Origin of the sequence: [Micrococcus luteus] ATCC 49442 (assembly GCF_010367585.1) — a bacterium.
GTDB classification, from domain to species: Bacteria; Actinomycetota; Actinomycetes; order Actinomycetales; family Micrococcaceae; genus Arthrobacter; species Arthrobacter luteus_A.
On record NZ_JAAAXP010000001.1, the window covers coordinates 4514392 to 4572062 of the forward strand.

General features: G+C 64.6%; 54 protein-coding genes, 1 tRNA gene and 1 pseudogene (2 of these 56 only partly in view). 33 read left to right on the forward strand and 23 right to left on the reverse strand.

The window, feature by feature from the left end; translation table 11 throughout:
* Nucleotides 1-1045, reverse strand: the 5' portion of a protein-coding gene (locus GUV69_RS20555) for an ROK family protein (protein WP_164205791.1). Its footprint begins 158 nt before the window's first position; only the first 1045 of its 1203 coding nucleotides appear in the window; the start codon lies at nt 1043-1045; the stop codon falls past the left edge of the window.
* Nucleotides 1046-1183: 138 nt separating this feature from the next.
* Here GUV69_RS20555 and GUV69_RS20560 point away from each other — a divergent pair, with 138 nt between their 5' ends.
* The 5 genes and pseudogenes from GUV69_RS20560 to GUV69_RS20580 all read left to right on the forward strand — a co-directional run bounded on the left by GUV69_RS20560 (nt 1184) and on the right by GUV69_RS20580 (nt 6137).
* Entirely contained in the window at nt 1184-2905 is a 1722-nt protein-coding gene (locus tag GUV69_RS20560) for a glycoside hydrolase family 13 protein (RefSeq protein ID WP_164205793.1), read from the forward strand.
* Nucleotides 2906-2951: 46 nt separating this feature from the next.
* Complete coding sequence (locus tag GUV69_RS20565; RefSeq protein ID WP_164205795.1) at nt 2952-3893, forward strand: aldo/keto reductase; 942 nt, start codon at nt 2952-2954, stop codon at nt 3891-3893.
* Nucleotides 3894-4059: 166 nt separating this feature from the next.
* Nucleotides 4060-4923, forward strand: a complete 864-nt coding sequence (locus GUV69_RS20570; protein ID WP_164205797.1) for an HpcH/HpaI aldolase/citrate lyase family protein — start codon at nt 4060-4062, stop codon at nt 4921-4923.
* A 28-nt stretch (nt 4924-4951) separates the two neighbouring features.
* Nucleotides 4952-5892 (forward strand): annotated as a pseudogene (locus GUV69_RS20575) (DUF2797 domain-containing protein).
* Between the two features lie 20 nt (nt 5893-5912).
* Entirely contained in the window at nt 5913-6137 is a 225-nt protein-coding gene (locus GUV69_RS20580) for a DUF3188 domain-containing protein (protein WP_164205799.1), read from the forward strand.
* Here GUV69_RS20580 and GUV69_RS20585 read toward each other — a convergent pair.
* Entirely contained in the window at nt 6127-7803 is a 1677-nt protein-coding gene (locus GUV69_RS20585; protein ID WP_164205801.1) for a SulP family inorganic anion transporter, read from the reverse strand. The genes GUV69_RS20580 and GUV69_RS20585 overlap by 11 nt on opposite strands.
* Nucleotides 7800-8180, reverse strand: a complete 381-nt coding sequence (locus GUV69_RS20590) for an ArsR/SmtB family transcription factor (protein ID WP_164205803.1) — start codon at nt 8178-8180, stop codon at nt 7800-7802. The genes GUV69_RS20585 and GUV69_RS20590 overlap by 4 nt, the downstream gene beginning before the upstream one ends.
* Nucleotides 8181-8289: 109 nt before the next feature.
* Here GUV69_RS20590 and GUV69_RS20595 point away from each other — a divergent pair, with 109 nt between their 5' ends.
* Genes GUV69_RS20595 through GUV69_RS20605 form a run of 3 tightly spaced genes read left to right on the forward strand, consistent with a single transcriptional unit; the run spans nt 8290 to nt 10275 of the window.
* A complete protein-coding gene (locus tag GUV69_RS20595) occupies nt 8290-8757 on the forward strand; it encodes an FAS1-like dehydratase domain-containing protein (RefSeq protein WP_164205805.1) in 468 nt (155 codons plus the stop codon).
* Nucleotides 8758-8759: 2 nt separating this feature from the next.
* Nucleotides 8760-9197 (forward strand): MaoC family dehydratase, encoded by a 438-nt coding sequence (locus tag GUV69_RS20600; protein WP_164205808.1) that lies wholly within the window; start codon nt 8760-8762, stop codon nt 9195-9197.
* A gap of 10 nt (nt 9198-9207) precedes the next feature.
* Nucleotides 9208-10275 (forward strand): UDP-N-acetylmuramate dehydrogenase, encoded by a 1068-nt coding sequence (locus GUV69_RS20605; protein ID WP_164205810.1) that lies wholly within the window; start codon nt 9208-9210, stop codon nt 10273-10275.
* A 2-nt stretch (nt 10276-10277) separates the two neighbouring features.
* On the opposite strand, the gene GUV69_RS20610 is transcribed toward GUV69_RS20605, so the two are convergent.
* Entirely contained in the window at nt 10278-10715 is a 438-nt protein-coding gene (locus tag GUV69_RS20610; RefSeq protein ID WP_164205812.1) for a hypothetical protein, read from the reverse strand.
* Between the two features lie 88 nt (nt 10716-10803).
* On the opposite strand from GUV69_RS20610, the gene GUV69_RS20615 reads away from it, so the two are divergent.
* Entirely contained in the window at nt 10804-11901 is a 1098-nt protein-coding gene (locus GUV69_RS20615; RefSeq protein ID WP_164205814.1) for a winged helix DNA-binding domain-containing protein, read from the forward strand.
* Nucleotides 11902-11995: 94 nt separating this feature from the next.
* Here GUV69_RS20615 and asd read toward each other — a convergent pair whose 3' ends face one another.
* The 11 genes from asd to GUV69_RS20670 all read right to left on the reverse strand — a co-directional run bounded on the left by asd (nt 11996) and on the right by GUV69_RS20670 (nt 22995).
* The gene (asd, locus tag GUV69_RS20620) at nt 11996-13138 is read right to left on the reverse strand and encodes an aspartate-semialdehyde dehydrogenase (protein WP_164205817.1); all 1143 of its coding nucleotides are present in this window, start codon (nt 13136-13138) and stop codon (nt 11996-11998) included.
* A 115-nt stretch (nt 13139-13253) separates the two neighbouring features.
* Entirely contained in the window at nt 13254-13724 is a 471-nt protein-coding gene (locus GUV69_RS20625; RefSeq protein ID WP_244292809.1) for a hypothetical protein, read from the reverse strand.
* Nucleotides 13725-13787: 63 nt separating this feature from the next.
* Entirely contained in the window at nt 13788-14006 is a 219-nt protein-coding gene (locus tag GUV69_RS20630; RefSeq protein WP_164205819.1) for an NF038396 family protein, read from the reverse strand.
* Nucleotide 14007: 1 nt separating this feature from the next.
* The gene (locus tag GUV69_RS20635) at nt 14008-14592 is read right to left on the reverse strand and encodes a dihydrofolate reductase (RefSeq protein ID WP_164205821.1); all 585 of its coding nucleotides are present in this window, start codon (nt 14590-14592) and stop codon (nt 14008-14010) included.
* A complete protein-coding gene (locus GUV69_RS20640; protein ID WP_164205823.1) occupies nt 14589-15392 on the reverse strand; it encodes a thymidylate synthase in 804 nt (267 codons plus the stop codon). The genes GUV69_RS20635 and GUV69_RS20640 overlap by 4 nt, the downstream gene beginning before the upstream one ends.
* A 156-nt stretch (nt 15393-15548) precedes the next feature.
* Complete coding sequence (locus tag GUV69_RS20645) at nt 15549-15938, reverse strand: GntR family transcriptional regulator (protein WP_164205825.1); 390 nt, start codon at nt 15936-15938, stop codon at nt 15549-15551.
* Nucleotides 15935-17635 (reverse strand): hypothetical protein, encoded by a 1701-nt coding sequence (locus GUV69_RS20650; RefSeq protein ID WP_244292810.1) that lies wholly within the window; start codon nt 17633-17635, stop codon nt 15935-15937. The genes GUV69_RS20645 and GUV69_RS20650 overlap by 4 nt, the downstream gene beginning before the upstream one ends.
* A gap of 85 nt (nt 17636-17720) precedes the next feature.
* On the reverse strand, nt 17721-18689 hold the full coding sequence (locus tag GUV69_RS20655; RefSeq protein WP_164205827.1) for an NUDIX hydrolase: 969 nt from the start codon (nt 18687-18689) through the stop codon (nt 17721-17723).
* 8 nt (nt 18690-18697) lie between these two features.
* Nucleotides 18698-20947, reverse strand: a complete 2250-nt coding sequence (locus GUV69_RS20660; protein ID WP_164205829.1) for an RNA degradosome polyphosphate kinase — start codon at nt 20945-20947, stop codon at nt 18698-18700.
* 149 nt (nt 20948-21096) lie between these two features.
* Nucleotides 21097-22068 (reverse strand): mycothiol synthase, encoded by a 972-nt coding sequence (mshD, locus tag GUV69_RS20665; protein ID WP_164205831.1) that lies wholly within the window; start codon nt 22066-22068, stop codon nt 21097-21099.
* A gap of 228 nt (nt 22069-22296) precedes the next feature.
* Nucleotides 22297-22995: a winged helix-turn-helix transcriptional regulator gene (locus tag GUV69_RS20670; RefSeq protein WP_164205833.1), complete on the reverse strand. Its 699-nt coding sequence runs from the start codon at nt 22993-22995 to the stop codon at nt 22297-22299.
* A gap of 380 nt (nt 22996-23375) precedes the next feature.
* On the opposite strand from GUV69_RS20670, the gene GUV69_RS20675 reads away from it, so the two are divergent.
* The 6 genes from GUV69_RS20675 to GUV69_RS20700 all read left to right on the forward strand — a co-directional run bounded on the left by GUV69_RS20675 (nt 23376) and on the right by GUV69_RS20700 (nt 28869).
* Nucleotides 23376-24110 carry a permease gene (locus GUV69_RS20675; RefSeq protein ID WP_164206843.1) on the forward strand — a complete coding sequence of 245 codons (735 nt, stop codon included), beginning with the start codon at nt 23376-23378 and terminating at the stop codon, nt 24108-24110.
* 170 nt (nt 24111-24280) lie between these two features.
* On the forward strand, nt 24281-24895 hold the full coding sequence (locus GUV69_RS20680; RefSeq protein WP_164205835.1) for a nitrobindin family protein: 615 nt from the start codon (nt 24281-24283) through the stop codon (nt 24893-24895).
* Between the two features lie 94 nt (nt 24896-24989).
* Complete coding sequence (locus tag GUV69_RS20685) at nt 24990-25712, forward strand: flavodoxin family protein (RefSeq protein WP_164205837.1); 723 nt, start codon at nt 24990-24992, stop codon at nt 25710-25712.
* Nucleotides 25713-25825: 113 nt separating this feature from the next.
* Nucleotides 25826-26911, forward strand: a complete 1086-nt coding sequence (gene ygfZ / locus GUV69_RS20690) for a CAF17-like 4Fe-4S cluster assembly/insertion protein YgfZ (RefSeq protein ID WP_164205840.1) — start codon at nt 25826-25828, stop codon at nt 26909-26911.
* Entirely contained in the window at nt 26908-27348 is a 441-nt protein-coding gene (locus tag GUV69_RS20695; RefSeq protein WP_164205843.1) for an ankyrin repeat domain-containing protein, read from the forward strand. Before ygfZ ends, GUV69_RS20695 begins: the two co-directional genes overlap by 4 nt.
* A gap of 3 nt (nt 27349-27351) precedes the next feature.
* Nucleotides 27352-28869, forward strand: a complete 1518-nt coding sequence (locus GUV69_RS20700) for a DHA2 family efflux MFS transporter permease subunit (RefSeq protein ID WP_164205845.1) — start codon at nt 27352-27354, stop codon at nt 28867-28869.
* A gap of 7 nt (nt 28870-28876) precedes the next feature.
* Here the strand turns inward: GUV69_RS20700 and GUV69_RS20705 are convergent, their stop codons facing one another.
* From GUV69_RS20705 to GUV69_RS20725, 5 genes are all read right to left on the reverse strand, one after another.
* Nucleotides 28877-29593: a GNAT family N-acetyltransferase gene (locus tag GUV69_RS20705; RefSeq protein ID WP_164205847.1), complete on the reverse strand. Its 717-nt coding sequence runs from the start codon at nt 29591-29593 to the stop codon at nt 28877-28879.
* A gap of 27 nt (nt 29594-29620) precedes the next feature.
* A complete protein-coding gene (locus GUV69_RS20710) occupies nt 29621-30646 on the reverse strand; it encodes a 6-phosphofructokinase (protein ID WP_164205849.1) in 1026 nt (341 codons plus the stop codon).
* 162 nt (nt 30647-30808) lie between these two features.
* Nucleotides 30809-31066, reverse strand: a complete 258-nt coding sequence (locus GUV69_RS20715; protein WP_164205851.1) for a PspC domain-containing protein — start codon at nt 31064-31066, stop codon at nt 30809-30811.
* A gap of 3 nt (nt 31067-31069) precedes the next feature.
* Nucleotides 31070-31363, reverse strand: a complete 294-nt coding sequence (locus tag GUV69_RS20720; protein ID WP_223883726.1) for a hypothetical protein — start codon at nt 31361-31363, stop codon at nt 31070-31072.
* A 1-nt stretch (nt 31364) separates the two neighbouring features.
* Nucleotides 31365-32855, reverse strand: coding sequence for a PspC domain-containing protein (locus GUV69_RS20725; protein WP_164205853.1), 1491 nt, complete (start codon nt 32853-32855; stop codon nt 31365-31367).
* Between the two features lie 124 nt (nt 32856-32979).
* Between GUV69_RS20725 and GUV69_RS20730 the strand changes: the two genes are divergently transcribed.
* Nucleotides 32980-34401 (forward strand): ATP-binding protein, encoded by a 1422-nt coding sequence (locus GUV69_RS20730; protein WP_164205855.1) that lies wholly within the window; start codon nt 32980-32982, stop codon nt 34399-34401.
* Nucleotides 34398-35081 (forward strand): LuxR C-terminal-related transcriptional regulator, encoded by a 684-nt coding sequence (locus GUV69_RS20735; protein WP_164205857.1) that lies wholly within the window; start codon nt 34398-34400, stop codon nt 35079-35081. Before GUV69_RS20730 ends, GUV69_RS20735 begins: the two co-directional genes overlap by 4 nt.
* Nucleotides 35082-35199: 118 nt before the next feature.
* On the opposite strand, the gene GUV69_RS20740 is transcribed toward GUV69_RS20735, so the two are convergent.
* A complete protein-coding gene (locus GUV69_RS20740; RefSeq protein WP_164205859.1) occupies nt 35200-36417 on the reverse strand; it encodes a pyridoxal phosphate-dependent aminotransferase in 1218 nt (405 codons plus the stop codon).
* 271 nt (nt 36418-36688) lie between these two features.
* Here GUV69_RS20740 and GUV69_RS20745 point away from each other — a divergent pair.
* From GUV69_RS20745 to rplL, 9 genes are all read left to right on the forward strand, one after another.
* Nucleotides 36689-36761, forward strand: a tRNA-Trp gene (locus GUV69_RS20745).
* Nucleotides 36762-36845: 84 nt separating this feature from the next.
* On the forward strand, nt 36846-37130 hold the full coding sequence (gene secE, locus GUV69_RS20750) for a preprotein translocase subunit SecE (RefSeq protein WP_164205861.1): 285 nt from the start codon (nt 36846-36848) through the stop codon (nt 37128-37130).
* Between the two features lie 116 nt (nt 37131-37246).
* The gene (nusG, locus tag GUV69_RS20755) at nt 37247-38107 is read left to right on the forward strand and encodes a transcription termination/antitermination protein NusG (protein WP_164205863.1); all 861 of its coding nucleotides are present in this window, start codon (nt 37247-37249) and stop codon (nt 38105-38107) included.
* 130 nt (nt 38108-38237) lie between these two features.
* Nucleotides 38238-38669: a 50S ribosomal protein L11 gene (gene rplK / locus GUV69_RS20760; RefSeq protein ID WP_024365990.1), complete on the forward strand. Its 432-nt coding sequence runs from the start codon at nt 38238-38240 to the stop codon at nt 38667-38669.
* Nucleotides 38670-38855: 186 nt separating this feature from the next.
* Nucleotides 38856-39563 (forward strand): 50S ribosomal protein L1, encoded by a 708-nt coding sequence (gene rplA / locus GUV69_RS20765; protein ID WP_066293317.1) that lies wholly within the window; start codon nt 38856-38858, stop codon nt 39561-39563.
* Between the two features lie 122 nt (nt 39564-39685).
* Nucleotides 39686-40798: a GNAT family N-acetyltransferase gene (locus GUV69_RS20770; RefSeq protein WP_164205865.1), complete on the forward strand. Its 1113-nt coding sequence runs from the start codon at nt 39686-39688 to the stop codon at nt 40796-40798.
* Nucleotides 40777-41925 (forward strand): GNAT family N-acetyltransferase, encoded by a 1149-nt coding sequence (locus tag GUV69_RS20775; protein WP_164205867.1) that lies wholly within the window; start codon nt 40777-40779, stop codon nt 41923-41925. The genes GUV69_RS20770 and GUV69_RS20775 overlap by 22 nt, the downstream gene beginning before the upstream one ends.
* A gap of 297 nt (nt 41926-42222) precedes the next feature.
* Complete coding sequence (gene rplJ, locus GUV69_RS20780) at nt 42223-42822, forward strand: 50S ribosomal protein L10 (protein ID WP_164205869.1); 600 nt, start codon at nt 42223-42225, stop codon at nt 42820-42822.
* Between the two features lie 80 nt (nt 42823-42902).
* Nucleotides 42903-43280, forward strand: a complete 378-nt coding sequence (gene rplL / locus GUV69_RS20785) for a 50S ribosomal protein L7/L12 (RefSeq protein ID WP_164205871.1) — start codon at nt 42903-42905, stop codon at nt 43278-43280.
* 126 nt (nt 43281-43406) lie between these two features.
* Here the strand turns inward: rplL and GUV69_RS20790 are convergent, their stop codons facing one another.
* Together GUV69_RS20790 and GUV69_RS20795 are read right to left on the reverse strand one after the other, a co-directional pair.
* Nucleotides 43407-43910 (reverse strand): aminoacyl-tRNA deacylase, encoded by a 504-nt coding sequence (locus GUV69_RS20790; RefSeq protein ID WP_164205873.1) that lies wholly within the window; start codon nt 43908-43910, stop codon nt 43407-43409.
* Nucleotides 43911-43967: 57 nt separating this feature from the next.
* Nucleotides 43968-45167 (reverse strand): acetyl-CoA C-acetyltransferase, encoded by a 1200-nt coding sequence (locus tag GUV69_RS20795; protein ID WP_164205874.1) that lies wholly within the window; start codon nt 45165-45167, stop codon nt 43968-43970.
* A 232-nt stretch (nt 45168-45399) separates the two neighbouring features.
* Between GUV69_RS20795 and GUV69_RS20800 the strand changes: the two genes are divergently transcribed.
* The 7 genes from GUV69_RS20800 to tuf form a co-directional block, all read left to right on the forward strand.
* Nucleotides 45400-45855 (forward strand): hypothetical protein, encoded by a 456-nt coding sequence (locus GUV69_RS20800; protein ID WP_164205876.1) that lies wholly within the window; start codon nt 45400-45402, stop codon nt 45853-45855.
* Between the two features lie 297 nt (nt 45856-46152).
* Nucleotides 46153-49662 carry a DNA-directed RNA polymerase subunit beta gene (rpoB, locus tag GUV69_RS20805; RefSeq protein ID WP_164205879.1) on the forward strand — a complete coding sequence of 1170 codons (3510 nt, stop codon included), beginning with the start codon at nt 46153-46155 and terminating at the stop codon, nt 49660-49662.
* 109 nt (nt 49663-49771) lie between these two features.
* A complete protein-coding gene (locus GUV69_RS20810; RefSeq protein ID WP_164205881.1) occupies nt 49772-53671 on the forward strand; it encodes a DNA-directed RNA polymerase subunit beta' in 3900 nt (1299 codons plus the stop codon).
* A 422-nt stretch (nt 53672-54093) separates the two neighbouring features.
* Nucleotides 54094-54468: a 30S ribosomal protein S12 gene (gene rpsL / locus GUV69_RS20815; RefSeq protein ID WP_011692814.1), complete on the forward strand. Its 375-nt coding sequence runs from the start codon at nt 54094-54096 to the stop codon at nt 54466-54468.
* 1 nt (nt 54469) lies between these two features.
* Nucleotides 54470-54940, forward strand: coding sequence for a 30S ribosomal protein S7 (rpsG, locus tag GUV69_RS20820; protein ID WP_026531948.1), 471 nt, complete (start codon nt 54470-54472; stop codon nt 54938-54940).
* Between the two features lie 69 nt (nt 54941-55009).
* The gene (gene fusA, locus GUV69_RS20825; RefSeq protein ID WP_164205883.1) at nt 55010-57124 is read left to right on the forward strand and encodes an elongation factor G; all 2115 of its coding nucleotides are present in this window, start codon (nt 55010-55012) and stop codon (nt 57122-57124) included.
* A 267-nt stretch (nt 57125-57391) separates the two neighbouring features.
* Nucleotides 57392-57671 carry the beginning of an elongation factor Tu gene (tuf, locus tag GUV69_RS20830; RefSeq protein ID WP_164205885.1) on the forward strand. 911 nt of this gene lie beyond the right edge of the window, so 280 of the gene's 1191 nt are visible here — the first part of the coding sequence; the start codon lies at nt 57392-57394; its stop codon lies beyond the right edge, outside the window.

Here is a 57671-nt window from a genome sequence, read left to right on the forward strand (position 1 = left end):
CCAGGAGCACGCCCGCGGAATTGGCCACGGCGCCGCCGAGCACTACAAGTTCAGGGTTGGTCATGGTGGCGATGGCCCCGATGACCCTCGCCATCCTGTCGGCCAGGCGGGTCAGTATCTTCAGCGCCACAGCATCCCCGGCGGCTGCGGCCGCGAAGACCTGTTCGGCCTCGGCGCCTTCGGCGGCGAACTCCCGGAGCGACGTTTTGGCGTTGCCGGCCAGGGCGTCGGCAGCCCACGTCCTGGCCATCGCTGCGATGCCGTAGGTGTCTCCGACGCCCTCCAGCAGTTCAAGGAAGGCGAGTTCCCCGGCGCCGCCGCCGCGGCCGTGCAGCAGCCGCCCGCCGTCGATCACCCCTGAACCCAGGCGTTCGCTGGCCAGGATCACCACAACGTCGTCCACGCCGGCGGCTGCCCCGCGCCAGCGGTCTCCGAGGGCGGCCAGGTTGGCGTCGTTTTCCAGCAGGACGGTCCAGCCCCGGCGCTGGTGCAACGCGGACTTCAGCCCGACGTCGAACAGTCCCCAGAAATGCTGGGTGGTCAGGACCTCGCCGTTGCGGTCCACGGGGGCCGCGATTCCGGCGCAGGCGGCCAGGACGTCGTCGGGGGAGGCGCCCACGCTATGGAGCGCCATCATCGCGGCCTTGTCAATGCCGGCGATGCGCTCCTCGGCTGAAATTTCGGCATCCGCGAAGGGCTGGCTGGCCCGTCCCAGCGCGTTGCCGCGCAGGTCAGACACCACCACGGTGGCCTTGAGGATGCCCACATCCATGCCCAGGACGTATCCAGCCCGTTCGTTGAGTTCAAACCGGCGTGCCGGCCTGCCTTTCTGGTAGCCGCCGAATGCGCGCTGGTTTTCCAGTTCGCGGATCCAGCCCCGGTCCATCAGCTCCTCGCAGACAGAGATGGCGGTGGCCCGGGTCAGCCCCGTGGCGTCCATAACTTCCGTGACAGTCACTGCCTGTGAGACGCGGAGGAAATCCAGCACTGCTCCGGCGCTGACGCGCCGCAGCAGCTGGGGTGTTGCTGAAGTAATTTCCGCCATGGTGTTGACCTCCCTGTCTCCTGCACGACATGATACTTGAGGAACTAAATTTAGATCAAAAATGAACGCGCGCGGAGCCGTCAGACAGATTTTTGAATCCACCAGCAAATAACCCGCCACAATGAAAAGGATCAACCCTTGCCCACCACTGCCACGCTGGCAACCCTGTCCGATTCAGCCCTCACCGCAGACCCCAACTGGTGGCGGCAGGCTGCTGTCTACCAGATCTACCCGCGCAGCTTCGCCGACTCAAACGGTGATGGCCTCGGTGACATCAAGGGCATCACCGCCAAGGTCCCGTACCTGAAAACGCTGGGGATCGACGCCGTGTGGCTGAGCCCGTTCTACCCGTCGGCTCTCGCTGATGGCGGCTATGACGTGGACGACTACCGCAACGTGGATCCCAAGCTCGGCACCCTGGCGGACTTTGACGAGATGGCCAAGGCACTGCACAGCGCCGGCATCAAACTGATCGCCGATATCGTCCCCAACCACTCGTCCAACCGGCACGAATGGTTCCAGGAGGCGCTTGCCTCGCCGAAGGGTTCCGCCGCCCGTGACCGCTATATCTTCCGGGACGGGCTGGGCGAAAACGGCGACCAGCCGCCGTCGGACTGGGACTCCGTCTTCGGCGGGCCGGCTTGGGAGCGCATCACCGAACCTGACGGGACCCCCGGCCAGTGGTACCTGCACATCTTCGCGAAGGAGCAGCCTGACCTGAACTGGGCCAACCGCGAAATCCGCGACGACTTCCTGAAGACCCTGCGTTTCTGGTCCGACCGCGGCGTGGACGGCTTCCGTGTAGACGTGGCCCACGCCCTGACCAAGGACCTCACCGAACCGCTGCTCTCGAAGATGGAACTGTCCGAGGCGAACAGCGGCACCGACGGTTTCGACGACGGCTCGCACCCTTTCTGGGACCGCGACGAGGTCCACGACATCTACGTTGAGTGGCGCGAGGTCTTCAACGAGTACAACCCGCCGCGCACCGCCGTCGCCGAGGCCTGGGTGCACGCCACCCGCCGCGCCCGCTACGCCAGCCCTGAAGGCCTGGGCCAGGCCTTCAACTTCGACCTCCTCCAGGCAGACTTCGACGCCGAGGAATTCCGCGAGATCATCACCCGCAACCTGGCCGAGGCCAAGGAGACGGGGGCATCGTCCACCTGGGTCTTCTCCAACCACGACGTGGTCCGCCATGCCACACGCTACGGCCTGCCCAAGGCAGCGAAAGGACCTGCCGGCAAGAAGCCCGCCAAGGGCCAGGACGGCAAGGCGTGGCTGCTGGCAGGCGGTCCCCAGGACGAGCTGGACGTGGAACTGGGCGAGCGGCGTGCCCGGGCCGCCACACTGCTGATGCTGGCCGTACCGGGTTCCGCGTATCTCTACCAGGGCGAGGAGCTTGGCCTGCAGGAAGTGGCGGACATCCCGGATGAAGACCGCCAGGACCCGACGTTCTTCCGCAGCAAGGGTGTTGAAGTGGGCCGGGACGGCTGCCGGGTGCCGCTGCCGTGGAAGGTCGAGGGGACGTCCTTCGGGTTCGGCGCCGACGGTGCCCACCTTCCGCAGCCGGACTGGTTCAGCAAGTACGCGGTGGAGGCTCAGGACGGCACCGAAAACTCCACCCTGGAGCTGTACCGCAAGGCCCTGAAATTCCGCCGGGAGCTCCAGGCGGAGGAGGAACTGGACTGGATCGAGACCGGCAACCCGGAGGTCCTGCACTTCAGCCGTCCCGGCGGCTGGCAGTCAGTGACCAACTTCGGGGACACCGCCGTCGGGCTTCCCGCCGGCGAGGTCCTCATCAGCAGCGTCCCGCTGGAAGAGGGCAAGCTGCCCGCCAACAGCACAGTGTGGCTGCGCTGATGACTTCGCCGGGAGTGGCACCCGTGGCGGGCGGGGAGACCGCCTGATGCAGGAACTCATCTATGGCTGCATGGGCCTGGGCGGCAGCTGGTCCGACGAGCCACACGGCACCGACCATGTGGACGAGGCCGCTGCCGCCGTTGAGGCTGCGCTGGCCGCGGGCATCACGCTGTTCGACCACGCGGACATCTACCGCAGCGGAAAGTCCGAGGCCGTGTTCGGCGAAGTGCTGGCAGCAACGCCGGGGCTGCGGGACCGCATCCGGCTGCAGACCAAGTGCGGGATCCGGCTCAACGAACGCGGGCTGGCCACGCATTATGACCTCAGCAGGGACGCCATCCTCGAACGGGTCAGGGGCAGCCTGAAGCGGCTGCAGACTGACCATGTGGACGTGCTCCTGCTGCACCGGCCCGACCCCCTGACCCATCTGGGCGAGGTGGCGGGCGCCGTCGGGCAGTTGCTGGCAGAAGGGGCAGTGCGGCAGGTGGGCGTGTCCAACATGTCCGGCGCGCAGATCCAAGCGCTGCAGGACCGGCTGGACGTGCCCGTCGTGGCCAACCAGCTGGAGATGAGTCTGCTGAAGCGGGCGTGGCTGGAGAGCCAGGTTCTGGTGAACCATCCCGACTCGCTGGACTACGCCTTCCCGCACGGCACGGTGGAGTATTGCACCAGCAACGGAGTGACGCTCCAGGCCTACGGTTCGCTGGCGCGGGGGCTGTACACGGGCGCGGCGCCGGAAGACCCGACGTCGGCCGAGACCGCCACGGCTGCCCTCGTCCGGGACCTGGCCGGCAAGTACGGCAGCACGGGGGAGTCTGTCCTCCTCGGCTGGCTCATGAAGCATCCGGCCGGGATCGCGCCGGTGATCGGCACCGTAAACCCGGCGCGGATTGCGGCGTGCGCGGACGCAGGCCGGGTGTCAGAGGCCATGACCCGGGCCGACTGGTACGGACTGTGGATCGCAGCCCGGGGAACCAACCTCCCCTAACCCAACTAGGTAGCAGTAAGTGTCGTTTTGAGCCGTCATAACGACACTTACTGCTACCTACATGGGCATCCAGGTGGCGCGGGCGGTGCCGGTAATGTTCGTATTGGTCGCCCCGTCAGGCAATCCTGCTTAGCGCTCGCAGTGCCCGGCCGGATACGGTAGATACATGACCTCTACCATCGCCACCGAGACTGTTCGGCCTGAGCGCAACATCCCAGCTGAAATCGCCCGTTCCTGGCTTCTGGTCAACGCGATGAAAACCGAACTGTTTGACCAGTCGGCTGTTTCCCGCGCTGACTCGATCATTTTGGACATCGAAGACGCCGTGGACCCGTCGCAGAAGGACCAGGCGCGCGGAAACGTTATTGACTGGCTGAGCGGCGGCGGCAAGGCCTGGGTCCGGATCAACGATGCCACCAGCCCGTTCTGGGCAGCGGACCTCGCCGGGCTGCGAGGCACTCCCGGCCTGCTCGGAGTCATGCTCGCCAAGACGGAGTCAGCAGACCAGGTGACCGAGAGCTTCCACCGCATGGATGGCAATACGCCGGTCATTCCGCTGGTGGAATCCGCGCTGGGCATCGAGGAGGCAAACCACATCGCCAAGGCGCAGGGCGCTTTCCGCCTGGCCTTCGGTTCCGGCGACTTCCGCCGCGACACCGGCATGGCGGCCACCCCCGAGGCCATGGCCTACCCGCGCGCAAAACTGGTTGTGGCCAGCCGCGTGGGCAACCTGCCAGGCCCCATCGACGGTCCCACTGTGGGCACCAACCACCCCATCCTGCGCGAGCAGACCGGCATCACGGTCATGATGGGCATGACCGGCAAGCTGTGCCTGGCCATCGACCAGACCAACGTCATCAACGAGGTCATCAGCCCCACGCCGTCGGACGTTGCCTGGGCCACGGACTTTATGGCCGACTTCGAAGCCAACGGCCGCGTCATCCGCGACGGTTCTGACCTGCCCCGCCTGGGCCGCGCCGAAAAGATCATGAAGCTCGCAGTAGCCTTTGGAGTGCAGCCCGCGCTGTAGCACCCGAAGCTTCACACCAGGAGACCCCGTGACCGATACCCGTTATCTGGTCCACGGGGTCTTTTGGGACGGCGCCCCGGCCACGGAGGCAGGGCACGACGGCGGCAGCCCCGTTCTGCGCCTGCAGTCACCGGCCGGTGACTTCCGTGAGGTAAGCCTCCGGCCAGGGGCCCGGCTTGGGTTCGACGTCACCTCCCCAGGCAGGTCCTGCCTGGGGCACCACAAGGTCCACTCGGCCACCAGCCGGACCCATGTCTTGTGCTCCGCCGGCGCGCCGGCAGCCAAGGGCAAACAGTGTGAACGATGCTTCGTGGCGGACCATTCCAGGCTCATCCACGACTTCCACCGCGGCGGCTACGTGCCGGACGGGCTGCGGACCTACCTGATGCAGGAGCACTGGCTGTATGTGGCGACGTTCGCCGGCGGAGCCAGCAAAGTGGGCACCGCATCGGACCTCAGGAAGTGGAACCGGCTTGCCGAACAGGGGCCGTGGTGGCCAGTTACGTGGCACGGGCACAGGACGGGCGCGTAGTGCGTATCCTTGAGGATATGGTCACCCGGGAGGCCGGACTCGTCCAGCAGGTCCGCTCCGCCGCAAAGGCCGAGGCACTGACCGGGCCGCGTCCCGCAGCCGAACTTGAGGACATCAACGCCCGGCACGCGGCCCGTGTCCGCAGCCTGCTTGACCGGACCGCCGTCGACGGTTTTGAGGTAGCTGATGAACGCTGGGTGCCGCCCGCGCAGGCTGCCGCACTCTGCAGGCCGGCGCTGCGCCACGCCTATCCGCATGCACTCGACGGCGGCCACCACGGTTTCACCATTGCGGGGCTCAGCGGAGCCAACGCCCTCGCCCTCCTGGATGGCACGGACTCGGAGTTCGTGGTGAACCTCGGCCGGCTCGCAGCACACGCCCTCGTGCTGGGGGAGTTTTCCTCGACCGTACCCGCTTTTCAGGAATCCCTGTTCTGAACGCTCGGTAGACTGGCACGGTGCTAAAAGAATTCTGGGAGTCCGCGCCCACCTCGTACAAAGTCCTGGCTTTCGGTGCCATGGGGCTCATCGCCGTCGGGATCATCCTGAACCTGGTGGGCAACAACACCAACAACCGCGACCTCGCCATGGCGTCCCTGGCGGTTATTGGCGCCGGGCTCGTGCTGCACATCGCCGGGATCGTGGTGCGCGGCCAGACCATCCGGAAGAACCTCAAGCGTTAGCTGCGGCCGCGTTCCGGCGAACGTGGCTGCGGGCGTGTTCCACGGCTGCCGGCAGGTCCTCGAACAAATGCTTGTGGTGGCGCAGCGAGCGGATCACGCCGACGTTGGTCACCAGGGCAAGATGATCCGGCCGGACGCCCTTCAAAAGCACCGTGATGCCGCGCAGCTCCAGCGCGGAGATCACCTCCACCAGGGCGTGCGCGCCGGTGGCGTCAAGCATCCGCACCTGGGAGAGCCTGATGATGGCCACCTGAACGTCCCTGACCTGGCTGATCTCCTGGAGAATGCGTTCGGCGGCACCAAAGAACATGGCACCATCGAGCCGGAAGACTGCAATGTGGTCATCGCCGTCAGCGGCCGGTCCGGCAATCTCCTCACGCTGCACACTGCTCAGCGACGCGAATTTCCGCAGCGTGAAGAGGGCGGCAGCGGCCAGCCCGATCTGGATGGCCACAATCAGGTCGAACGCCACAGTGATGATGGCTGTGAGGATAAAGACCGCCGCATCCGAACGGGTTGAACGGAGGATCGCGGTCACGGTGCGCCGGGAAACCATCCGCGCCGCGGTGACCATCAGCACACCGCCGAGGGCCGCGAGCGGAATTCGTCCCACCAGTCCGGCTGCCAGGTAGACAATGGCAAGCAACACCACGGCATGCACCACGGCGGACAGCCGGGTCTTCGCGCCCGACCGCACATTCACGGCCGTCCTGGCGATGGCGCCGGTGGCGGGCATCCCGCCGAACAGGCCGGCGGCGATGGAGGCCAGGCCCTGGCCCGTGAGCTCCCGGTCCGGGCTGTAGGGGCCGCTCGGAGTTCCGTCCGGTCCGGCCATTCCTCCTGCCACGCGTGCAGAGAGCAGCGATTCGATGGCCGCGAGGGCTGCGATGGCGACGGCGGGCATCGCCAAGGCGCTCACGGAAGCCAGATCCATGGCAGGTACGGAGGGCGATGGCAGGGAGTGCGGCAGTTCGCCGATCCGGGGCACGTCCAGCCGCAGAAGTTCGGCAGCCGCCGTCGCCAGGAGCACCGCGAGCAGGCTGGCCGGCAGTGCCCGGAAATACTTTTGGACCAGGATCATTACGACGGCGACACCCGCCACGAGCGCGAGGGTCAGCACGACGGTGGGTGCCACTGCCACCGATGCCGCCTCAATGGCTGCGAGCAGTGTGTTGTGGCCCGGTGTGCCGGCCGTACCGGTGGCCAGCGGAACCTGCTGGAGGAAGATGATGGCGGCGATCCCCAGCGTGAAGCCTTCCACCACCGGCCACGGAATAAAGGCCACGGCCTTCCCCAGGCCGCTGATGCCGAGCGCGCAGACCATCAGTCCTGCCATCAGTGACACCAGGGCTACGCTGCCGGTCCCGTGCACCGCCACCACCGGCGCGAGGACCACCACCATGGCCCCTGTTGGTCCCGAGACCTGGACGTGGGAGCCGCCCATGACGGCGGCAACCAGTCCGGCCACGATCGCCGTGATGAGCCCCGCCTCCGCGCCCACCCCGGAGCTGACCCCGAACGCCAGCGCCAGCGGCAAAGCCACGATGCCCACCGTGATCCCGGCGAAAACGTCAGTCCGCCAGGAGAGCCGGAGCCCTGCGTAGTCCGCCCGGGACGGCAGGAAACGGGAAAGTGCCAGCGAACCCGAACGCAGCCCGGTGCTCACGAGGCGGACTCCGCGGGCAGATGCCCGGCCGGCAGCTGCTGCGCCAGTCGGAGCTGTTCGTTGGAGTCGGCGAGGCTGTCCAGCAGGAAGGTGCGGGCAATAGCCAACAGCTGCGAAATCCCCGGGTGGGCCAGGCTGTAGGTCACCGCGTTGGCGCTCCGCACCGATGTCACCACTTTGTGCCTGCGCAGCGTGGCCAGGTGCTGGGAGAGGTGGGAGGCCTCCAGCCCTGTCTCGGCAAGCAGGTAGCTGACCGCTGCCGTGTTGTGCGGGGCGGCGGACAGGAGTTCGAGGATTCGGATCCGCGCGGGGTGGGCCAGTGCTTTGAAGAGGTTGGCCTTGATCTCGTACAGCGGAGCCTGGGCGGCAGTCAACATCGGGAACGCTCCTGATCCTGCAAGCAAGTCACTTGATGGAATGATGAAATTCATCATATCAAGGGATGGCAAGACCCCGACGGCTGCCCGGAACGATAGGCTTGAGGCCATGACTATCAATCCGGATCTGCAGGGCCGCAGCTACCCTGCCGCAGAGGTGTACGACGTCGGCCGCGAGAAAATCCGCGAGTTCGCCCGCGCCGTCAAGGCAACGCACCCCGCCCACTTCGACGTCGAGGCCGCCAAGGCCCTGGGCCACACCGATCTGGTGGCGCCGCCCACGTTTGCCATCATCATCGCCCAGCGCGCCGACGCCCAGCTGATCGAGGATCCTGATGCCGGCATCGATTTCACCCGCGTAGTCCATGCCGACCAACGCTTCATCCACCACCGCCCCATCGTCGCCGGCGACCGGCTGGTGGCGGAACTGCACGTTGACGGCGTCCGTGCCATGGGCGGAGGCGCCATGATCACCACGCGCCAGGAAATTTTTGCCCTGACCGACGGCGGCAGCGGTGAACGCGAGCCCGTCGCCACCGCCACATCATCCATTCTCGTCCGCGGAGAGGGACAGTAACCATGAGCCCCACCTTCCACGAACTCAGCGCCGGCCAGGACATTGGCAGCCGGACCATCGAGGTCACCCGCACCGACCTGGTCAAGTACGCCGGTGCGTCCGGCGACTTCAACCCCATCCACTGGAACGAGGCCTTCGCCACCGGCGTGGAACTGCCCGGCGTGATCGCCCACGGCATGTTCACCATGGGTGCGGCAGTGCAGCTGGTCACCGACTGGGCAGGCGACCCCGCCGCCGTCGTCGACTTCCAGACGCGCTTCACCAAGCCGGTCCTGGTCACAGACACCACCGGAACCACGGAACCCGGGGCCACCATCGAGGTCAGCGGCGCCATTGGAAAGCTCGACGCCGAGGCCGGAACCGCGCGCGTTGACCTGACCGTGGTTTCGGCCGGGCAAAAAGTGCTGATGAAGGCCCAGGCCGTCGTCAGGCTGTCCTAAGGATGGAGCTGTGACCCAGACAATGCTCGCGGCCCTGACCACGGCCGCTGTGGGCGGTCCCGCCGGCAAGTACGTTGAAGCCCGGACCGAGGCGGAGATCATCGACGCCGTCCGCACGGCTGACGCGGGGGGGGAGCCCGTCCTCGTGATCGGTGGCGGCTCCAACCTGCTGATTTCCGACGACGGGTTCCCCGGCACCGTGGTGAAGATCGCCTCGGAAGGGTTCACTGTTAACGCTGAGGACTCCTGCGGCGGTGTGGCGGTGGTGGTGCAGGCCGGCCACAACTGGGATGCCTTCGTGGAGCACGCCGTGCTTCACGCCTGGTCCGGCATCGAGGCACTTTCCGGGATCCCCGGGGCAACCGGCGCTACTCCGGTCCAGAACGTCGGGGCGTACGGTTCAGAGGTCTCCCAGACCATCGCCGCGGTCCGGACGTGGGACCGGACACGGAATGCTGTCCAGACCTTCACCAACTCCGAGCTGAAGTTCGGCTACCGGGATTCCATCCTGAAGCAGACCACCGTGGACGGATCGCCCCGGTACGTTGTGCTGACCGTCGAATTCCAGCTGCCGCTGGGCCGGATGAGTGCGCCCATCCGCTACGCCGAGCTGGCCCGCTCCCTGGACGTCGAACCCGGCAAACGGGCTTACTCAAACGATGTCCGGCGCGAAGTGCTCCGCCTGCGCGCGTCCAAAGGCATGGTGTTGGACGCCGCCGACCGGGACACATATTCCACCGGATCGTTCTTCACCAACCCGGTTGTCTCCGCGGACGTCGCCGCCGGGCTGCCGGACAACGCACCGCAGTACCCCGCCGGTGTGGACGGCATGGTCAAACTCTCTGCTGCCTGGCTGATCGACCGGGCCGGGTTCGGCAAGGGCTACGGCCTGGAACCGGACAGCGCGTCCGGCGGGCGCGCGGCGCTGTCCACAAAGCACACGCTGGCCATTACCAACCGGGGCTCAGCCAGCGCCAAGGACATGCTGGCCATCGCCCGCGAGGTGCGGGACGGCGTCGTCGAACGCTTTGGCATTGAACTGCATCCGGAACCGCTGCTGATCGGGCTGACGCTCTAGCCTTACCCGGGCTGCACAGCCGGTGCGAGGAGGCCTTCTTCGCTGCCGATCAGCCTGATGTTCGCCGCCGTCCCCATCAGGGCGGCGGCCCATCCGGTCAGGGTCAGGTAGGGGCCCGTAAACAGCCAGACGAGGAGTCCCGGCACCGCCAGGCCCGTGGTGGCGGCGGCGATGCAGACCGCCAGGCCGGTCACGGCGGTGACATGGGCGAGGATCCAGAGCAGCCGGCCACTGAGCGGATAGAGTTTCCAGTCGCGGACAATGCGGAGGGTGACACGGCTGACCCTGACACCGGGAAACAGGACTGCGTACCCTCCGCCCAGGCAGAGGAACAGGGAAGGCAGCAACACCTCAAGGCCCTCATCACCGCCCGGGTATCCCAGCGCCGGGGCGAGCCCGAGGGCCACCCCGGCCAGGACCGCAGCGGTCCCTCCTACCATCCATCCTTGTGTTTCACGCGCGAACGACGGCCACAAACTCCCCAAAGTCATGCTTCTACCCTATCCGGCAGGGTTCTACGATGAGGACATGGCAGCCACCCGCGTCACCCCCAACGTTATGGGCCGGCTCCGGCTGGCATCGCAGGGGCTGCTTGGTCCCGGGCTGGCCTCAGTCCCGGCGGCTGTCCGCTGGCTGACGGCTACCCAGGCGCAGGACCTGCAGGCTTCGCTGTTGGCTGTTGGACTGCGTGTCCCTGGTGCGGGGCTGTCGGACATCCGGGCCGCCCTGGACAATGGCAGTGTGGTCCGTTCCTGGCCAATGCGGGGAACGCTCCACCTGGTGGCTCCGGAGGACCTGCGCTGGATGCTGAGCCTGACGGCGGAACGGCTTTACCGCGTGGTGGCGGGCCGGCACCGTGAACTGGACATCACGTGGGCGGACATCGAAAAGTGCAGGGATGTTGCCTTGGAACGCGTGGTCGGGGGCGGGTCAGTCAGCAGGAACGAACTGTTCGCCGTGTTTGAGGCCGCTGGCCAGCCCACGGCCGGGCAGCGCGGGATCCACATTCTGGGGACGCTGTGCCGGCATGCGTGGCTGGTCCAGGGGCCGCTCTCGGGGAACCAGCAGCTGTTGGTGGCCTTCGACGAGTGGATCCCTGAGTCCCGGACGCTGGAGCGGCAGGACGCGATCGCGGAGTTCGTGCTTCGCTACTTCCGGAGCCACGGCCCCGCCACGCTCCGCGACTTCGCGTGGTGGACCCAGATCCCGCTGACCGAAGTGCGGTCCGCTATGGAACAGGTCCGTGGCCTACTGGTCGAGCTGGAATTCGGCGATGCGGGCTATTGGATGTCGCCGGAGACCGCATCACTGCTCGACGACGGTGTGCCGGGCCAGCGGTCGGTGCTGCTGTTGCCCGGCTTTGACGAGTTCCTGCTGGGCTATCAGGACCGGAACCTGGTGCTGGCGCCGGAGCACGCCAACAAGATCGTGCCCGGCGGCAACGGCGTGTTCAAGAAGACCCTCGTGGCCGGGGGAGAGGTGATCGGCACGTGGTCCCGCGCAGGCGCAGGCCGGAGCGCCGCCGTCGTGCCTGAACTCTTCGACGGCACCAAGCCGCTGGGTACGGCAGCACAGGCAGCCTTCACCAGGGCAGCCGAACGGTACATCACCTTCCTGGACCGCTGAGCGGGCCCAAGACGCAGAAGCGGCCCCGGCCCGCAGAAGCGGTGCCGGGTAGCACCGCTCCTGCGGGTCGGGACCGCTCGTGTCAGGGGAAAGGCTACAGGTTGCCTGTGGCGATGTTGAGCATGCGGCGCAGCGGCTCGGCAGCGCCCCAGAGGAGCTGGTCGCCCACGGTGAACGCGCTGATGTACTCCGGGCCCATCTCCATCTTGCGGATACGGCCAACCGGGATGTCCAGCGTGCCGGAAGCGGCCACGGGAGTCAGGCCGGCCATGGAGTCTTCCTTGGTGTTGGGGATGACCTTGGCCCACTCGTTGTCATCGGCAAGGAGGGTTTCGATCTCGGCCACGGACAGGTCCTCACGGAGCTTCAGTGTGAGGGCCTGGGAGTGGGAACGCATGGCACCGATGCGGATGCACAGGCCGTCCATGATGATCCGGTTCTCGTCCGAGGTGCCCAGGATCTTGTTGGTCTCAACCCCGGCCTTCCACTCTTCCTTGGACTGTCCGTTGCCAAGGTCCGCGTCGATCCAGGGGATCAGGGAGCCGGCCAGCGGCACGCCGAACTGGGTGGCGTCGATGTCCGTGCGCTGGTGAGCCAGGACCTTCCGGTCGATTTCGAGGATGGCCGACGCCGGGTCGTCCAGTTCGGAGCTCACCTCGGCGTTGAGCGTGCCGAACTGGCTGAGCAGCTCGCGCATGTGCCGGGCACCGCCGCCGGAGGCTGCCTGGTAGGTCATGGACGTGCCCCACTCAACGAGGCCGTTCTTGAACAGCCCGCCCAGGCCCATCAGCATGCAGGACACGGTGCAGTTGCCGCCGATGAAGTCCTTGGTGCCGTTGACCAGGCCTTTGTCGATGACGTCGCGGTTGATGGGGTCCAGCACGATGATGGAGTCGTCGTTCATGCGCAGGGTGGAGGCGGCGTCGATCCACAGGCCGTCCCAGCCGCGGCCGCGCAGCTCGGTGTGGACCCGCTTGGTGTAGTCCCCGCCCTGGGCGGTGACAATGATGGGCAGCTTCGCCAGGGCGTCGACGTCGAACGCGTCCTCGAGCTTGCCGGCGCTGCCCGCTGCTGTTCCAGCGAGTGACGGGGCGGCACCTCCTGCGTTGGACGTGGAGAAAAATACCGGGTTGATGTTGGCGAAGTCGCCTTCGTCCTGCATGCGCTGCATCAGGACGGAGCCGACCATGCCGCGCCATCCGACCAGGCCGACGGAGGGGGTAGCTGCTGTAGTCATTCGTACAGTTTAGACTTCGGAACCGGCACCGCGCAGTCGGTTACGTCACGGCCCGATGCACGGCGGCGGCAGGCCGCACGGAGGGGCGGGAAGCGGCGGTCACCGTCCGGTGCGGTCAGACGTCGGAGGGCTTCGTCGGGGAAGGACCGGCAGGAGGCATGGACACGTGCCCGCTGCCGGGCCTGAGGGCACCGCGCTCCTGGCGGATCCTGGCGGCCCGGTGCTCGTCCCTGGCCATGCCAAGCGTGTACCAGCAGCCCAACCCGGCTAGTGCTGTCAGGAACAGCGCACCCCAAAAAGGTTGCTCACCCTTGCCCAGCGGCATCAGCAGTATGATCCAGGATGCGACAAACAACAGTCCCAGGACGAGGGACACAATTCCCATGCCCCACCAGGTCCTGACCTGGGCCTGCCCGCGGCCGGGCGAGAACCCGATCTCATCGCCGGCATAGCTGTGGAGCTCGCCGGTGTCAGTCCTGCGGAGCACCCGCTTCCCGCCACGGGAGAGGGCTTCCTTGTGCTCGGCATACACGGCGTCATTGCGCCGTTCGCGCTCGCTCCCCGGCCCCCACATATTTCCAGCCACTATGCATCATCCCCAAAAGATCCTGCAGTTAGAGTTCATCAGGCTGACGCTACAGATGAGCCGTCAGCCGCGCTTGTCGTCCTGCAGCATGGCCTGCTTTCGGGCGCGCAGGGCGAAGAAGGCACCGAACGCGAAGACCTGCGTCACCACCACCAGCACGATGGCGCCGGCGATCTTGTTGCCGCCCAGGACCATGGTCAGGCCAACAATTGCGGAGAGCAGCGCGAGCAGCGGCAGGAGCATATAGCCCAGCACAAACAGTGTTTCCGGTTTTTTCAGCATCTCAGCCCTGCGTCCTAACCCATTTGGTAAACCTGTAGCGCGTGCCGTTGGCTGCCGTCAGCCATCCGTCCGGCGGAACGGCCGAAGCCGCTTCCCACGTTTCGTCGAGCTCCGGAGCGAACGTATCGCCGTCGGCCTCCACATCAATCGTGGTGACCACCGCGACGTTGGCAAGGTCTGTGGACTGGCGGAAAACTTCGCCGCCGCCCAGGATCCAGACTGTTTCGCCGCCGTCGACGAACTGGGACTCCAGGAGCGCATCATCCAGGGAGGGAACCACGACGGCGCCCTTCGCCTCGGGTGAGTCGCCCCAGTTTTTCTGCCGGGTGACCACGATATTGGTGCGGCCAGGCAGCGGACGGTACTTTTCCGGGAAAGACAGCCACGTTTTGCGGCCCATGATTACCGGGTGCCCCAGCGTGAGCCGGGTGAAGTGCTTCATGTCTTCGGGCAGGTTCCACGGCATGTCGCCGTCTTTGCCGATCACGCCGCCGGACGTTTGGGCCCACACCAGGCCGACGCCGGTGACGGTATCGGCGAGCTCTTCGGTGAAGGCCTGGGGATCTGCTGTGTTCTCGGTGCTCATACGGCGATCGGTGCCTTAATCGTGGGGTGGTGCTGGTAGCCAACCACGTCGAAGTCGTCCAAGGTGTAGTCGAAAATCGATGCGGGCTTCCGGGTGATCTTCAGCTGCGGGTAGTCATAGGGCTCCCGGTCCAGCTGCTTGAGGACCTGGTCCATGTGGTTCTCGTAGATGTGGACGTCGCCGCCGGTCCAGACAAACTCGCCCGGTTCCAGCCCCGCCTGCTGGGCAACCATGCACGTGAGGAGGGCGTAGGAGGCAATGTTGAAGGGCACGCCCAGGAACATGTCTGCGGACCGCTGGTACAGCTGGCACGAGAGTTTGCCGTCTGCCACGTAGAACTGGAAGAACGCGTGGCACGGGGGCAGCGCCATGTCCTTGAGCTCGGAGACGTTCCAGGCGGACACGATGTGCCGGCGCGAATCCGGGTTGGACTTCAGGTTCTCCACCAGTTCGGCGATCTGGTCAATGTGGCCGCCGTCCGGAGTGGGCCAGCTGCGCCACTGGACACCGTACACAGGACCCAGTTCGCCGTCCGCGTCTGCCCATTCGTTCCAGATAGTCACGCCCTGGTCCTGCATCCATTTCACGTTCGATTCGCCGCGCAGGAACCAAAGCAGTTCCACCGCAACAGACTTGAAATGTACGCGCTTGGTGGTGATCAGCGGAAAGCTCTTGCCCAGGTCGAAGCGGATTTGGCGGCCGAAAACGCTGGTGGTTCCGGTGCCCGTCCGGTCGGATTTGTGGGTGCCATGGGCCAGGACGTCGCGGAGGAGGTCTTCGTAGGGCGTCGGGATACTCACGGCTAGAGTCTACCTTTTGGGACCGGGTGCGGCCGCAACAGCCGACACAGCCCTGACGCAAACCGTGTTGGATAGGCCATGAGCGCCAGCAGCACCAGTGATGGCACGAACCCCGTGCGCTGCGGGCGTCGGTCATGAGAATGTTCCTGCATCATGTCAGCCCTTCTGGAGCTTTCCGCGGACCAGGTCGAGCAGCAGCTGATCGCTAAGCCGCGCGTCGCGGCCCGCGTTGATCAGAAGGTCGACGGCGGCAGTCACCGATTCGGGCACGGTCCCGTTTGATCGGGCCGAGGCTCCCGGCGCCGGTTTTGCCACCACGGTTCCGTTCCGCCGCCGGGATTCGATGAGGCCGGCCGCCTCAAGTTCCTTGTAGGCCCGGCTAACCGTTCCAGCCGCGATGCCCAAATCGGCGGCGAGGCTGCGAACGGTGGGCAGCCGGCTTCCGACACCAAGATCACCGGTGGCAATCAGGGAGCTGATCTGCGAACGGATCTGCTCGTACGGCGGGGTGGCCGATCTTAGGTCTACGGACACTCCCGCGTTCATCGGGCGGCCTGCGGAACGATTCTGCCCGATGCGGGGATCCGCGCAAATCCCCGAACGGGGATTACAGCGATCACCACGCCGACCGCCGCTAGCATCGCTCCGGCGATCATTACCGGCTGCCACGCGGCCGGCCACAACGCAGCGGGCAGACCCAGGGCAGGCGGCCACGCACTGCTGGCCGTCATCAGGACCACGCCGCCCTGGACCGTGCAGTAGGCAGCCAGGGTCCGGACCACCCGGTGAACCGTAATTGCCCTGAGCGCGGCGTCCAGGCCGGGAACATCGGCGGAAATGCCGGGGCGCTTCCGGGCCACCGCAACGGGCAGGCAGGCGGCCGCTGCCACCACAGCTGTGGCCGTGGCGGCGATTGCCCACGCCGCTGATCCGCCATTGGGGCTGTCCGCTCGCAGTGACCCGACAAACCCGGCCTCCAGCAGTTTCCACTCGCCCACGGCCGTTACTGCAGTGATTGCCACGTACAGCACGGCGGCGGTAATACCAGTGGTGAGCAAAGCGGGGCTGACCGCCTCCCGCGGCCAAGTCCCGGGTACCTCCCGTGAACCGTAGTTGCGCTGAAGCAGCAGCTCGCCCGCGCCTGCCACGAGCAGGACGGTCACTGCCAACAACGGCACGAAGAACATTTGCTGCCCTGGAAACCCGGAGCCCGGCACAAAGAATCCGGGGATAAAGATGGCCAGCCCTGCAACTGCCACAGGTGCGATACCCATGGCTGCCCCGACTGAGACCGACAGCCTGGTGGCCGGGTGGGTGGAGGCCGGCGAGTCAGCCAATCGGATTCCGTGACCGTCTGTGTGGGCGCTTGGCAGCTTTGGCGGTGCCCATGCCCACATCGTCAGCAGCACCACGAGTGCCACGAGTCCCGCGGGATTGGTCCAGCCGGTCGAATTCGCGGCAGGGTCCGGCCGGACAGCGAAATTGCCCGCCACAGCGCCAAGCCCTGCGGCGATCGTTGCGACGGTCCGCAGTAACCTGTTCATGGCGATAGTCCGCAGAACGTCGTTCTCCTGCGGGTTCAGGGCCTCGAGCTGCCTGCGGCGGCTGATGAGCATCAGCACAGAGGCTGTCCCTGCAGCGAGGGCGAGCCAGGCAGCACCCAGGCAGGCGGCCAGCACGTTTCCCGCGATACGCCCGTCTCCTCCGACGGGACGGAAATTGCCGGCGCTGTCCTGGATGGTGCTAAACGGGATGGGTTCGTAGCCGGGAAGGGTAGCCACGTAGGCAATCTGCAGGCCAGCGCCTGCAAAAATGGCCAGCACAGTCCACGCCAGGCGGCGTGGCAGGAAGTCCCTGACCCTGCGGACGTCCAAGCTGGCAAACCTGCGGGGGAGCCGGGATCCCGGATAGCTCAGCTGCCCGATGGCGTGGATGGCCAGGCACCCAAGGACCGGCCAGGCCAGCGCCACCAGGATGCCGGTTGGACTGGCCAGGGCCGGTGAGGTGCCGGTCAGCGGAAGGATGCCGGCATTAGCGGCGGACTGCAGCGAGCTCGCAAGCCATCCCAGGACGCCGACCCACAGCGCATGCTGGGAAACGCTGACCGCCGACGCTCCGCCACCGGGAACCCGGACCACCCACCGCAACAGCAGGTACAGTCCGGCAGCCAGCAGGAACGGCCCGAGCAGCAGCATCGGCGGCACATCCGGGGTGCTGAATCCAAAGCTGTCGGCGCCTGGCACATCGTCCCCCAAAGTTTTTATGCATCAATGTACTAAGTATTTGATACAAAGAATCCCGCGTCAATGGTTGGGACGGCCCGGAGCCTTAGTCGTCAAAGGGCTTGAACTGCTCCACCGCGACGATGCGTTGTTTATGGTTGGCAGCCACGTGGCACACCACCAGTTCCCCCGGGGACAGATACGGGTCCGAGTCCGGAAGGAGGGCACGAAGGCGGCCGGGCATGCGCTTGGCCAGCTGGGCCAGCACGGTGGGCAGCGCCGGACGGTGCGTACAGACCGCCACGGGGCGCTGCTTTTCCAGCAGCGTCTCAATGACGGCGGCCGTCTTTTTCGGGGTGCGCGCGTGCCGGTGTTCGGTCAGCGCGTCCACCAGCTTGACCTTCGCTCCGGAAATCTTTAGGTATGGCGCCACCGTGGACACACAGCGCCGCCAGGGGCTGGTCACCACATGCGGCGGCTGCCACGCCTGTAACAGCCGGGCTACGGCCTCCGCCTGCCTGATTCCGGTGGCCGCCAGAGGCCGCTCGCCCTCCGCTTTGGACCACGATGAGCGGGGCTTTGCCTTTGCGTGCCGGACCACGATGAACGGCCACGTGTCCAGTTGGTCGTCTTTATAGGCGGCCTGCAGGTACTCCAGAGGGGCGACGTCGGACGGGTTGGACAGCAGGCCGGCCGCGGTTTCCGGAGCACACCACACCACACGGTCCACCTCCTTGCCGTCAGGAACCAGACGGTCCCCGTTGACGCGGACCGCCCAGTAGTGGACCACCTTCAGGCCCGAGGGCACGTGGTAGTGGATGGCCGGCAGGGGGATGCCCAGGGGCGCGGCGAGCCCGATCTCCTCGCGCACCTCCCGCGCCGCGCATTCCGGCAGGGTCTCCCCGGGGTCGATTTTGCCCTTCGGCCAGGACCAGTCGTCGTACCTGGGCCGGTGGATCACCAGGACTTCAAGACCGTCCGAGCTGATCCGCCACGGGATGGCGCCGGCCGCCACCACCGCGACCGCTTCGCCGGGATGGTCCGTCTGGTCTGCTACAAGGATGTCGCTGGACAACGCCGGACCTACCGCCGGCTCAGGCTGCGCTGGCGCGTGCGCGATGCCAGAAGCCAGGACTGGATGTCGTCAAGGGGCGTGCCGTCGTCGGCGATGTGGTGGCGGCTCCATTGGCCCTGGTTATCCAGGTGCCAACTGGCTGTCTCCGGATCCATGTACCGGCGCAGCAGGTCAAGAACGTAGGTGATGTCCTCAGCGTTGGCCAGCTGGACCAGCGCCTCGACCCTGCGGTCAAGGTTGCGGTGCATCATGTCTGCCGAACCGATGTAGACAACCTGGTCCCCGCCGTTGGCGAAGGCGAATACCCGCGAGTGTTCCAGGAAGCGGCCCAGCACTGAACGTACCGTGATGTTTTCGCTGAGGCCCGGCACACCAGGGCGCAGTGAGCAGATGCCGCGGACAATGACGTCCACCATGACACCGGCCTGCGAAGCGCGGTAGAGGGAATCGATGATGGCCTCGTCCACCATGGAGTTGACCTTGATCTGCACCCGTGCGGCCAGGCCGGCCCGGGCATTGCGGATCTCGGTCTCGATCCGGTCAATAAGCCCCGAGCGTACAGAACGCGGTGCCACCAGCAGCCGCTTGAACGTGGATTTGGGGGCGTAGCCGGAGAGCTGGTTGAACAGCTTGGACAGATCCTGTCCGACCTGTTCGTTGGCTGTCAGGAGGCCTAGGTCCTCGTAATACCTGGCAGTGCGGGGATGGTAGTTGCCTGTGCCGATGTGGCAGTAGCGACGAAGCCCGTCCACTTCCTGGCGGACCACCAGGGACAGCTTGCAGTGCGTCTTGAGTCCCACGATGCCGTAGACCACGTGGACGCCCGCCTGCTCGAGTTTCCGGGCCCAGGAAATGTTGGCCTGCTCATCGAACCTGGCCTTGATTTCCACCAGCGCCAGCACCTGCTTGCCGGCCTCGGCGGCATCGATCAAAGCGTCAACGATCGGGGAGTCGCCTGACGTCCGGTACAGGGTCTGCTTGATTGCCTGGACCTTGGGGTCCGCGGCGGCCTGTTCCAGGAATGCCTGCACGGAGGTGGAGAAGGAGTCGTACGGGTGGTGGAGCAGAATGTCGCGGCGGCGCATCGCGGAGAAAACGTTCGCGGCCTTGGACGTCTCGGACTCGTTGAGGAACCGCGACGTGTGCGGCATGTGCTTGGGGTAATGGAGGTCGGCGCGGTCGATGCCGGCGATGACCGACAGCCCGCGGAGGTCAAGCGGGGCGGGCAGCGAGTACACCTCGGACTCTTCCACCCCAAGTTCGCGGATCAGCAGCGCCCGGATGTTCGGGTTGATGTCGTTGGTGACTTCGAGACGGACGGGCGGACCGAAGCGGCGGCGCAGCAGTTCCTTTTCCAGAGCCTGCAGGAGGTTCTCGGCGTCGTCCTCTTCAACCTCAAGGTCCTCGTTGCGGGTCACGCGGAAGATGTGGTGTTCCAGGACTTCCATGCCTGCGAAGAGCTTGTCCAGGTGGACGGCAATGACTTCTTCCAGGGCGATGAAGCGTGCCACGCGGCCGGCCACGGCCCCGGCGCGCGGGCCGTCAATGGAAATCAGGCGGGGCAGCTGGTCCGGAACCTTGAGGCGAGCGAAAAGTTCCTTGTCGCTGACCGGGTTGCGCACCACTACGGCAAGGTTCAGCGAAAGCCCGGAGATGTACGGGAACGGGTGTGCCGGGTCCACAGCCAGCGGCGTCAGGATGGGGAAGACCTTTTCGGCGAACAGTTCGCTGAGCATCTGTTTCGCGGCGTCGTCCAGTTCGTCCCAGTGCATCAGGTGAATGTGCTCATAGGCGAGCGCCGGCCGGATCTGGTCTGCATAGACCTGGGCATGGCGCTGCTGCAGCCGGTGGGCCTCGTCCCCGATCCTTTCGAGCACCTCAACCGGGCTGAGTCCGGCGGGGGAGGGCACGGCAAGGCCGGTGGCGATGCGTCGCTTCAAGCCGGCAACGCGGACCATAAAGAACTCGTCCAGGTTGGACGCGAAAATGGACAGGAAGGCCACTCGCTCCAGCAGGTGGAGGTTGGGGTCTTCAGCCAACTCCAGGACGCGGGAGTTGAAAGCGAGCCAGCTGAGCTCGCGGTCCAGGAAGCGGTCCGGCCGGATGTCGCCTTCGGGTACCAGGTTGGGGGCAAACTCCGGAATGTCGATCCGATCCTGGGTGGCGCGCGAGGCGGGGACTTCGGATGAACCAAAGCGGGCCCGAACGGGCACTGCGGGGCCCTCGGACGTGACTGTTCCCGCGGGTTCCGGTTTCATGGTGTCTCCTCATTACCTGGCGCTTGATGCTGGCCCAAGGCCGGCGCGGTTCTCTACCAACCTTACAATCAAACCCGCTCCGGGGGCCCTGGGTTTCGGGCCGGGCACGGCCGTTTATCAGCCGAGTGGGCTAACTCACCAGGTGGGGCCTAAACGGTGGCAACGGGCCCGTACATTACATCCATGTCCCAGCGCGTGAAGCCCAGTCCCCGGTAAAGCGCCACTGCCGCGGCGTTGTCAGCATCCGTATAGAGCATGACGGCATGAAGCCCGAGTCCCTGCAGGTACCTGATGCCGGCCACAGTCAGGGCCTTACCCAGTCCCATGCCCTGGGCGGCCGGCGTAACGCCTACCGCGTAGACCTCACCGATCGCCGGGTGCGCGCCGTGGCGAGGATGGACTTTGGTCCAATGGAAACCCAGCAGCCGGTCCTCTGCGTCCACAGCGAGCAGGAAGCCGGCGGGATCAAACCAGTCCTCCGCCATCCGGGCGTCCAGGTCCGCGCGGTTCAGCGAGCCCTGCTCCGGGTGGTGGGCGAACGCGGCGCGGTTCGCTGCCAGCCAGCCGTCCTCATCCTTGCCCGGCACAAAGGCGCGGAGCGTGACACCGTCCGGAAGGCCGACGTCGGGCAGTTCGGCCGTGGCGGTGGTCAGACGCATCTTCCAGAGCTCGCGCACCGGGCCGTAACCGTAGCGCGCGGCAAGGTCGGCTGCCGCCTCATGGTTGCCGTGCGACCAGGCCTTCAGGCCGTCGAGGCCGCGCCCGGACTGGAGCGCACCCACAAGGCGGTCCGCCACACCCTGGTTGCGGTAGCTGGGGTGGACGGCGATCTCCAGCACGCCGCTGCCATCGGCCTCTTCCACCACCACTGCGACTCCGGCCAGGTCCTGCCCGGAGGAGGGGTCTGAGTCCTCGTCCGGGGCGTAGAGGGCAAGGGTCAGCAAGGAGTGCTCAGCGGAGTCACCGGCGCGGAGGGTTACCACTGTCTGCTCGGACAAGGAGGGGTTGCCGTCGGATTCCTCGGCGGCTGCCAGGAGGCCCAGGCAGTCCTTCAGCAGTTGCTTGTCCACTCCGCCGTGGACAACAAGGACGGGCCATTTTTCCGGGTGCGCAGGACTCATGAGGCAAGGCTATACGCCCGCACGGGAACGTGCCCCGATTTGATGGCTACCTGCCGCTTACGTATAGTCGGTAACTCACCCGGCACATGACGCGCCGGGCGAGGGGGATCCACCAGTGGGGTGGCCTCGATACGTTCGACCCGTATGTCCTCCACCTCCAGCGCTCCACACAGGCGCAAAAGCAACAGCCCCGGACCAATGGTCCGGGGCTGTTGCTTTGCGCGGCTGTCAGGCCTCCGTCAGTTCGTCTTCCTGCTGACGCACCAGGGTGAGTCGATAACCAACGTTGCGAACGGTGCTGATCAGGTTTTCATGGTCCGCGCCCAGCTTGGCGCGGAGACGGCGCACATGGACATCCACGGTGCGCGTGCCGCCGTAGTAGTCGTAGCCCCACACCTCCGTGAGCAGCTGCTGCCGGGTGAATACGCGGCCGGGGTGCTGTGCCAGGTACTTGAGGAGTTCGAATTCCTTGAACGTCAGGTTCAAAGGTGCGCCGTTGACGCGGGCCGTGTAGCTGGCCTCATCAATGACCACGCCGGCCGCCCTGATTTCCGTCGGGGCGTCCTCCTGCTCGGGGACGGCGCGCGCCACAGACAGCCGGATGCGCGCCTCCACTTCGGCGGGACCTGCCGAATCGAGAACAATGTCGTCCACGGCCCAGGCAGAGGAGACGGCAGCCATGCCGCCCTCGGTAAGGATCAGCATCAGCGGCGCGCTCAAGCCGGTCGCCTTGAGTAACTGGGTGAGCGAGCGGGCGCCTACCAGGTCCTTCCGGGCGTCCAGCAGCACGATGTCGCACGGATCCGTCTCCAGTAGGGCGGTGGGCTCGGCGGCGAGGATATGCACCCTGTGATTCAGTAATTCCAGGGCAGGCAGAATGTCCACCGATGACCCGGTGCTGTTCGTCAATAGCAGGATGTGCGACATTGTTCCTCCAAGGGGCGTCCGCGCATCTTCGGGCGACTGAACCGGGTTCTCACCGGCGGGAACCAGCTCCCTGCGCTGGCCGGAGCCGGACGGGAATCCATCCGGCCGGCAACCTTTGCGGGAAGCGTAGCTGAACTCTGAGTATACCGAACGGTGTTCCCGCGAACAGGGATTCCTGCTGCCAAGACCTTCGTTTTGCGACATATCCGGGTCATATAAGGCAGGATTGGGGAATGGGGCAGAACGCCCTGCCGCGGACGGCAGAGCCGCCGGGTCCAGAGCCAGAACGGGAATGCAGCGAATTGAGTGCAGAGCAGAAGCGGCGAACCGAAACGGGCGGGCCCAGAGTCAGCCCGGCGGTGCGTACCCCGTCGCGATCACTGGGCTCGTGGGTTATTGGCCTCATCGGCGTCGCAGGACTCGTTGCCATCATCGCCGGAGTGTATGTCTCCCGGGAAGCGCTGGTCGGCGTCGCAAGTATCATCGCGGTGGCGGTCGGCATTGGCTGGCCCCACTTCCTCCGAATCCCTGCGAAGAAGACCCTTGCAGGTGTTATTGCGCTGCCCGGAGTGGGCTCGGCAGTCGCGGCCGGCTATCTCCCGGCCCCGGGATTCCTCAACTGGACTCCGGCCTTTATAGCGTTGGGGATGATGGCCGTATTTGTGGTGCAGCTCATCCGGGGGACCGGCCAGGCCAAACGCCTCGAATCCACGCTGGGCTGCTGCGCCGGCGTGCTCCTCTCGTGCCTTGGCGCCGGCTGGATTGCAGGTGCCCGGTTCAACGGCGTCCGCGAAATGATGCTTGTGGCGGCCATCAGCGCCGGCGTGGCATTGCTCGCCGGGCTGATCCGCTGGCCGGACAGGGTGGTGGCTCCGCTGGGCATCGCCCTGGCAGGACTGGCGGGGCCGCTCGCCGGCCTGGTCTTCTCCGACCTCGCCGTGGTGCCGGCCGCGATCTTCGGTGTGGTGGTGGGCGCTGTCCTGGTCAGCTTCCGCCGGCTTGTCACACTTCGCGGGGGTCCGCTGAATCTTGCTGCCGCCCTTAGCATGGGTCTGGCACCTGTTTCCGCGGTGGGCTCCCTTGCTTACTTCATAGACAAACTACTCATCTACTAACGGTTAGGATGGCATCATGTCCGTACTTGCATTTGAAATCTTCTTCCTTGTCCTTCTCGGCGTCGCCAGCCTGGCCATGGCCTGGTTTGCCGGTTTTGTGGTTTACCGCCTCTTCAAAGGCCAGAAGTAAACCCCTGTCCCGGAGCTAGCGCTTTTCTGAGGTAATTGTTGTGCCGATTGAAATTCCAACAGACCTGACACCGGAACTTGTTCCGCTTTCCTGGCTCATCGGTGAGTGGGAAGGCAGCGGCCGGCTTGGCAGCGGTGACGAAGATTCTGAACACTTTGTCCAGCACGTCTCCTTCACGCACAACGGCCTGCCGTACCTGCAGTATCGGGCGGAAAGCTGGTTGACGGACGACGACGGCACCCGCCTGCGGCCACTCACGGTTGAGACCGGCTTCTGGGCGCTTGAGCGCAAACAGCTCGATGCCGACGGCGGTCCGGGCCTGATTCCGGCAGACATCGTCCCGGCACTCAAGAGCGCCGACGAAGTCGAAGCCCTGCGCAACAAGGACGGCGGCTTCGACATCTCCGTGTCCATCGCCCACCCCGGCGGGATCTCTGAGCTTTACTACGGGCAGATCAAGGGCCCGCAGATCCAGCTCACCACGGACATGGTGATGCGCGGCAGCCATTCCAAGGATTACAGCGCTGCCACCAGGATCTTCGGACTGGTGGACGGCAACCTGCTCTGGCGCTGGGACGTTGCCACAGGCGGCACCGGACAGACCGGAACAGGCCTTGAGGCGCATGCTTCCGCCTTCCTAAAGAAAGTGTCCTGACCCGGCACTACTTCGCCGGCGATCAGTAGACTGAGCTTCCACAGCGTCACTGGCCCGTACGGGCGAACCGTACCTGTGTGAACCCGGGAGCATCATGGCTGCAGCGCAGAACACCACCGATTACAGCGACCTGAAGGCGCTGTTCTTCAACGGCACGCTGAAGCGGTCACCGGAGACCAGCAACACTGAGGGCCTCATCGAGGTCAGCCGCCTGATCCTGGAAAAGCAGGGCGTCAGCACGCGCGTGATCAGGACGGTGGACCACAACATCGCCAGCGGCGTGTACCCGGACATGACGGAGCACGGCTGGTCCACCGATGAGTGGCCGGAACTTTATCCCGCGGTGCAGGAAGCAGACATCGTGGTTGTGGCCGGCCCAATTTGGCTGGGGGACAATTCCTCGCAGACCAGGAAGCTAATTGAACGGCTCTACGCCCACTCCGGGGAACTCAATGACAAAGGCCAGTGGGCCTTCTATCCGAAGGTGGGCGGGTGCCTGATTACCGGCAACGAAGACGGTATCAAGCACTGCTCCATGAACGTCCTGTACAGCCTTCAGCACATCGGCTTTACCATCCCGCCCCAGTCCGATGCCGGGTGGATAGGAGCCGTCGGCCCTGGTCCCAGCTACCTGGACGACGACTCCGGCGGCCCTGAGTCAGACTTCACCAACCGCAACACCACGTTTATGACCTGGAACCTGTTGCATTTCGCCAGGATGCTGAAGGATGCCGGCGGGATTCCCGCCTACGGCAACCTTCCGGAAGAATGGGAAACCGGTGCACGCTTCGATTTCGAAAATCCGGAATACCGCTGATACCCGCCCTCACCTCGCATCGCCGCACCGGGTCCCTGCCCCCGCACCCCCGGGCCGGGGCACTCGCCGGAACGGGACCGGAATACTCACTGACTAAAGGACGTTCCCCCAGTATGACTACCCCCAGCCCACTCCTGTCGCGCCCTGGCGCGGTCGAGGCCACCGGCGCGGACGCCGGCGTCGCATCCCACTACGGGGAGCCGCTGCGCGAGCAGCGCGCCCTCGCGGCCGGCACCGCCGTCGTCGATCTTTCCCACCGCGGTGTGGTCACTGTCAGCGGCCCGGACCGGCTGACCTGGCTGAACACGCTGTCTTCGCAGCAGGTCACCGGCCTGCAGCCGGGGGATTCGAGCGAATTGCTCCTGCTCAGCGTCCAGGGGCGGATCGAGTTTGACGCCCGGGTAGTGGATGACGGCGAAACCACCTGGCTGATCGTCGAGGCCGCCGAGGCTGCCCCGCTGGCTGAGTGGCTGAACAAAATGAAGTTCATGCTCCGCGTCGAAATCAATGATGTCTCCGGTGACTGGGCCGTCCTCGGCAGCACCAAGGATGTGCCTGACTGGGCCGGGCTGCTGGCCTGGCGTGATCCCTGGCCCCACGTGGGCGCAGGCGGTTACGCGTATTCCGTGGTGGCGGAAGCTGACCATCCCGGGCTGGAACGGCCCTGGATCGAGTACCTGGTGCCGGCCGCCCAGCTGGAGCAGACGCTGGGGGACCGCCCGCTCGCCGGCATGCTGGCCGCCGAAGCCCTCCGCGTCGCTGCCTGGCGTCCCCGGCTCGGCGCGGAAACGGACGACAAAACCATCCCGCACGAACTGGACCTCCTCCGCACCGCCGTGCACCTGGCCAAGGGCTGCTACAAGGGCCAGGAGACAATCGCCCGGGTGCACAACCTCGGCCATCCGCCACGGCGCCTGGTGTTCCTGCAGCTCGACGGCTCGCAGCACACCATGCCGGCACCGGGCAGCCCGGTCATGCTGGGCGAGCGGAAGGTCGGAACGGTGACCTCTGTGGCCCAGCACTACGAAATGGGCCCCGTCGCCCTGGCAGTCATTAAGCGGCCGGTGGCACCGGATGAAACACTGACGGTGCTGGACGGAGACGAACCCTATATCGCCGCCCAGGAAGTGATTGTTGCCCCCGACGCCGGCCAGGTTGTAGGGCGTCAGACAGGATTCTTGAAGGGGACCCGCTCATGACCGAAAACACCGCATCCGACGCTTCTGAATCCCTCAGGCAAGGGCCTGCCAGCCAGGCGCCTGACGAGGAAACGCTTGCGCTGGCGGAGAAGCTCTTCCAGGCCGCCCGCGAGGGAGACACCGGGCTTTTGCGCGCGTACCTGGAAGCAGGGGCGCCGGCTTCCATGACCAATGCGGCCGGCGATTCCCTCCTGATGCTGGCCGCCTACCACGGACATGCCGGGACCGTGGAGCTGATCCTCCAGCACGGGGCAGAGGCTGACACGGCCAACGACCGCGGCCAGACACCGCTGGCCGGCGCGGCCTTCAAGGGATACACGGACGTCGCCAAACTCCTGCTGGAGGCCGGTGCAGATCCCGACGCCGGCACCCCGTCTGCCCGTGACGCGGCGAAGATGTTCGCCCGTGCGGACATCCTCGATCTGCTGGGAGCCTGACGCTTGGAGAGCGTGGCGAGGCCTTGGCCAGCCCTCTGGTCACTGGTGATCGGGTTCTTCATGATCCTGATCGACACCACCATCGTGTCCGTAGCGAATCCGCGGATCATGGAGGGCCTTAACGCGGACATCAACTCCGTCATCTGGGTGACCAGCGCGTACCTGCTCGCGTACGCCGTCCCGCTGCTCATCATGGGCAGGCTGGGCGACCGCTTCGGGCCGAAGCGGCTGTACCTGACAGGCCTGACGGTCTTCACGCTGGCGTCGCTGTGGTGCGGACTGTCCGGGGACGTCCAGTCACTCATCATGGCGCGCGTCCTCCAGGGCCTTGGCGCTGCCATCATGACCCCGCAGACCATGGCCGTGATCACCCGCATCTTCCCGCCGGACCGGCGCGGCCCGGCAATGGGAATTTGGGGAGCAACTGCCGGCCTGGCGACGCTCGTGGGGCCCATCCTGGGCGGCGTCCTGGTGGATGGCCTGGGCTGGGAGTGGATCTTCTTCATCAACGTTCCGGTGGGCATCGTCGGCTTCATCCTGGCCTGGCGGTTCGTGCCGTCCCTCAGCACCCACCCGCATAAGTTCGACATTCCCGGTGTCCTGCTCAGCGCCGTCGGGCTGTTCCTGCTGGTTTTCGGAATCCAGGAAGGCGAGACCTACAACTGGGGGACCATCACCGGTCCCATCACCGTATGGGGGCTCGTCATTGCCGGCATCGCCGTGCTGGCGGTGTTTGTGCTCTGGCAACGGTTCAACAAGGGCGAGCCGCTGCTGCCCCTGGCCCTCTTCAGGGACCGCAACTTCTCCCTCGCCAACATCGGCATCACCACCGTGGGCTTCACCATCACTGCCTTTACTCTCCCGCAGATCTTCTACTACCAGATGGTCCGCGGCCTGACGCCAACCCAGTCCGCGCTCATGATGGTTCCCATGGCCGTGATATCCGGCGGGCTTGCCCCGGTGGTGGGAAGGATCATCGACCGCGTCAACCCGAAGTACATCGCCGCCGCCGGCCTGGTCCTGATGTCTGTGGCGCTCTTCTGGAACTCGGCACTGATGCACCCGGACACGCCCATCTGGATCTTCCTGCTCCCCAGCGCCGTCCTGGGCCTGGCCAACGTGGGGATCTGGGCTCCGCTGAGCACCACCGCAACCCGGAACCTGGCGCCGCGCCAGGCCGGTGCCGGATCAGGCGTCTACAACACCACCCGGCAGATCGGGGCCGTGCTGGGCAGTGCCGCGATAGCCGTGCTGATCCAGGCCAGGCTCGCCGCTGAACTCCCCGCGGCACCCGGAGAAGCCGCAGGCGGCGGCCCCATGTCGTTCGCCGGGGCTCTGCCCGAGGCACTTCAGGAGGGCTTCTCGACGGCGATGGGCCAGTCCATCATGCTGCCGGCGGCCGTGATCCTGCTTGGGGCGGCTGTGACGCTGTTCTTCGCCAAACCAAAGCCCGTTGATGGCTGGGGTGCCGGAGAGGCACCGGCAGCTGCGGTTTCGGAGAGCTCCACCCGGCCCGTGTAGCGGCAGTTCAGCCCAGGTGGACACTGGTCTGGATGCCGCCGGCAGCCAAGCCCAGCTTCCTCGCCAGGGCGACGGCTCCGGTGTTGCTGACTTCAGCGCGCCACTGGACAGTAAGCCCCGCGGCCAGTGCTTCGTGGGCGGCGATCGACGCGGCAAGGGAGCCCAGGCCGCGCCGGCGCCACTCGGGGTCCACCAGCACTCCCAGATGGGCCAGCAGGCCCTCCCATTCCGCGTAGGCACCACACGCCACGGGAACCCGGCGGCCGTCGACCTCGTGCACGATGGTGTACCTGTTTTCGAGGTCGGAGAGTCCCACTTCGTTGACGTCGTCCGGCGGGCACAGCCCTTCGAGCTCGATCGCCTCAGGGTTGCCGGGCGAGACGGTCAGTTCCTCGGACGGCTGCCGGAGCGGCAGGTCGTCTGCGAAGAACAGTGCGGCAGCACCGAGGCCGTGGCCGCCGTGCGAGCGGGTCAGGGTCAGGAGGGTCACGTGCTGGGCCATCTCGTCGTCGGGGATGCCGGCCGCCGCGTCAATGACCCACTGCGGGCCCACCAGGGCTGAACTGCCGAAAAGCCTCACGAATTCCACGGTCTTTGCAGCTTCGTCCGCCCTGACCACCCGCTCACCGGACGTCAGGGCAGCTGCGAAAGCACCGTCGTCGAGCCCCAGGTGCCGGGCCCAAGCGAGCTGGATGATGGCGGCGGAACCCGGGTCAAGAGTCATATCCCCAGCCTAGGCGCCGTGCGCGGCTCAACCGAACAGGACGGCCGCTTCGTCGTAGCGCTTCTGGGGAACTGTCTTCAGCTGGCCGAGGGCCTTCTCGAAGCCGACGTGCTCGATGTCGGTGCCCTTGAGGGCCACCATGGTGCCCCAGTAGCCTTCCACCACGGAATCAATGGCTGCCATGCCCAGGCGCGTTGCGAGGATACGGTCGAAAGCTGAGGGGACGCCGCCGCGCTGGATGTGGCCCAGGATGGTGGCCCGGGTTTCGATGCCGGTGCGGGCCTCGATCTCCGGCGCGAGCTGGTCCGCGATGCCGCCCAGACGGGGCCGGCCGAAGGTGTCAAGACCGCGCTCTGAATGCGGGGATTCCATGTGCTCCGGAACGAAGCCCTCGGCCACGACAATCAGGGGTGCGCGGCCGCGGTCGTGGGCTTCCTGGACCCACTCCGTGATCTGTTCGATGCTGACCTTCTGTTCCGGGATCAGGATGGCGTGCGCACCGGACGCCATCCCGGCGTGCAGGGCGATCCAGCCCACGTGGCGGCCCATGACCTCGGCGATCATGCAGCGGTGGTGGGACTCGCCCGTGGTGCGGAGGCGGTCGATGGCCTCGGTGGCGATCTGGACGGCGGTGTCGAAGCCGAAGGTGTAATCGGTGGCGTCGAGGTCGTTGTCCACCGTCTTGGGAACCCCGACGATTTTGAGGCCGGCGTCCGTGAGGCGCTTCGCGGCAGCCAGTGTGCCTTCGCCACCGATGGCGATGATGGCGTCGATGCCGAGGCGGTCCATGTGGGCCTTGATGACTTCAGGGCCGCCGCCGTTTTCGAAGGGGTTGGTGCGGGACGTGCCCAGGATGGTGCCGCCCTGCTTGGCGATGCCGCGGACCATGGTGCGGGGAATATCGATGATGTCGCCTTCAACCACACCGCGCCAGCCGTCCAGGAAGCCTACGAATTCGTGGCCGTGGATGGCGATGCCCTTGAGGACCGCTCCGCGGATGACCGCGTTGAGTCCCGGGCAGTCGCCACCGCTGGTAAGAATTCCAATTTTCATTTCTCTGCTCAAATCCTTATTGAAGGGCGTACGGGCAGAGCGCCACGCTGAGCTCAACCTAGATTGTAGTCGGTGGTGTGCGTTACGACACAAACCGGTTACACAAGGCCCCCGTTCCTGGAGGGTGTCTCCGGAACGGGGGCCTGGTGTGCAACGGGGTGCTTAACGTCCGCCGAGGGAGCGGCTGTCCAGGAAGCTCTGCAGCGGAATGGAGTTCTGCTGGTCGGGAAGGACCAGCCATGCGAGGAGGTAGAAGACCACCGCGGGGCCGGGGAGGAGGCAGAAGATGAGGAAGGCGATCCGCACAAACGCCACATCCACGTTGAGCTTGGCGGCGAGGCCGCCGCACACGCCGCCCAGCCAGCGTTCCGGCCCGCGTTTCAGGCCGAAGCCCCTGACAATGCTGAAAAACTTGTCCATGGCTCAAGACTTCCCTGTTGTGGGTTCGTTGTCACGTTTCCGGGCCGACAGCAGGCCGCCGATCACAAGGGCTGCCCCGGCCCCGATCATGAGCCCGATCAGCACATAGGTGCCGTTCAGGGTCACCACGCCCAGCTGGGCCACGATGATCAGGGCGGCCAGCGCCAGGACGATGAGGGCCCATACTATGGTTCCCACGCGGGCGGATGGCTGCTGCGGTGCGTCGGCTCCGGACTGGCCTGCCGCCGTCGTGCTTTCTGACTTGGATGAATCCGGTACCGGATCAAAACTGCTCACGTCAGTTTCCTTCCTCGATAGTGATGTTGCTGAAGGTGCCGTCGATCTCCACAACCAGGCTGGCTCCGGGCTTGTCGGTGTTGTAGGTACTTTCCCGGGTGGTGATGCCGCCGCGGTTGTTGCTGCCCTCGTGGATGTTGCCCATTGTCATGTCGGCTTCGATCTTCACGGGGACGTCGTCGGGGATCACCACGGTGACGTTGCTGGCCGTGACGTCCAGGGGAACGACAACTTCGGTCGTCAGCGGCGCGGTGAGGTTCAGTTCGGTGAGATCGAGCGTGCCGCGGCCGGCGGTGATGTCAAAGCCGTTCCGCGCCTGTTCCACGCTGACCGGTGTCCAATCGACTTCGGTGAAGCGGACCCTGTCGCTGTTGCCCACCACGTTGTAGATGCCGCCGGTGATGAGGGCCGCTACGGCGAAGAAACTGAGGATCCCGGCCGTCTTTCCGCGAAGGCCGGCGATGAGGATGCCCAACCCGACCACTGCTGCACCACTGGCCCAGACGATGGCGTTGGCGGCGTCACCGAGGTTGATCACGTTTGCTGCATCGAGGGCTTTGAGGCCGCCGCCGACCAGCAGCGCTGCGCCCGCTGTGACGGCAACGGCGGGGGCGCCGGGGCCGGAGGGGCGGATCTGCGGCGTCTTGCCTGGTCCCTGCGGGGGCTGGTAGCCGCCGTAGTTACCGCCGCCGTAGCTGCCTCCGCCGCCGTACGCATCGCCGCTTCCGTACTTGTCGCCGCCGGGGAACGCTCCGCTGGAGGGCGGGGTGGGACCGGAAGGCGGCGCGGGTGTGTAGGGAGGCGTCCCGGCCGTATCAGTGGCGGCGTACGGCGAGGTGTACGGGGCCGTGGGGTAGGTGGTTCGTGGGTAAGGCGCGGTGAAGGAGGCGTCTCCGCTGGCACCCGCCGGCTGTGGTGTGGCGTTCATGGGAGCTCCGTTCTGGACCTTGTTGCGTTGTGTCAGGTAGTAGATGAAGTAGATGGCGCCGCCCACCCAGAAGACGGTCCAGAGGAAGCCGCCGAAGCCGTTGCGGCTCCAGCCCCAGAATCCGCCGCCCAGCCCGGTAAGGCCCACCACGGCGGTGACCAGGGCGCCGGTCATGCCGCTGGACCATCTGCCCGCGCCCGCTTCCTGGACGTGGATGCGCCCATCGGGCTCCGGGAGGAAGGCCCAGGCGATGCCATAGAGCAGGACGCCGACGCCGGCGAAAAGCGTCAGCACGATGAAGATGCCGCGGACAATCAGCGGGTCGATGCCCATCCGGTTCGCGATGCCGCTGGAGACGCCGCCGATCCACCGGTCGCGTCCGCGCTGGATGCCGTGGCTCCGGATCCACGTGAAGAAGTCAGTTGGCTGGCCGGGGCTTAGGGGAGCGGCGTAGGGGCCTGCAGCCGGGGGCGGCAGGAGAGGTTCGGTGGGTTGGTCCGGTCCGCGGGGTGGGAGGGGTTCCGTGGGCTGGCCGTCGTCAGGGGTAGGGATCTGCGAGTTCATACTTCGATCCTGCCGTTCGGGGCGGTACGGCTCTACTGGGGAACACCCTGACCCGTCCCTGAGTTACCCCCGGTTCCGGCCTGAACCGGGTCCGGGGAACCCTGATCCATGCTTGGATTGACACATGACCACCGCCATGACCCGCCCACCGCTGGTCCGTAGCCCCGACCGCGTCATCGCGGGCGTATGCTCCGGACTCGCGGCGCATCTGGGCTGGCCGGTGAAAAACGTCAGGCTCGGCATGGCGCTCGCAACCCTGGCCGGGGGCGCCGGTCTGGCGTTTTACGCGTGGCTGTGGATTATGGTCCCCACCGCAGACGAAAGTGCCCGGCGCAACGCCAAGCGGCCGGCGTCGCCCATTGCCCCGACGGTGAGCCTCGCGCCGTCGCCCGCAACGTCGAAGCTCCCGGGGCTGCCCGCCGTGGCCGCACCGTGGGAAGTGCCCGACGCCGGTGCTTCCGCCGCCGCGTACGGAACGGGCGTGAGTCCGCCGTGGTTCCGGTTCCGCAGCATGCGGTACGGCAAGGAGATCCTGCTAGGAGCCGGCCTTCTGCTGGTTGCCGGCATTATGATCGCCCAACTCCTCGGCGTGGACGTACCACTGGGGACCCTCATTCCCGCCGCGGCTGTGCTCGGCGGCGCCGCCATCGCCTGGATGCAGCTCGATGAGAGCCGCCGTGCCGGGCTGGTCGACAAAACCAAAGCCGATCAGGCGGGCGGCTGGGCGCGCCTCGCGGCCGGCCTGGCGCTGGTCGTGGCCGGCGTGCTGGTGATGGTGTCCGGTTCCGGTTCCTGGGAACAGACCTGGCTGGCGCTGCTGGCCTCGGTGGCGGTGCTGGGTGGTGTGGTACTCGTGCTGCTGCCGTGGGCACTCAAATTTTGGCGCGACCTGGAAACGGAGCGCGCAGGCAGAATCAGGGAAACTGAACGGGCCGAGATCGCGGCCCACCTGCACGATTCCGTGCTGCAGACCCTTGCCCTCATCCAGCGGCGGGCCGCCAACGAACATGATGTGGTGCGCCTGGCCAGGGCTCAGGAGCGGGAGCTGCGGGGCTGGCTGTTCCAGGATCCGGGCAAGGAAGCCGGTCAGCTTTCGGACCGGATCAAGGCCGCCGCGGCCGAGGTGGAAGACGTCCTGGGCAACGCCGTGGAGGTGGTGAGCGTAGGGGATACGTCCATGACCGAGGCCCACGAAGCCCTGGTCCAGGCCAGCCGCGAAGCCATGCTGAATGCATCCCGTCACGGCGGCGGGACCGTCTCCGTGTACCTGGAGGTCTCGGACGGCCGGGCTGAAGTATTCGTGAAGGATCGGGGCCCCGGCTTCGACCTCAACGACGTGCCCGAGGACCGGCTGGGCGTCAGGGAATCCATCATCGGACGTATGAAGCGCCACGGCGGGACGGCCTCCATCGCAAGCACGCCGGACGGCACGGAGGTGCGGCTGGGTCTCCCGGCGCGCCTGCCGGACAACGGGCGTCAGACGGACAACGGGCGGCAGCAGGACACCACGCGCCAGCCGGACAATGCAGAAGGAAGATCATCATGAGCAACACGCAGGGAACAGGCCCCGTTCGCCCGGCCCAGACCGTCCGGGTGGTCATTGTGGACGACCACGCCATTTTCCGGTCCGGCCTCAAAGCCGACCTCGATGCAAGCATCCAGGTTGTGGGGGAGGCCGCCACGGTGGAGCAGGCCATTGCGGTGATCGCCCGGGAGCGGCCCGAGGTGGTGCTGCTGGACGTCCACCTTCCCGGCGGCCTGGGCGGCGGCGGGCGTGAGGTCATCGCCGGCTCCGCCGCGCTGCTGGGGACCACGAAGTTCCTGGCCCTCAGCGTGTCGGACGCCGCCGAGGACGTCGTGGCGGTCATCCGGGCAGGGGCCCGGGGGTACGTCACCAAAACCATTTCAGGGCGTGAGATCACCGACGCCGTGTTCAGGGTAGCCGGCGGTGACGCCGTCTTCTCACCCAGGCTGGCAGGCTTTGTGCTGGACGCCTTCGGAACGGCGCCGGCCGACATCGCCGACGACGAGCTGGATAAGCTCTCCGCCCGCGAGCTGGAAGTCATGCGCCTGATCGCGCGCGGATACAGCTACAAGGAAGTGGCGAAGGAGCTGTTCATCAGCATCAAGACCGTGGAAACCCACGTGTCCGCGGTGCTGCGCAAACTCCAGCTGTCCAGCCGCCACGAGCTGACCAAGTGGGCCGCGGAGCGCCGCCTCCTCTAACCCCCCGCCCCCTCGGACGCTCTCTCACTTAATGTGGCTTAAACCTGATCGCTCTCTCACTCTCCTCAAGAGAGTGATAGAGCGATCCGGTTTTTCCTGCGTTAAGTGAGAGAGCGTCCTATTTGGCTTTGCCGAGGAAGTCCTGCAGGCGCTGCACGCCGGTGGCCAGATCCTCGTCGCCCAGGGCGTAGGAGAGCCGCAGGAAGCCGGAGGGGCCGAAGGCCTCGCCCGGAACCACTGCCACTTCCACCTCGTCGAGAATCAGGGCCGCCAGTTCGGCGGAGGTCGACGGCGTCGCGGTGCCTGCCGCCGTCGGGAATTCCTTCCCCAGCAACCCGCGGACGTCCGCGTACACGTAGAAGGCGCCCTTCGGTGTCGGGCATTCCACGCCGTCGATCGCGTTGAGGCCGGCAACGATCGCCTTACGGCGGCGGTCAAAGGCCACCTTCATCTCGTCGACGGCGGTCAGCGGGCCGGAGACGGCGGCGAGGGCGGCGATCTGCATGATGTTGGACACGTTGGACGTGGCGTGGGACTGCAGGTTGGTGGCGGCCTTGATGACATCGGCCGGGCCGATCATCCAGCCCACACGCCAGCCGGTCATCGCATACGTCTTGGCCACGCCATTGAGGATGACCACTTTGTCGCCCAGTTCAGGGGCGGCGGTGGCGATGGAGGTGAACGGAACGCCGTCATAGGTCAGGTGCTCGTAAATCTCGTCGGTGACCACCCAGAGGCCCTTCGAGGCAGCCCATTTGCCGATTTCGGCGACCTGTTCGGGGGAGTACACGGCGCCGGTGGGGTTGGACGGCGAGACGAACAGGAGGATTTTCGACTTCTCCGTGAGGGCGGCTTCGAGCTGCTCAACGGTGACCAGGTAGTCCTGCTCAGGCCCGGCGAAAACCTCAACGGGAACACCGCCGGCGAGCCGGATGGCCTCCGGGTAGGTGGTCCAGAACGGAGCGGGAACAATGACTTCGTCGCCCGGATCCACCAGCGTGGCGAACGTGTTGTACACGGCCTGCTTGCCGCCGTTGGTCACCAGCACCTGGGACGGGTCCACCGCGTAGCCGGAATCGCGGAGGGTCTTCTCAGCGATGGCTTTCTTCAGCTCCGGCAGGCCACCGGCGGGCGAGTAGCGGTGGTACTTGGGCTGGCCGGCAGCCTCAATGGACGCCTTCACGATGTAGTCCGGGGTGGGGAAGTCCGGCTCGCCCGCGCCGAAGCCAATAACCGGCCGGCCGGCTGCCTTGAGCGCCTTGGCCTTGGCGTCTACGGCCAGGGTTGCGGATTCGGCAATGGCGGATATGCGCTTGGAAACGCGGGCGGAAGACATGGCGGGTCCGTTCTTCGCTTGCAGCCCGGAGGCTGAATGGTGGAAATCGACGAGATCTACTCTATGCTGTTCAGCGGATCGATCGGATTGTCGGCGTGGATGTGACTGCAGGCCAGGGGCGCATCTGAAGGCGGAACGAAGGTCCGAAACGAGCTGGTTCGACGTAGACGAAGTTGTTGCGTAGACTGGTTCACCGGTGTTGAAACACGGATGATGACGTGCGCCCCAGTGAAAGCTGGCAATCGCGGCAAGGTTTCGTATTTCCTCCCATAGGGTAGTGGCGCAATTGGTAGCGCAGCGGTCTCCAAAACCGCAGGTTGCAGGTTCGAGTCCTGTCTGCCCTGCGCAAGCTGTTCCGGCGGTATGCCGCCGGAACACGCGCAGTAACCATGGTTCTGATCAGGACCGGGTAATCCACCATTGCAAAGATGAGCGAGGACCAGGTGACCGAAACAGCTGCCAGCAGCTCCAAGGGCCGCCCAGCTAAGAAGGACGCCAAGGCAAACTTCTTCGCTCGTATTGCACTCTTCATTCGCCAGGTCATCGGCGAACTGAAGAAGGTTGTTGCACCAACCCGCAAGGAACTGATCAATTACACGCTCGTGGTGCTGGTTTTCGTGGCCATCATGATGGTCATCGTCAGCCTGCTGGATCTCGGTTTTGGAACCGCGGTCAGCTGGGTCTTCGGCGGGATTGCCCCCGGGGATCGCTAAGGCGCACCGTCCGCAGGCCGCGTGGCACTGACCGGGTAACCGGTAAGAAACCACACGGTGTGCGGAATTGAGCCATTTAAATAGGCATGTTAGGCAATGAGGAAGCAGGAGACCAAGTGTCTGAGCAGGAGCTCGAGGTAACCGAGACTGAGCTGGAAGAGTCCACGGACAACACGGCGGCCCCCACGGTCGAAACCGGTGAAGAGTCCGAGGTCGAGTCCGCTGCGCCCGAATCCGCCGACGCCGACGACGAGTCTGAAGCTGCCGACGATGCCGCAGCGGAGGATGCCGCTGAAGAGGATTCCGATTCAGAAGGCGACGCTGCTGAAGGCGACGACGCCGATGCGCTGGCAGCCGCGGCCGCAAAGGCCGAGGTGGACCCCGCCGACGAATTCAAAGCCAAGCTGCGCCGCCAGGAGGGTGACTGGTACGTCATTCACTCCTACGCCGGCTACGAAAACCGCGTCAAGGCCAACCTTGAGACCCGCATCCAGACCCTGGACATGGAAGATTACATCTTCGAAATCCAAGTGCCCATGGAAGAAGTCGTTGAGATCAAGAACGCCCAGCGCAAGATCATCAACCGCGTCCGCATCCCCGGCTACGTCCTGGTCCGCATGGACCTGACGGATGCTTCGTGGGGCGCCGTCCGCCACACGCCGGGTGTTACCGGCTTTGTGGGCAACGCCCACAACCCGGTGCCGCTGCGCCTCGATGAAGTCTTCTCCATGCTCGCTCCGGTCTTCGAAGAAGAGCAGGCCGAGAAGGGCAAGCCGGTCAACAAGCAGGCTCAGACCCCCGTGGACGTCGACTTCGAGGTTGGCGAGTCCGTCATCGTCAAGGAAGGTCCGTTCGAGACCCTCCCCGCCACGATCTCCGAGATCAAGATTGAATCCCAGACCCTCGTGGTGCTGGTCTCGATCTTCGAACGCGAAACTCCTGTCACCCTGGCGTTCAACCAGGTCAGCAAGATCTAGCAACCCGCACAGAATTCGTTCCGGACTGCCCGCTTAGCAGCCCCGGAACGGCCGGCCGCCTCGCCATGGCGGCCAACAACCTGAGGCACGCTCCTGTGTCCCAGGAAGATATTGAGAGAAGGACCTTACATTGGCTCCCAAGAAGAAGGTCACCGGCCTCATCAAGCTGCAGATCCAGGCAGGCGCCGCTAACCCGGCCCCGCCGATCGGTCCTGCGCTTGGCCAGCACGGTGTCAACATCATGGAATTCTGCAAGGCGTACAACGCTGCCACAGAAGCCCAGCGCGGCAACGTTATCCCCGTGGAAATCACGGTCTACGAGGACCGTTCATTCACGTTCATCACCAAGACCCCGCCGGCTGCAGAGCTCATCAAAAAGGCTGCAGGCGTTGCCAAGGGTTCACCCACCCCGCACACCGTCAAGGTTGCCAAGCTGACGCAGGCACAGGTCAACGAGATCGCCACCACCAAGATGGAAGACCTCAACGCCACCAGCCTCGAAGGCGCAGCGAAGATCATCGCCGGCACCGCCCGCTCCATGGGTATCACCGTCGAGGGTTAATTCCCTCGCTGCCCAAAGTCGGGTTCGGGAAACCGATCACGACGACGGGCGGCACCGCCGGGAAACCGGCACCACCGAAACTGAAATGTTGGACACCGGGGCACGGACAACAAGCCCCGATCATCCGACTGTGGCAGGGCCCAGCGCGGTCCGCAGACCACAACTGCACAAGGAGAAATAAGCAGCATGGCAAAGCGCAGCAAAGCATATGAGGCAGCAGCCGCCAAGATCGACGCGGAGAAGTTCTACGCGCCGTTCGAGGCAGTAACGCTCGCCAAGGACACCAACCCGTCCAAGTTCGACGCCACCGTTGAGGTTGCCTTCCGCCTGGGCGTTGACCCTCGCAAGGCTGACCAGATGGTCCGCGGCACCGTCAACCTGCCCCACGGCACCGGTAAGGTTTCCCGCGTCCTCGTCTTCGCTACCGGCGACAAGGCTGAGGCAGCAATCGCTGCCGGCGCCGACTTCGTTGGTTCCGATGACCTGATCGAGAAGATCGCAGCCGGCTGGACCGACTTCGACGCCGCCGTCGCCACCCCTGACCTCATGGGCAAGGTTGGCCGCCTCGGTAAGGTCCTGGGTCCGCGTAACCTGATGCCGAACCCGAAGACCGGCACCGTGACCGCTGACGTCGCAAAGGCTGTCAACGACATCAAGGGCGGCAAGATCGACTTCCGCGTCGACAAGCACTCGAACCTGCACTTCATCATCGGCAAGGTTTCCTTCGACGCCATCAAGCTGGCCGAGAACTACGCAGCAGCACTGGAAGAGGTCCTTCGCCTGAAGCCGTCCGCTTCCAAGGGCCGCTACATCCAGAAGGCCACCGTGGCCACCACGTTCGGTCCGGGCATCTCCGTTGACCCCAACGTCACCAAGGTCCTGACCGAGGTCTAATCCTCACAGCGACTCCAGCCGGGCTTGTCCGGCACCAAAGGGACCGTCCGGCACCACGCCGGGCGGTCCCTTTTTGCTTAATTTTCCTTCGGCTAAGCCGCCCGGATGGCTAGGCTGGGGTGATGACCTCGCTGGCCATCACCCGAGTCGCGATCCCGCCATCGCCCGACGGCGGCACCCAGGTCAGCGGCCCAGGTCCGGGCGCTGCCACGGACTTCGACGAGTGCCACGCGCTGCTCGAAGCGCACCATCTGGAGAAGTGGGGCAACCTCGAGCGGTGCCCTACCCTCCTGGAGGATATGGAGTATTGGCGCGGCAGCGACTACGAGGAGCGGCAGGTCTTCATCGCGAGGGAGGGCCGGGAGGCGGTGGGCACGTGCTCGGTGTCGCTGCCCCTTCGGGAAAACACTGCCACCGCCGGAATCAACGTTTTGGTGGCGCCCGGCTTCCGGCGGCGGGGCCGGGGACGCCGGCTGCTGGAGTATGCGGAAGCCGTGGCCGTCGCTAGGGGCAGGACGTCGCTGGATGGCTACTGTGAGCTGCCGGCGGAAGCAGTGGACAGGGCAGAACGGCTTCTGCCGGCCAAATCCGGGGCAGGAGGACTCCCGCTTGATGACCCCACCATCGCCTTTGCCGTAGCAGGAGGCTATGACCTGGAGCAGGTGGAGCGGGCCAGCCGCCTAGCGCTTCCGGTCCCGCCGGAGCGCCTGGAAGAACTCACAGCAGTGGCTTCCCTGCGGGCGGACGGCTACGGGCTGATCACCTGGGGAGACGTGTGCCCGGACGAACTCGTGGCCCAATACGCGGTCCTCAGAAACCGCATGAGCACCGATGTGCCCACTGCCGGGCTCGGCTGGGAGGCCGAAGACTGGGACCCGGAGAGGGTGCGGTTTGAGGAGCGGTCGAACAGCCGGGGCGGGGTGCAGATCCAAGTCGCAGCTGCCATGCATAAAGAATCCGGCGAGCTCGTTGCCTACACGGTCCTGAACTGGCGGGCAGGCGTTCCTGCCAGCATCACGCAGCAGGACACCCTGGTGTCCGCGGAGCACCGGGGAAGGAAACTGGGCCTGTTGATCAAAGCTGCGAACCTGCGGGCCGCCCAGGACCGCTGGCCGGCAGCGCGCTCGGTCCTGACGTGGAATGCTGTGGAAAACCAGCATATGCTGGCGATCAATATAACGCTTGGTTTCAAGCCTGCTGGTTATGAGGGTGAATGGCAGAAACGGCTGGGATGATGCCCCTGAGGGCTAAAGACGTGCGGATCGAGCAGCTGTGGATTCCGGACTCCCTCGACGCGCCGGACGCGGCGGACTTCCTGGCCGCGGTGGAAGTGGGCCGCAAGGTCAGGATGCAGACGTGGGGCAGCGATGACCTCGCCTATACGCCGCTGGAAAAGCTCCTCGAACTCGCGGACCCTTATGAACGGCAGATTATCCTCGTGGCCAAGGTGGACGGACAGATCGTGGGCACCGTGGACATCGCCCTGCCGCTGACGGACAACCTGGACCTGGCCGAGTTCACCCTGGATATCCTGCCCGAAATCCAGCGGCAGGGGGTGGGCCGCAAGCTTTTGCTGGCCGCTGAACACCTGGTCCGCAATGAAGGCCGCACCCAGATCCTGGTGGACACCAACCATCCCGGCGCCTCGCTGCACGAGTTCGAGAGGGCGCAGCTGGTTCCCGGTTCCGGGCAGGGGTTTGTGCCGCTGGAAAGCCCGGAAGTCGAGTTCGCCCGTAAATCCGGTTACACGCTCCAGCACATCGAGCAGTTCAGTTCCTGTGCGCTGCCGTTGGATACGAAGCTGGTGGCTGAGCTGCAGGCGGAAGCGGACGAGGCCAATAACGGCCGCTACCGGCTGCACCACTGGACGGACCGCTGCCCGGACGAGTGGCTGGAAGCGGTGGCTACGCTCGAAAACCAGGCGGGCGCCGTCGTCGACCCTTCCCTGGAACCTCCGGTTGAGCCGGATATGGTGTTCGACGGCCGGATCCTCCGTGAAGCGGAGGAGGTCACCATTGCGCAGGGGAGGCGGACGGTGGTCACCGCCGTCGAGCATCTGGCGTCCGGAACGCTGGTGGGCCTGACCACCATCAGCGTGCTTGCCCACCGGCCGGATGTGGTTTTCCAGGATGACACGTTGGTCCTGCAGGAGCACCGCGGCAACAAGCTTGGCCTGCTGATCAAAGTGGCAAACATGGAACGGCTTACCGAGCAGTTCCCCGATGCCCGCGTGATCTACACCTGGAACGCGCCGGAAAACAGGTACCTGCTGACCGTCAACCAGCAGCTGGGCTTCACCACGGCCGGTGTGACAGGCATCTGGGAAAAGGAACTCCCGTTCCTTGGAACCAGCAAGAGCTGAGGGCCAATTTGGCGGACGGGCAGGGCGTCCCGTACGCTTGAACTACCAAAGACCGTCGGTTGTTGGAAATCCACTCTCCTGAACTCAGCTCAACTCTGCAGTTGCGCTCGGGAGATCAAGTGTTTTTCTGGACGAAGGACCCTGAACATAGGGCGGCCGGCGCAGGTGAACGAAGCAACGCTCCACGGCATAAGCCATGTTGAGCCAAGCCCCGTGCATCTGCGCGGGGCGTTTTTTAGTTTTAGCTCACCTGAGCGGGGACCGTCGCATACCGGCACTATCCCCGGAAGGAGGGTTATGGCAACGCCTACAAAGGTTTCAGCAGTAGCTGAGATCACTAACGATTTCAAGGAATCGAACGCCGCTGTCCTGACCGAATACCGTGGGCTCACCGTTGCACAGCTCAAGCAGCTGCGTGTTTCTCTCGGCCAGGACACCAAGTTCTCGGTCGTCAAGAACACCCTGACCGCCATTGCAGCCAAGGAAGCCGGCGTTGAAGCATTCAACGACCAGCTCTCCGGCCCCACTGCAATCGCGTTCATCAAGGGTGACGCAGTTGCCGCTGCCAAGAGCCTGACGGATTTTGCCAAGGCCAACAAGCAGCTGGTTATCAAGACCGGTTACTTCGAGGGCAAGGCACTGAACGCGAGCGAAGTTGTTGCCCTGGCAGCACTCGAGTCCCGCGAGCTGCAGCTCGCCAAGGTTGCAGGCATCCTCAAGGCTCCTGCTGCCGCCGCTGCACGCACCATTGACGCACTGCGCCTCAAGCTTGAAGAAGAGAACGGTGCACCGGCAGCTGCCGAGGCTCCCGCCGCTGAAGAAGCTCCTGCAGCTGAAGAAGCCCCCGAAGCGGCTGCAGAGGCTCCCGCCGATGCACCCGCTGCCGAAGAGAACTAGTTTCTCTTTACCCACCAGACTCCGGTGCGAAGGCAACGGCCCAGGCCGCCAAGCACCACCTATAGGAAGGACGCCACACCATGGCGAAGCTCACCAACGAAGAGCTCATTGAAGCTTTCAAGGAACTGACCATCATCGAGCTCTCCGAGTTCGTCAAGCTCTTCGAAGAGACCTTCGAAGTAACTGCAGCTGCTGTTGCTGTTGCCGGCCCCGCCGGTGGCGGCGCCGCTGAAGAAGCTGAAGAGAAGACCGAATTCGACGTCGTTCTCGAATCAGCTGGCGAAAAGAAGATCGCAGTGATCAAGGAAGTTCGCGCCATCACTTCCCTGGGTCTGAAGGAAGCTAAGGACGTTGTTGACAGCGCTCCGAAGGCTGTTCTCGAAGGCGTCACCAAGGAAGCTGCCGAAAAGGCAAAGGAGCAGCTCGAGGCTGCCGGCGCTACCGTTACCCTCAAGTAACTCACGCTGCTTCACGGAAAACCCCGCCCCACTGCCAGCCAGTTGGGCGGGGTTTTCCTGCGTTTAACCCCCAACTGGGTAGCAGCAGATGTCGTTTTGAGCCCTCATAACGACATCTACTGCTACCTACATGGGGTTGGGGTCCGAGATATCTGCGACGACGGCGCCGAGGGCTGATGTAAGCGCGTCGGCTTCTACAAAGGCGCTGTAGCCATGCTCGCCCGCGCCCATGGAAATCCGGCGGCCTGTGATGGTGGAGTCGGCGTAGACAGGCCACGGGTTGGTGCTGCCCAGGGGTGTGATGGTGCCCCGTTCGTAGCCGGTTGCGTCCAACGCAACGTCCGCGGGCGGCAGCGACAGCTTGTTGACCCCCACCAGGGCACGCAGCTTGGGCCACGAGATCTGCCGGTCGCCCGGGATCAGCGCAAAGAGGAACGTCCCGTCCTTGTGCTTGACCACCAGCGACTTCACAATGTCCGCCGGCGTGATGCCCAGGATCCCGGCCGCCTCCTCAAGGCTGCGCGCGGCCATCCGCTCCACGATCTGCACTTCAAGGCCGCGCGCGGCGGCATCGGCCAGGAAGCGTTCACGTCCGACGGCGGCGCTTCCGTTCCCGGCTTCCTTCACCATTAGTTTCGCCTCACTGTCAGTCCTGCCTCCGTCAGTCCTGGCCATCAGTCCTGCCCATCAGTCGCGGTACAGCAGGAGGGCTTCGCCCTGACCGCCGCCGCCGCACAGAGACACCGCTGCCTTGCCGTGGCCTCGGCGCTTGAGTTCGTGGGCTGCATGCAGGGCCAGCCTCGCGCCGGAGGCCCCGATCGGGTGGCCCAGGGCGATGGCTCCGCCGTGGAGGTTGCACTGCTCCAGCGGGTAGTCAAGGTCCTTCAGCGACTGCACCGCCACGGAACCGAAGGCTTCGTTGATTTCGATGAAGTCCAGGTCCTTCGTCGTCCAGCCGGCCCGGTCCAAGGCGTTCATGATGGCGTTTGACGGCTGGGAATGCAGGGAGTTGTCCGGACCTGCGACCTGGCCGGGCTTGCCCACAACGGCCAGGTATTCCAGGCCGTTGTCCTCCGCATACCGGCGTGATGTAAGCACCAGTGCGGAGGCGCCGTCGGACAGGGGCGAGGAGTTGCCCGCCGTGATGGTGCCGTCGGTGACGAACGCGGCCCGCAGCCCGGCCAGGGTTTCGATGGAGGTGTTGGGCCGCACGCCTTCGTCAGTGGAAACAACCACAGGATCGCCCTTGCGCTGCTTGATGCTGATGGGGGCGATCTCGTTGTCGAAGATTCCGTCCTTGGCAGCCAGTGCCGCACGCTGGTGGGACTGGGCAGCCACATTGTCCTGTGAGGTGCGGTCGATGCCAAGCGTCAGGTTACGCGTCTCGGTGGACAGCCCCATGGACTCGCCATCAAAGGCGTCGGTCAGGCCGTCGTGCGCCGCAACGTCCAATGCCTGGATGGAGCCATAGGTCCAGCCCTGGCGGGATCCGGGCAGGATGTGGGGTGCCCGGGTCATGGATTCCTGGCCGCCTGCTACCACCACGGTGGCGTCCCCGCTGCGGATCATGCGGGCGGCGTCGATGATGGCGGTCAGGCCGGACAGGCACACCTTGTTGATGGTGACGGTGGGAACATTCCAGCCGATCCCGGCGCCAATTGCACTTTGCCGCGCGGGGTTCTGGCCGGCACCGGCTTGCAGCACCTGGCCCATGATGACCGCGTCCACCTTGCCGGCGTCCACGCCGCTCGCGGCCAGCGCGGCCCTGATCGCGTGTGCGCCGAGTTCGACGGCGGTGAAGGACGCCAGCTGCCCGTTGAGGCGGCCCTGCGGGGTCCGAACGCCTGAAAGGATGACAACGTCAGTGTTGTCCGGGGTATTGCCCATGGTTATCTCTTCCATTCTTTTGCGATGTAGGCCAAGGCTATCGTGAGCATCATCACCTAACTACCAGAACGTTGCGGCCTCCCGGCCCATTCCTGCGCCGGGCCCTTGCCCCGCCGGCGGTGGGGGAGTTGTGCCCATGGTGTGGGCGTGCGCGGCGGCGGCAGCGTCAGTAGGGTGGACGGCGAACGCGATGCATTATCGCAGCGCACAACACAGGGAGCAGAGTAAAACCTTGAAAAAAATCCTCGCAGCGGCGGCGGTGGCCGGTCTCGTGGGACTCACCGCTTGCAGCGTATCCGCTCCCGCCGCCTCGGAGACCACCCCCGTGACGTACGCCGCGGCACCGGCCCAGGCGTCGCCGTCGCGCTCGTCCGCCTCGGCGCAGCCGCAGACCAGCGGGACCAGGGAAGCGTGCGAATTGTTTAACTCGCTCTACGTCGAGTACCGGGCGGCCGCCGCTGACCGCAACGCCTACGAGGACGTTTACCGGGCAGCCAGGGATGTTAAGGACAACTACTCAGGGAACCTGAAAGCTCTGTTCACTACGCTGGGTGCCCTTGCCATTGACCACTCGTCCGTTGTAAGTAGCGGGGGAGAACCGGAGCAGGCGTCAAAGGACGCTGTGCGGGATGCAGTCTTTGCGAACGCCGGAGCCTGCACCGCGGAGGGCGTTACGCTGACGCTCTGATGCCCGGGTTCGCGCCAAAAAATCAGTGCTTGCAAAACCTGCGGTTGTGGGGTAGACACGTAATTGGTTTTGCCGTATCGTAGATATTTGCGTCTTCCCTGTTTACCTTCAGCCTTCATATAGCGGTGGGCTTTGCCTGGCAGCTGACCATCAACGTGCCGTCAACAACGTCATTGTATGGTCGGCCCCGGCCCCGGGTCATATAGCGGAACCGGATGGTAGCACTGCGGAGTCATTCCGCAGGGTGCACAGCGGGGGAGATCTGAAAACGCCTGAAGGTCTGTGGAAGGATCCCTCTTGGTCGCCTCGAGCACCTCTAATAACGAAACCGCTAACACCGCCGACAGCACTGATGGTGCCACTCGCCGGCTCTCATTCGCAAAGATTCACGAACCTCTTGACGTTCCGAATCTGCTTGCCCTGCAGACGGACAGCTTTGACTGGCTCGTCGGCAACGAACGCTGGCAGGCACGCGTAGCGAAGGCTGTCGAAGAAAACGATCTCAGCGTCGCCACCACGTCCGGACTGTCGGACATCTTCGAAGAGATCTCCCCGATCGAGGACTTCCAGGGCACCATGTCCCTGAGCTTCTCGGAGCCGGAGTTCGCTGACCCCAAGTACACCATGGCCGAGTGCAAGGACCGGGACGCAACGTACTCGGCTCCGCTTTACGTCAAGGCCGAGTTCATGAACAACAACACGGGCGAAATCAAGCAGCAGACCGTGTTCATGGGCGACTTCCCGCTGATGACCGAGAAGGGCACCTTCGTCGTCAACGGCACCGAGCGCGTGGTCGTCTCCCAGCTGGTCCGTTCACCGGGCGCCTACTTTGAGCGCACCGCTGACAAGACCAGTGACAAGGACATCTTCACTGCCAAGATCATCCCGTCCCGCGGTGCATGGTTTGAACTCGAAATCGACAAGCGCGATCAGGTCGGCGTCCGCCTCGACCGTAAGCGCAAGCAGTCGGTCACGGTTCTGCTGAAGGCCCTCGGCTGGACCGAAGGCCAGATCCTCGAAGAATTCGGCCAGTACGACTCCATGCGTGCAACGCTGGAGAAGGACGCCACCGAAACCCGCGAAGACGCGTTGCTGGACATCTACCGGAAGCTGCGACCGGGCGAGCCGCCCACAGTCGAGGCTGCCCAGTCACTCCTGGACAACCTGTACTTCAACTCCAAGCGCTACGATCTGGCCAAGGTTGGCCGCTACAAGATCAACCGCAAGCTTGGCATTGACCGCTCCCTTGGCGACAAGGAAGCTTCGGTCCTGCACGTTGAAGACATCGTAGCCATGATCAAGTTCCTGGTTGCCCTGCACGCCGGCGAGAAAACCCTTACGGGCAAGCGCGACGGCCAGGACCACGAACTGCGTGTCGAGATCGATGACATCGACCACTTCGGCAACCGCCGTATCCGCGCCGTCGGCGAGCTCATCGAGAACCAGGTCCGCACCGGCCTGTCCCGTATGGAGCGCGTTGTCCGCGAGCGGATGACGACCCAGGACGTCGAGGCCATCACGCCTCAGACCCTGATCAACATCCGCCCGGTTGTCGCAGCCATCAAGGAGTTCTTCGGAACGTCCCAGCTGTCGCAGTTCATGGACCAGAACAACCCGCTCTCGGGTCTGACCCACAAGCGCCGTTTGTCCGCGCTTGGCCCGGGTGGTCTGTCCCGTGACCGCGCAGGCATGGAAGTCCGTGACGTTCACCCGTCCCACTACGGACGTATGTGCCCCATTGAAACCCCTGAAGGCCCGAACATTGGTCTGATCGGTTCGCTGGCATCCTACGGCCGCATCAACCCGTTCGGCTTCATCGAGACTCCCTACCGTCTCGTCTCCGAGGGTGTTGTCTCCGATGAGGTCCAGTACCTCACGGCCGACGACGAAGCTGAGGTCCTGATCGCACAGGCCAACGCCCCGCTGGACGAGAACAAGAAGTTCGCTGAAGAGACCGTCCTGGTCCGCGCCCGTGGTGGTGGAGGCGAGCCTGTGCTCGTTCCCGCCGGCGAGGTCGAGTTCATGGACGTTTCCCCGCGCCAGATGGTGTCCGTGGCTACGGCCCTGATCCCGTTCCTCGAGCACGACGATGCTAACCGCGCACTCATGGGTGCCAACATGCAGCGCCAGGCTGTGCCGCTGGTCCGTTCCGAGGCTCCCTTCGTGGGCACCGGCATGGAGCGCGCCGCAGCAGTGGACGCCGGTGACGTCACCATCGCCAAGAAGGCCGGCGTAGTTACCGAGGTTTCCGCTGAACTGGTCATCGTGCTCAACGACGACGGTACCGAAACCAACTACCGCATCAACAAGTTCGCTCGCTCCAACCAGGGCAACTGCTACAACAACCGCGTCCTGGTTAACGAAGGCCAGCGCCTTGAGGTTGGCGGCATCATCGCCGACGGCCCGGCAACGGACCAGGGCGAGCTCGCCCTGGGTAAGAACCTGCTCGTGGCATTTATGTCATGGGAAGGCCACAACTTCGAGGACGCCATCATCCTCTCGCAGCGCATTGTTGCCGAGGACGTTCTTTCCTCCATCCACATCGAGGAGCACGAGATTGATGCCCGCGACACCAAGCTTGGTGCCGAGGAAATCACCCGTGACATCCCCAACGTGTCCGAGGAAGTCCTGGCGGGCTTGGACGAGCGCGGCATCATCCACATCGGTGCTGAAGTTGAAGCCGGCGACATCCTTGTTGGAAAGGTCACCCCGAAGGGTGAAACCGAACTGACCCCGGAAGAGCGCCTGCTGCGCGCCATCTTCGGTGAGAAGTCCCGCGAAGTGCGCGATACCTCCCTGAAGGTTCCGCACGGCGAGTCCGGCACGGTTATCGGCGTCCGCGTCTTTGACCGCGACAACGACGACGAGCTGCCCCCGGGCGTGAACCAGCTGGTCCGCGTCTACGTGGCTGCCAAGCGTAAGATCACCGACGGCGACAAGCTCGCCGGCCGTCACGGCAACAAGGGTGTTATCTCCAAGATCCTCCCGATCGAGGACATGCCCTTCCTTGCCGACGGCACCCCGGTTGATATTGTCCTGAACCCGCTGGGTGTTCCGGGCCGTATGAACGTGGGCCAGGTGCTCGAAACGCACCTCGGCTGGGTTGCCAAGACCGGCTGGAAGATCGAAGGCGAGCCCGAGTGGGTCAAGCAGCTGCCGAACCTGCCGCGCGAGAGTGGCCAGACCACTGTTGCAACGCCGGTGTTCGACGGCGCCCGTGAGGAAGAAATCACGGGCCTGCTGGACTCCACCAACGTGACCCGCGACGGCGACCGCCTGATCAACTCCTCAGGCAAGACCCGCCTGTTCGACGGCCGCTCCGGCGAGCCGTTCCCGGATCCGATCTCCGTGGGCTATATGTACATCCTGAAGCTCCACCACCTGGTGGACGACAAGATCCACGCCCGCTCCACCGGCCCGTACTCCATGATCACGCAGCAGCCGCTGGGTGGTAAGGCACAGTTCGGTGGCCAGCGCTTCGGTGAAATGGAAGTGTGGGCGCTCGAGGCTTATGGCGCCGCCTACACGCTCCAGGAGCTCCTCACGATCAAGTCGGATGATATCCACGGTCGCGTGAAGGTCTACGAAGCCATCGTCAAGGGCGAGAACATCCCCGAGCCGGGCGTGCCTGAGTCCTTCAAGGTCTTGATCAAGGAAATGCAGTCGCTGTGCCTGAACGTGGAAGTACTTTCCACGGACGGAACCACAATTGAAATGCGTGACTCTGATGACGCAGTCTTCACGGCTGCGGAGGAACTGGGTATTGATCTGTCTCGTGCAGAGCCCAGTTCCGTAGAAGAGGTCTAGAGTCCTCCGGAGCAGGGCAGCCGGCCCGCCGCGCTGCCTTGCTCCGGGGCTCCCTCTTCCCGTAACCCAAGACTTCAGAATTTAGAGAACAAGAGAGAACAGGGACCATATGTCCAGCGAATCCTCCTTCGGCCTCATGCAGATCGGCCTCGCCACCGCGGATGACATCCGTGGCTGGTCTTACGGCGAGGTTAAGAAGCCGGAAACCATCAACTACCGCACGCTCAAGCCTGAGAAGGACGGCCTCTTCTGCGAGAAGATCTTCGGCCCTTCCCGCGACTGGGAATGCTACTGCGGTAAGTACAAGCGCGTGCGCTTCAAGGGCATCATCTGCGAGCGGTGTGGCGTCGAAGTCACCCGCGCAAAGGTCCGCCGTGAGCGCATGGGCCACATCGAGCTGGCCGCCCCGGTCACGCACATCTGGTACTTCAAGGGTGTTCCGTCCCGCCTGGGCTACCTCCTTGACCTGGCTCCGAAGGACCTCGAAAAGGTCATCTACTTCGCCGCCTACATGATCACGAGCGTCGACGCCGACAGCCGCCACGAGGAACTGCCCAACCTGCAGGTTGAGCACGACATCGAGAAGAAGCAGCTGATCGACAACCGCGACTCCGATATCGCCACGATTGCCCGCGACCTCGAAAACGAGATCGCCCGCCTCGAAGGTGAAGGCGCCAAGGCTGCCGACAAGAAGAAGGCCCGCGACTCCGCCGACCGCCAGATGGCGAACGTGCGTAAGCGTGCCGACGCCGAAATCGAGCGCCTCGAGCAGGTCTGGGACCGCTTCAAGAACCTCAAGGTCGCTGACCTTGAAGGTGACGAAGGCCTGTACCGCGAACTGCGCGACCGCTACGGCATGTACTTCGAAGGCTCCATGGGTGCCGAAGCCATCAAGAAGCGTCTTGAGAACTTCGACATGCAGGCCGAGTCTGACCTGCTGCGCGACATCATCGCCAACGGCAAGGGCCAGCGCAAGACCCGCGCCCTGAAGCGGCTGAAGGTGGTCAACGCGTTCCTGACCACCAACAACAGCCCGCTCGGCATGGTTCTTGACGCCGTCCCGGTGATCCCGCCGGAACTGCGCCCGATGGTCCAGCTGGACGGTGGCCGCTTCGCGACCTCCGACCTCAACGACCTTTACCGCCGCGTGATCAACCGCAACAACCGCCTCAAGCGCCTGCTTGACCTCGGCGCGCCGGAGATCATCGTCAACAACGAGAAGCGCATGCTTCAGGAAGCTGTTGACAGCCTCTTCGACAACGGCCGCCGCGGCCGTCCGGTCACCGGACCGGGCAACCGTCCGCTGAAGTCCCTGAGCGACATGCTCAAGGGCAAGCAGGGCCGTTTCCGCCAGAACCTCCTTGGCAAGCGCGTTGACTACTCCGGCCGTTCAGTAATCGTGGTCGGCCCGCAGCTGAAGCTGCACCAGTGTGGCCTGCCAAAGCAGATGGCACTGGAGCTCTTCAAGCCGTTCGTGATGAAGCGCCTGGTTGACCTCAACCACGCACAGAACATCAAGTCGGCCAAGCGCATGGTTGAGCGTTACCGTCCGCAGGTCTGGGACGTGCTGGAAGAGATCATCACCGAACACCCGGTGCTGCTCAACCGTGCACCTACCCTGCACCGCCTCGGCATCCAGGCCTTCGAGCCTCAGCTTGTTGAAGGTAAGGCAATCCAGCTGCACCCGCTGGTTTGTGGCGCTTTCAACGCTGACTTCGACGGCGACCAGATGGCAGTGCACCTGCCGCTGAGCCCGGAGGCCCAGGCCGAGGCACGCATCCTGATGCTGTCCTCGAACAACATCCTGAAGCCCTCGGACGGACGTCCGGTCACCCTGCCCTCGCAGGATATGATCATCGGCCTCTACCACCTGACCACCAAGCGTGTCGGTTCAGCTGGCGAAGGCCGCGTCTTCTCCTCGGTTGCCGAAGCCATCATGGCCTACGACCTCCGCGAGCTGCACCTGAACTCGCAGGTTAAGATCCGTCTTGAAGGCTTCGTTCCTTACGCGGGCTGGGAAGCTCCGGAAGGTTGGGAGCCCGGCCAGCCGGTGCTCGTGGAGACCTCCCTGGGCCAGGTTATCTTCAACCAGACCCTGCCCGAGGATTACCCCTGGGTTGAAAACGTTGCGGACAAGGGCGAACTGTCCACGATCGTCAACGACCTCGCCGAGCGCTACCCGAAGGTGGTCACGGCGGCAACGCTGGACAACCTGAAGGATGCCGGTTTCTACTGGGCCACCCGGTCCGGCGTCACCGTCGCCATCTCGGACATCGAGGTGCCCAAGGACAAGCCGCAGATTCTTGCCGGCTACGAAACCATGGCCGCCAAGATCCAGGGCCAGTACGACAAGGGCCTGATCGACGACGACGAGCGTCGCCAGGAACTGATCGAGATCTGGAACAAGGCAACCAACGAGATCGCCCAGGCGATGCGCGACAACCTGTCGCCGATGAACACCATCAACCGCATGGTGTCCTCCGGTGCACGTGGTAACTGGATGCAGGTCCGTCAGATCGCGGGTATCCGTGGCCTGGTGGCCAACCCTAAGGGTGAAATCATCCCGCGTCCCATCAAGTCCTCCTACCGCGAGGGCCTGTCGGTGCTGGAATACTTCATCGCCACGCACGGTGCCCGTAAGGGTCTGGCTGACACCGCGCTGCGTACCGCCAACTCGGGTTACCTGACCCGTCGTCTGGTGGACGTTTCGCAGGACGTCATTGTCCGTGAAGAGGACTGCGGCACCGAGCGCGGCCTGGTCACGCCCATTGCCGTGCCGGACGCCAACGGCGAACTGGTCCTGGACGAGAACGTCGAGAACAGTGCCTACGCCCGTACGCTCGCTGTTGATGTTGTGGACTCCAAGGGCAATGTCCTTGCAGCCGGCGGCACTGACTGCGGCGACGTCGTCATCGCTGAGCTGTTCGCAGCCGGCATCACCGAGGTCAAGGTCCGCTCTGTACTCACCTGTGAGTCCAGCGTTGGCACCTGCGCCCTGTGCTACGGCCGCTCGCTGGCCACCGGCAAGACGGTGGACATCGGTGAGGCCGTGGGCATCATCGCGGCACAGTCCATCGGTGAGCCCGGTACCCAGCTGACCATGCGTACGTTCCACACCGGTGGTGCCGTGTCCGCCAGCGGCGGCGACGACATCACCCAGGGTCTGCCCCGTATCCAGGAGCTCTTCGAAGCCCGTACTCCGAAGGGTGTCGCACCGATTGCTGAAGCAGCCGGCCGCATCGCCATCGAAGAGTCCGAGCGCCAGATGCGCCTGGTCATCACCCCGGATGACGGATCTGAAGAGATCGCGTACCCGGTACTGCGCCGTTCACGTCTCCTCATTGAGGATGGCGATCACGTCACGGTAGGCCAGAAGCTCATCAACGGCCCGGTGGATCCCAAGCAGGTTCTGCGCATCATGGGTCCCCGTGCCGCGCAGAAGTTCCTGGTGGACGAGGTCCAGGGCGTGTACCGCAGCCAGGGCATCGGTATCCACGACAAGCACGTCGAGGTCATCGTCCGCCAGATGCTGCGCCGTGTCACGGTCATCGAGTCCGGCGAATCGGATCTGCTGCCCGGCGAGCTCGCCGAGCGCAGCCGCTTCGAGGATGCCAACCGCCGCGTTGTGTCCGAGGGCAAGACTCCGGCATCCGGACGTCCTGAGCTCATGGGCATCACCAAGGCGTCCCTCGCCACCGAGTCCTGGCTGTCCGCAGCTTCCTTCCAGGAGACCACCCGCGTCCTGACGCAGGCGGCCATGGAAGGCAAGAGCGATCCGCTGCTCGGCCTCAAGGAGAACGTCATCATCGGTAAGCTGATCCCGGCCGGCACGGGTCTCCCGCGCTACACCGAGGTCACCGTGGAGCCCACTGAAGAAGCAAAGGCCAACCTGTTCACCGGCCCCAGCGCATTCAGTGACTTTTCGTACGATTCCCTGGGCGGCGACGGAGCTCCTGAGTTCCACGCCATCCCGCTGGATGACTACGATCTTGGCAACGATTTCCGCTAACGCCTAAGGCAGCGCGGGGTCACTTACGGCCCGATCCACACCTTGGATCGGGCTCACAGTGACCCCGCGTTGCTGTTTAAGCGCGGAAGGACGCTGAAGGGAGGACGACGGCGGCACCCGGCTTCCGCCGTCGCCCTCCTTACACCCGATTAAGGCGCGGGAGCAAGCCGTGCTAGAATTTTGGTAATTGTTCTGTGTGGCAGTGGATGAAGGCCGCCGCAGCATCATTTTGGTTTTGTTCTCATGATGTTGGGTGTGAGCTTGTTTCCGGGTTGCGGGTTAGGTGCGCAACGAATGCCACTCTTTTGCACGCCTAGGCACGATTCGAGACACCAAGGCTGCAAGGACAACGCCAAAACCGATGCGATGACGGCTGACGCCTGGATGTATCGGTAGAGATCAAACCAACGGAGAACACGAGAGTGCCTACGATTAACCAGCTGGTCCGCAAGGGCCGCACGCCTAAGGTCAAAAAGACCAAGGCTCCTGCCCTGAACGGCAGCCCGATGCGCCGCGGTGTTTGCACCCGCGTTTACACCACCACCCCCAAGAAGCCGAACTCGGCTCTGCGTAAGGTTGCACGTGTGCGCCTCAACGGTGGCGTGGAAGTTACTGCCTACATCCCCGGTGTAGGCCACAACCTGCAGGAGCACTCCATTGTGCTCGTTCGCGGTGGTCGCGTTAAGGACCTTCCGGGTGTCCGTTACAAGATCGTCCGTGGCGCCCTCGATACCCAGGGTGTGAAGAACCGTAAGCAGGCACGCAGCCGTTACGGCGCAAAGATGGAGAAGAAGTAATATGCCTCGCAAGGGTCCGGCCCCGAAGCGGCCGCTCGTACTAGATCCCGTTTACGGCTCCCCGCTGGTCACCCAGCTCATCAACAAGGTGCTCGTTGACGGCAAGAAGTCCACCGCAGAGCGCATCGTTTACGGTGCCCTCGAAGGCGCCCGCGCCAAGTCCGGCGGCGACCCCGTAGCAGCCCTCAAGAAGGCCATGGACAACGTCAAGCCTTCCCTCGAGGTCCGTTCACGCCGCGTTGGTGGCGCCACATACCAGGTTCCGGTTGAGGTCAAGCCGGGTCGCTCGACTGCCCTCGCCCTGCGTTGGCTGGTTGGCTACTCCAAGGCCCGCCGCGAAAAGACCATGACCGAGCGCCTCCAGAACGAAATCCTGGATGCCTCCAACGGTCTCGGTGCCGCTGTGAAGCGTCGCGAAGACACCCACAAGATGGCCGAGTCCAACAAGGCCTTCGCACACTACCGCTGGTAATACTTCCCGGACGCCGCCGGCTCACCTGAGCCGGCGGCGAACGTGCAGTCCATCCGAAAGGGAGACACCGTGGCACAGGACGTGCTTACCGACCTTAGTAAGGTCCGCAACATCGGCATCATGGCCCACATTGATGCCGGCAAGACCACCACCACCGAGCGCATCCTGTTTTACACGGGTGTGAACCACAAGATCGGCGAAACGCACGACGGCGCTTCGACCACTGACTGGATGGAACAGGAAAAGGAACGCGGCATTACCATCACGTCTGCCGCCGTGACCTGCTTCTGGGAAAACAACCAGATCAACATCATCGACACCCCCGGCCACGTTGACTTCACCGTTGAGGTTGAGCGCTCACTGCGCGTCCTCGATGGTGCTGTCGCCGTCTTCGATGGCAAGGAAGGTGTTGAGCCGCAGTCCGAGACCGTTTGGCGTCAGGCTGACAAGTACAACGTTCCGCGCATCTGCTTCGTCAACAAGATGGACAAGCTCGGCGCTGACTTCTACTTCACCGTCGACACCATCATTAGCCGTCTCGGTGCCAAGCCGCTGGTAATGCAGCTGCCCATCGGTGCCGAGAACGACTTCATCGGCGTCGTCGACCTGCTGTATATGCGTGCACTGGTCTGGCCCGGCGACTCCAAGGGTGACGTCACCATGGGTGCCAAGTACGAGATCCAGGAGATCCCGGCTGACCTTAAGGAAAAGGCTGAGGAATACCGCGCAGCCCTCGTTGAGGCCGTTGCAGAGTCTTCCGAAGAGCTCATGGAGAAGTACCTCGAAGGCGAAGAGATTTCCGTCGACGAGCTCAAGGCCGGCATCCGCAAGATGACCATCAACTCTGAGCTCTACCCGGTATTCTGTGGCTCCGCGTTCAAGAACCGTGGCGTTCAGCCGATGCTCGATGCTGTCATCGACTACCTGCCGAACCCGCTCGACGTCCCGCCGATGATCGGTCACGATCCCCGCGACGAAGAGAAGGAACTGACCCGCAAGCCGTCTTCCGAAGAGCCCTTCTCGGCTCTGGCATTCAAGATCGCCGCGCACCCGTTCTTCGGCCAGCTCACCTTCATTCGCGTGTACTCCGGTCACGTGGAAGCAGGCGCACAGGTGGTCAACTCCACCAAGGGCAAGAAAGAGCGCATCGGCAAGCTGTTCCAGATGCACGCCAACAAGGAAATGCCCGTTGAGGGCGCTACCGCCGGCCACATCTACGCAGCGATCGGTCTGAAGGACACCACCACGGGTGACACCCTGTGCGACTCCGCCAACCAGATCGTTCTCGAGTCCATGAGCTTCCCGGAGCCCGTGATCTCGGTTGCCATCGAGCCGAACACCAAGGGTGACCAGGAGAAGCTCTCCACGGCCATCCAGAAGCTCTCCGCTGAGGACCCGACCTTCCAGGTCTCCCTCAACGAAGACACCGGTCAGACCATCATCGCCGGCATGGGCGAGCTCCACCTGGACATCCTGGTGGACCGCATGCGCCGCGAATTCAAGGTCGAGGCGAACGTCGGCAAGCCGCAGGTTGCTTACCGCGAGACCATCAAGCGTGCAGTAGAGCGTCACGACTACACGCACAAGAAGCAGACCGGTGGTTCGGGTCAGTTCGCAAAGATCCAGATCGCGATCGAGCCGATGGACACCGCCGACGGCGAGCTGTACGCGTTTGAGAACAAGGTCACCGGTGGCCGCGTTCCGCGCGAATACATCCCGTCCGTTGACGCGGGTATCCAGGATGCACTGAACGACGGCGTCCTGGCCGGTTACCCGGTTGTCGGCATCAAGGCAACGCTGATTGACGGCGCCTACCACGATGTTGACTCCTCGGAAATGGCGTTCAAGATCGCCGGCCGTATGGCTTTCAAGGAAGCTGCACGCAAGGCGAACCCTGTTCTGCTCGAACCGCTGATGGATGTCGAAGTCCGCACCCCTGAGGAATACATGGGTGAAGTTATCGGCGACATCAACTCACGCCGTGGCCAGATGCAGTCCATGGAAGATGCACAGGGTGTCAAGGTCATCCGTGCGCACGTCCCGCTGTCCGGCATGTTCGGCTATATCGGTGACCTGCGTTCGAAGACCCAGGGTCGCGCTGTGTACTCCATGACGTTCAACAGCTACGCCGAGGTCCCGAAGGCAGTTGCCGACGAGATCATCCAGAAGACCCGCGGCGAATAGTCCTTCGGACTTTCACAGCGACAAACTCGGGTGCGTTTCCGCTTAGCGGAAGCACACCTGGTGCAGATGGCCGGAACCGGGTCAGGACGCAGTCCCGGTTTTTGGCCGGTTCCTGGCCATCTGCACGAACAGGCACTAGGCACTAGTATTAGTTCCTGAATCTGCAATTTCACCAATCCAAAGCCCCCCAAGTAGACTTACCTGAGTTTCTGCCGCGATAAGCGCGGTTGAAGGGTAAGTCATTTGAAAACGTTCTAGGAGGAACCTGTGGCAAAGGCAAAGTTCGAGCGGACTAAGCCGCACGTTAACATCGGCACCATTGGTCACGTTGACCACGGTAAGACGACGTTGACGGCCGCCATTTCCAAGGTGCTGTACGACAAGTACCCGACTCTCAACGAGAAGCGTGACTTCGCGTCCATTGACTCTGCTCCCGAAGAGCGTCAGCGCGGCATTACCATCAACATCTCCCACGTTGAGTACCAGACCGAGAAGCGCCACTACGCACACGTAGACGCTCCGGGTCACGCTGACTACATCAAGAACA

Bases quoted from the DNA above. Each gene is read 5' to 3' on its own strand.
- GUV69_RS20705 (WP_164205847.1), bottom strand. From the start codon at position 29,593: ATGACTCTTGACCCGGGTTCCGCCGCCATCATCCAGCTCGCTTGGGCC.
- secE (WP_164205861.1), top strand. From the start codon at position 36,846: ATGAGCGAGGACCAGGTGACCGAAACAGCTGCCAGCAGCTCCAAGGGC.
- GUV69_RS20715 (WP_164205851.1), bottom strand. From the start codon at position 31,066: ATGGACAAGTTTTTCAGCATTGTCAGGGGCTTCGGCCTGAAACGCGGG.
- GUV69_RS20695 (WP_164205843.1), top strand. From the start codon at position 26,908: ATGACCGAAAACACCGCATCCGACGCTTCTGAATCCCTCAGGCAAGGG.
- GUV69_RS20645 (WP_164205825.1), bottom strand. From the start codon at position 15,938: ATGAACGCGGGAGTGTCCGTAGACCTAAGATCGGCCACCCCGCCGTAC.
- rpsG (WP_026531948.1), top strand. From the start codon at position 54,470: ATGCCTCGCAAGGGTCCGGCCCCGAAGCGGCCGCTCGTACTAGATCCC.
- GUV69_RS20730 (WP_164205855.1), top strand. From the start codon at position 32,980: ATGACCACCGCCATGACCCGCCCACCGCTGGTCCGTAGCCCCGACCGC.
- GUV69_RS20595 (WP_164205805.1), top strand. From the start codon at position 8,290: ATGACTATCAATCCGGATCTGCAGGGCCGCAGCTACCCTGCCGCAGAG.
- GUV69_RS20565 (WP_164205795.1), top strand. From the start codon at position 2,952: ATGCAGGAACTCATCTATGGCTGCATGGGCCTGGGCGGCAGCTGGTCC.
- GUV69_RS20775 (WP_164205867.1), top strand. From the start codon at position 40,777: ATGGCAGAAACGGCTGGGATGATGCCCCTGAGGGCTAAAGACGTGCGG.
- GUV69_RS20630 (WP_164205819.1), bottom strand. From the start codon at position 14,006: ATGCTGAAAAAACCGGAAACACTGTTTGTGCTGGGCTATATGCTCCTG.
- GUV69_RS20615 (WP_164205814.1), top strand. From the start codon at position 10,804: ATGGCAGCCACCCGCGTCACCCCCAACGTTATGGGCCGGCTCCGGCTG.
- GUV69_RS20725 (WP_164205853.1), bottom strand. From the start codon at position 32,855: ATGAACTCGCAGATCCCTACCCCTGACGACGGCCAGCCCACGGAACCC.
- GUV69_RS20685 (WP_164205837.1), top strand. From the start codon at position 24,990: ATGGCTGCAGCGCAGAACACCACCGATTACAGCGACCTGAAGGCGCTG.
- mshD (WP_164205831.1), bottom strand. From the start codon at position 22,068: ATGAGTCCTGCGCACCCGGAAAAATGGCCCGTCCTTGTTGTCCACGGC.
- rplA (WP_066293317.1), top strand. From the start codon at position 38,856: ATGGCAAAGCGCAGCAAAGCATATGAGGCAGCAGCCGCCAAGATCGAC.
- rplL (WP_164205871.1), top strand. From the start codon at position 42,903: ATGGCGAAGCTCACCAACGAAGAGCTCATTGAAGCTTTCAAGGAACTG.
- GUV69_RS20795 (WP_164205874.1), bottom strand. From the start codon at position 45,167: ATGGGCAATACCCCGGACAACACTGACGTTGTCATCCTTTCAGGCGTT.
- asd (WP_164205817.1), bottom strand. From the start codon at position 13,138: ATGACTACAGCAGCTACCCCCTCCGTCGGCCTGGTCGGATGGCGCGGC.
- GUV69_RS20610 (WP_164205812.1), bottom strand. From the start codon at position 10,715: ATGGTAGGAGGGACCGCTGCGGTCCTGGCCGGGGTGGCCCTCGGGCTC.
- GUV69_RS20740 (WP_164205859.1), bottom strand. From the start codon at position 36,417: ATGTCTTCCGCCCGCGTTTCCAAGCGCATATCCGCCATTGCCGAATCC.
- GUV69_RS20570 (WP_164205797.1), top strand. From the start codon at position 4,060: ATGACCTCTACCATCGCCACCGAGACTGTTCGGCCTGAGCGCAACATC.
- rplJ (WP_164205869.1), top strand. From the start codon at position 42,223: ATGGCAACGCCTACAAAGGTTTCAGCAGTAGCTGAGATCACTAACGAT.
- GUV69_RS20790 (WP_164205873.1), bottom strand. From the start codon at position 43,910: ATGGTGAAGGAAGCCGGGAACGGAAGCGCCGCCGTCGGACGTGAACGC.
- GUV69_RS20600 (WP_164205808.1), top strand. From the start codon at position 8,760: ATGAGCCCCACCTTCCACGAACTCAGCGCCGGCCAGGACATTGGCAGC.
- GUV69_RS20810 (WP_164205881.1), top strand. From the start codon at position 49,772: ATGTCCAGCGAATCCTCCTTCGGCCTCATGCAGATCGGCCTCGCCACC.
- GUV69_RS20590 (WP_164205803.1), bottom strand. From the start codon at position 8,180: ATGTTGACTGCCGCCCAGGCTCCGCTGTACGAGATCAAGGCCAACCTC.
- GUV69_RS20735 (WP_164205857.1), top strand. From the start codon at position 34,398: ATGAGCAACACGCAGGGAACAGGCCCCGTTCGCCCGGCCCAGACCGTC.
- GUV69_RS20770 (WP_164205865.1), top strand. From the start codon at position 39,686: ATGACCTCGCTGGCCATCACCCGAGTCGCGATCCCGCCATCGCCCGAC.
- GUV69_RS20710 (WP_164205849.1), bottom strand. From the start codon at position 30,646: ATGAAAATTGGAATTCTTACCAGCGGTGGCGACTGCCCGGGACTCAAC.
- GUV69_RS20660 (WP_164205829.1), bottom strand. From the start codon at position 20,947: ATGAAACCGGAACCCGCGGGAACAGTCACGTCCGAGGGCCCCGCAGTG.
- ygfZ (WP_164205840.1), top strand. From the start codon at position 25,826: ATGACTACCCCCAGCCCACTCCTGTCGCGCCCTGGCGCGGTCGAGGCC.
- GUV69_RS20670 (WP_164205833.1), bottom strand. From the start codon at position 22,995: ATGTCGCACATCCTGCTATTGACGAACAGCACCGGGTCATCGGTGGAC.
- GUV69_RS20635 (WP_164205821.1), bottom strand. From the start codon at position 14,592: ATGAGCACCGAGAACACAGCAGATCCCCAGGCCTTCACCGAAGAGCTC.